Source organism: Photobacterium galatheae (genome assembly GCF_000695255.1).
Taxonomy (GTDB): domain Bacteria; phylum Pseudomonadota; class Gammaproteobacteria; order Enterobacterales; family Vibrionaceae; genus Photobacterium; species Photobacterium galatheae.
On sequence record NZ_JMIB01000040.1, the window covers coordinates 1 to 54,597 of the forward strand.

Annotated in this window: 47 protein-coding genes; 17 read left to right on the top strand and 30 right to left on the bottom strand. The window is 48.3% G+C overall.

Annotated elements, in window-relative coordinates; all coding sequences use genetic code 11:
• Positions 1–153 precede the first annotated feature (153 nt).
• Positions 154–840: a type 1 glutamine amidotransferase domain-containing protein gene (locus EA58_RS18850; protein WP_036756564.1), complete on the bottom strand. Its 687-nt coding sequence runs from the start codon at positions 838–840 to the stop codon at positions 154–156.
• A 149-nt stretch (positions 841–989) separates the two neighbouring features.
• Positions 990–1,313: a stress response translation initiation inhibitor YciH gene (yciH, locus tag EA58_RS18855; RefSeq protein ID WP_036756567.1), complete on the bottom strand. Its 324-nt coding sequence runs from the start codon at positions 1,311–1,313 to the stop codon at positions 990–992.
• A 119-nt stretch (positions 1,314–1,432) separates the two neighbouring features.
• Here yciH and EA58_RS18860 point away from each other — a divergent pair, with 119 nt between their 5' ends.
• The 3 genes from EA58_RS18860 (at position 1,433) to EA58_RS18870 (ending at position 3,745) form a co-directional block, all read left to right on the top strand.
• On the top strand, positions 1,433–2,044 hold the full coding sequence (locus EA58_RS18860) for an HAD family hydrolase (protein ID WP_036756570.1): 612 nt from the start codon (positions 1,433–1,435) through the stop codon (positions 2,042–2,044).
• A 108-nt stretch (positions 2,045–2,152) separates the two neighbouring features.
• The gene (locus EA58_RS18865; protein WP_036756573.1) at positions 2,153–2,671 is read left to right on the top strand and encodes an ATP-dependent zinc protease family protein; all 519 of its coding nucleotides are present in this window, start codon (positions 2,153–2,155) and stop codon (positions 2,669–2,671) included.
• Between the two features lie 105 nt (positions 2,672–2,776).
• Entirely contained in the window at positions 2,777–3,745 is a 969-nt protein-coding gene (locus tag EA58_RS18870; RefSeq protein WP_036756576.1) for a tyrosine-type recombinase/integrase, read from the top strand.
• 19 nt (positions 3,746–3,764) lie between these two features.
• On the opposite strand, the gene EA58_RS18875 is transcribed toward EA58_RS18870, so the two are convergent.
• The 4 genes from EA58_RS18875 to EA58_RS21160 form a co-directional block, all read right to left on the bottom strand.
• Complete coding sequence (locus EA58_RS18875) at positions 3,765–4,394, bottom strand: putative adenosine monophosphate-protein transferase Fic (protein WP_051642234.1); 630 nt, start codon at positions 4,392–4,394, stop codon at positions 3,765–3,767.
• Positions 4,384–4,563 carry a YhfG family protein gene (locus tag EA58_RS18880; protein WP_036756578.1) on the bottom strand — a complete coding sequence of 60 codons (180 nt, stop codon included), beginning with the start codon at positions 4,561–4,563 and terminating at the stop codon, positions 4,384–4,386. Before EA58_RS18880 ends, EA58_RS18875 begins: the two co-directional genes overlap by 11 nt.
• Before the next feature lie 133 nt (positions 4,564–4,696).
• Entirely contained in the window at positions 4,697–5,704 is a 1,008-nt protein-coding gene (locus tag EA58_RS18885) for a D-alanine--D-alanine ligase (RefSeq protein ID WP_036756581.1), read from the bottom strand.
• Between the two features lie 244 nt (positions 5,705–5,948).
• The gene (locus EA58_RS21160) at positions 5,949–6,665 is read right to left on the bottom strand and encodes an SPOR domain-containing protein (RefSeq protein WP_051642235.1); all 717 of its coding nucleotides are present in this window, start codon (positions 6,663–6,665) and stop codon (positions 5,949–5,951) included.
• A 339-nt stretch (positions 6,666–7,004) separates the two neighbouring features.
• Between EA58_RS21160 and EA58_RS18895 the strand changes: the two genes are divergently transcribed.
• Complete coding sequence (locus EA58_RS18895) at positions 7,005–9,719, top strand: bifunctional acetate--CoA ligase family protein/GNAT family N-acetyltransferase (RefSeq protein WP_036756584.1); 2,715 nt, start codon at positions 7,005–7,007, stop codon at positions 9,717–9,719.
• 44 nt (positions 9,720–9,763) lie between these two features.
• Here the strand turns inward: EA58_RS18895 and EA58_RS18900 are convergent, their stop codons facing one another.
• The 6 genes from EA58_RS18900 to EA58_RS18925 all read right to left on the bottom strand — a co-directional run bounded on the left by EA58_RS18900 (position 9,764) and on the right by EA58_RS18925 (position 16,912).
• Positions 9,764–10,657, bottom strand: a complete 894-nt coding sequence (locus tag EA58_RS18900) for a LysR family transcriptional regulator (RefSeq protein ID WP_081819761.1) — start codon at positions 10,655–10,657, stop codon at positions 9,764–9,766.
• 82 nt (positions 10,658–10,739) lie between these two features.
• A complete protein-coding gene (locus tag EA58_RS18905; protein ID WP_036756586.1) occupies positions 10,740–11,912 on the bottom strand; it encodes an ABC transporter permease in 1,173 nt (390 codons plus the stop codon).
• Positions 11,909–13,057 carry an ABC transporter permease gene (locus EA58_RS18910; protein WP_412177951.1) on the bottom strand — a complete coding sequence of 383 codons (1,149 nt, stop codon included), beginning with the start codon at positions 13,055–13,057 and terminating at the stop codon, positions 11,909–11,911. Before EA58_RS18910 ends, EA58_RS18905 begins: the two co-directional genes overlap by 4 nt.
• Positions 13,058–13,061: 4 nt before the next feature.
• Positions 13,062–14,036, bottom strand: a complete 975-nt coding sequence (locus tag EA58_RS18915; RefSeq protein ID WP_036756591.1) for an HlyD family secretion protein — start codon at positions 14,034–14,036, stop codon at positions 13,062–13,064.
• 1 nt (position 14,037) lies between these two features.
• On the bottom strand, positions 14,038–15,462 hold the full coding sequence (locus EA58_RS18920; protein WP_036756661.1) for a TolC family protein: 1,425 nt from the start codon (positions 15,460–15,462) through the stop codon (positions 14,038–14,040).
• A 172-nt stretch (positions 15,463–15,634) separates the two neighbouring features.
• Positions 15,635–16,912: an NRAMP family divalent metal transporter gene (locus tag EA58_RS18925; RefSeq protein WP_051642236.1), complete on the bottom strand. Its 1,278-nt coding sequence runs from the start codon at positions 16,910–16,912 to the stop codon at positions 15,635–15,637.
• A gap of 358 nt (positions 16,913–17,270) precedes the next feature.
• Between EA58_RS18925 and EA58_RS18930 the strand changes: the two genes are divergently transcribed.
• The 4 genes from EA58_RS18930 (at position 17,271) to EA58_RS18945 (ending at position 22,372) form a co-directional block, all read left to right on the top strand.
• Positions 17,271–20,672: a YdbH domain-containing protein gene (locus EA58_RS18930; protein WP_036756594.1), complete on the top strand. Its 3,402-nt coding sequence runs from the start codon at positions 17,271–17,273 to the stop codon at positions 20,670–20,672.
• 47 nt (positions 20,673–20,719) lie between these two features.
• Positions 20,720–20,935, top strand: coding sequence for a YnbE family lipoprotein (locus EA58_RS18935; RefSeq protein WP_081819762.1), 216 nt, complete (start codon positions 20,720–20,722; stop codon positions 20,933–20,935).
• A gap of 18 nt (positions 20,936–20,953) precedes the next feature.
• Entirely contained in the window at positions 20,954–21,277 is a 324-nt protein-coding gene (locus EA58_RS18940) for a YdbL family probable chaperone protein (protein ID WP_036756597.1), read from the top strand.
• A gap of 135 nt (positions 21,278–21,412) precedes the next feature.
• Entirely contained in the window at positions 21,413–22,372 is a 960-nt protein-coding gene (locus tag EA58_RS18945) for a YeiH family protein (protein WP_051642237.1), read from the top strand.
• 28 nt (positions 22,373–22,400) lie between these two features.
• Here EA58_RS18945 and EA58_RS21760 read toward each other — a convergent pair whose 3' ends face one another.
• Entirely contained in the window at positions 22,401–22,559 is a 159-nt protein-coding gene (locus EA58_RS21760) for a hypothetical protein (RefSeq protein ID WP_161781082.1), read from the bottom strand.
• Between the two features lie 223 nt (positions 22,560–22,782).
• Here EA58_RS21760 and EA58_RS18950 point away from each other — a divergent pair, with 223 nt between their 5' ends.
• Positions 22,783–23,718 (top strand): universal stress protein, encoded by a 936-nt coding sequence (locus tag EA58_RS18950; protein WP_036756599.1) that lies wholly within the window; start codon positions 22,783–22,785, stop codon positions 23,716–23,718.
• A 93-nt stretch (positions 23,719–23,811) separates the two neighbouring features.
• On the opposite strand, the gene EA58_RS18955 is transcribed toward EA58_RS18950, so the two are convergent.
• From EA58_RS18955 to EA58_RS18990, 8 genes are all read right to left on the bottom strand, one after another.
• On the bottom strand, positions 23,812–26,352 hold the full coding sequence (locus tag EA58_RS18955; RefSeq protein ID WP_036756603.1) for an Ig-like domain-containing protein: 2,541 nt from the start codon (positions 26,350–26,352) through the stop codon (positions 23,812–23,814).
• A gap of 294 nt (positions 26,353–26,646) precedes the next feature.
• Positions 26,647–27,618: a calcium/sodium antiporter gene (locus EA58_RS18960; protein ID WP_036756606.1), complete on the bottom strand. Its 972-nt coding sequence runs from the start codon at positions 27,616–27,618 to the stop codon at positions 26,647–26,649.
• Between the two features lie 249 nt (positions 27,619–27,867).
• Positions 27,868–29,715, bottom strand: a complete 1,848-nt coding sequence (locus EA58_RS18965) for an Lnb N-terminal periplasmic domain-containing protein (protein WP_036756608.1) — start codon at positions 29,713–29,715, stop codon at positions 27,868–27,870.
• A gap of 260 nt (positions 29,716–29,975) precedes the next feature.
• Positions 29,976–30,458, bottom strand: coding sequence for a DUF3015 family protein (locus EA58_RS18970; protein WP_036756610.1), 483 nt, complete (start codon positions 30,456–30,458; stop codon positions 29,976–29,978).
• 237 nt (positions 30,459–30,695) lie between these two features.
• Positions 30,696–31,460, bottom strand: coding sequence for a slipin family protein (locus tag EA58_RS18975; RefSeq protein WP_036756672.1), 765 nt, complete (start codon positions 31,458–31,460; stop codon positions 30,696–30,698).
• A 3-nt stretch (positions 31,461–31,463) separates the two neighbouring features.
• Complete coding sequence (locus tag EA58_RS18980) at positions 31,464–32,858, bottom strand: NfeD family protein (RefSeq protein WP_051642238.1); 1,395 nt, start codon at positions 32,856–32,858, stop codon at positions 31,464–31,466.
• A 158-nt stretch (positions 32,859–33,016) separates the two neighbouring features.
• On the bottom strand, positions 33,017–34,471 hold the full coding sequence (gene viaA / locus EA58_RS18985; RefSeq protein WP_036756612.1) for an ATPase RavA stimulator ViaA: 1,455 nt from the start codon (positions 34,469–34,471) through the stop codon (positions 33,017–33,019).
• A gap of 10 nt (positions 34,472–34,481) precedes the next feature.
• Positions 34,482–36,122, bottom strand: coding sequence for an ATPase RavA domain-containing protein (locus tag EA58_RS18990; protein WP_036756614.1), 1,641 nt, complete (start codon positions 36,120–36,122; stop codon positions 34,482–34,484).
• Positions 36,123–36,450: 328 nt separating this feature from the next.
• Here EA58_RS18990 and EA58_RS18995 point away from each other — a divergent pair, with 328 nt between their 5' ends.
• Both EA58_RS18995 and EA58_RS19000 read left to right on the top strand, forming a co-directional pair.
• Positions 36,451–37,314, top strand: a complete 864-nt coding sequence (locus EA58_RS18995) for a GGDEF domain-containing protein (RefSeq protein ID WP_036756617.1) — start codon at positions 36,451–36,453, stop codon at positions 37,312–37,314.
• Positions 37,315–37,386: 72 nt separating this feature from the next.
• A complete protein-coding gene (locus EA58_RS19000; protein WP_036756619.1) occupies positions 37,387–38,205 on the top strand; it encodes a phosphate ABC transporter substrate-binding protein in 819 nt (272 codons plus the stop codon).
• A gap of 81 nt (positions 38,206–38,286) precedes the next feature.
• Here the strand turns inward: EA58_RS19000 and EA58_RS19005 are convergent, their stop codons facing one another.
• Positions 38,287–39,138: a sulfurtransferase gene (locus EA58_RS19005; protein WP_036756621.1), complete on the bottom strand. Its 852-nt coding sequence runs from the start codon at positions 39,136–39,138 to the stop codon at positions 38,287–38,289.
• Between the two features lie 274 nt (positions 39,139–39,412).
• Here EA58_RS19005 and EA58_RS19010 point away from each other — a divergent pair, with 274 nt between their 5' ends.
• Entirely contained in the window at positions 39,413–40,351 is a 939-nt protein-coding gene (locus EA58_RS19010) for a precorrin-2 dehydrogenase/sirohydrochlorin ferrochelatase family protein (protein ID WP_036756623.1), read from the top strand.
• A gap of 4 nt (positions 40,352–40,355) precedes the next feature.
• Here the strand turns inward: EA58_RS19010 and EA58_RS19015 are convergent, their stop codons facing one another.
• Complete coding sequence (locus EA58_RS19015; RefSeq protein ID WP_036756625.1) at positions 40,356–40,880, bottom strand: DUF1097 domain-containing protein; 525 nt, start codon at positions 40,878–40,880, stop codon at positions 40,356–40,358.
• A 269-nt stretch (positions 40,881–41,149) separates the two neighbouring features.
• On the opposite strand from EA58_RS19015, the gene nagZ reads away from it, so the two are divergent.
• Positions 41,150–42,160 carry a beta-N-acetylhexosaminidase gene (nagZ, locus tag EA58_RS19020; protein WP_036756628.1) on the top strand — a complete coding sequence of 337 codons (1,011 nt, stop codon included), beginning with the start codon at positions 41,150–41,152 and terminating at the stop codon, positions 42,158–42,160.
• Between the two features lie 77 nt (positions 42,161–42,237).
• Here nagZ and EA58_RS21165 read toward each other — a convergent pair whose 3' ends face one another.
• From EA58_RS21165 to EA58_RS19045, 5 genes are all read right to left on the bottom strand, one after another.
• Positions 42,238–42,903: a TetR/AcrR family transcriptional regulator gene (locus EA58_RS21165; RefSeq protein ID WP_051642239.1), complete on the bottom strand. Its 666-nt coding sequence runs from the start codon at positions 42,901–42,903 to the stop codon at positions 42,238–42,240.
• Positions 42,904–43,757: 854 nt separating this feature from the next.
• Complete coding sequence (locus EA58_RS19030; protein ID WP_036756632.1) at positions 43,758–44,672, bottom strand: cation diffusion facilitator family transporter; 915 nt, start codon at positions 44,670–44,672, stop codon at positions 43,758–43,760.
• A gap of 110 nt (positions 44,673–44,782) precedes the next feature.
• Positions 44,783–45,211: a thioredoxin TrxC gene (gene trxC / locus EA58_RS19035; RefSeq protein WP_036756635.1), complete on the bottom strand. Its 429-nt coding sequence runs from the start codon at positions 45,209–45,211 to the stop codon at positions 44,783–44,785.
• A gap of 163 nt (positions 45,212–45,374) precedes the next feature.
• Positions 45,375–45,833 carry a hypothetical protein gene (locus EA58_RS19040; protein WP_051642240.1) on the bottom strand — a complete coding sequence of 153 codons (459 nt, stop codon included), beginning with the start codon at positions 45,831–45,833 and terminating at the stop codon, positions 45,375–45,377.
• Between the two features lie 157 nt (positions 45,834–45,990).
• Entirely contained in the window at positions 45,991–46,446 is a 456-nt protein-coding gene (locus EA58_RS19045; RefSeq protein WP_036756638.1) for an MOSC domain-containing protein, read from the bottom strand.
• 244 nt (positions 46,447–46,690) lie between these two features.
• On the opposite strand from EA58_RS19045, the gene pdhA reads away from it, so the two are divergent.
• The 3 genes from pdhA to EA58_RS19060 are packed head-to-tail and all read left to right on the top strand — an operon-like array spanning position 46,691 to position 49,912.
• Entirely contained in the window at positions 46,691–47,779 is a 1,089-nt protein-coding gene (pdhA, locus tag EA58_RS19050) for a pyruvate dehydrogenase (acetyl-transferring) E1 component subunit alpha (RefSeq protein ID WP_036756683.1), read from the top strand.
• Positions 47,772–48,755 (top strand): alpha-ketoacid dehydrogenase subunit beta, encoded by a 984-nt coding sequence (locus EA58_RS19055; protein ID WP_036756640.1) that lies wholly within the window; start codon positions 47,772–47,774, stop codon positions 48,753–48,755. Before pdhA ends, EA58_RS19055 begins: the two co-directional genes overlap by 8 nt.
• Positions 48,752–49,912, top strand: a complete 1,161-nt coding sequence (locus EA58_RS19060; protein WP_036756643.1) for a dihydrolipoamide acetyltransferase family protein — start codon at positions 48,752–48,754, stop codon at positions 49,910–49,912. Before EA58_RS19055 ends, EA58_RS19060 begins: the two co-directional genes overlap by 4 nt.
• 76 nt (positions 49,913–49,988) lie before the next feature.
• On the opposite strand, the gene EA58_RS19065 is transcribed toward EA58_RS19060, so the two are convergent.
• A complete protein-coding gene (locus tag EA58_RS19065; protein WP_200872205.1) occupies positions 49,989–51,386 on the bottom strand; it encodes a DEAD/DEAH box helicase in 1,398 nt (465 codons plus the stop codon).
• A 96-nt stretch (positions 51,387–51,482) separates the two neighbouring features.
• Complete coding sequence (locus tag EA58_RS19070) at positions 51,483–53,441, bottom strand: ligand-gated channel protein (protein WP_036756649.1); 1,959 nt, start codon at positions 53,439–53,441, stop codon at positions 51,483–51,485.
• Between the two features lie 131 nt (positions 53,442–53,572).
• Between EA58_RS19070 and EA58_RS19075 the strand changes: the two genes are divergently transcribed.
• A complete protein-coding gene (locus tag EA58_RS19075) occupies positions 53,573–54,472 on the top strand; it encodes a LysR family transcriptional regulator (protein ID WP_036756651.1) in 900 nt (299 codons plus the stop codon).
• Positions 54,473–54,597: the final 125 nt, after the last annotated feature.

Sequence of the window (54,597 nt, forward strand, 5' to 3'; positions counted from 1 at the left end):
TATTGGGGGTCAGTTCAATTATCGGAGCTTTTCAATTTAACCATAACGCTGATTTACCATAAAATAGGTAATTCACACTGCCATTGAAGTCCTGCTGCAAATATCAGTTTGCCTGGTACTTCAATGGCATACGGAATGACCTATTTAAAAGCATCAAATCTTCGATTTCAGTAACGCGATTAAGGCTTCTGCACAAGCATCAGATGATGCTGGGTTTTGTCCTGTGACAAGTAAACCATCAACTTCCACATGGCTTTGCCAATCTTCAGCCGTTTGATAGAGGCCGCCATTTTCTTTGAGCATATCTTCAACAAGAAACGGAACGATCTCTGTAAGTCCGACAGCAGCTTCTTCGGTATTTGAAAAACCAGTGACTTTACGATCCGATACCAAAAAGTCACCGCCTTCAGAGCGAACATGGCGGAATACGGCTGGCGCATGACACACAGCACCTACAGGCTTGTTTTGTGAAATAAAAGCTTCAATCAAGGCAATTGATTCTTGATCTTCAGCCAGATCCCACAATGGTCCGTGCCCTCCCGGGTAGAAAATGGCATCAAAATTCTGAGCATGCACTTGGTTTAGTTTCAATGTATTTGCCAACGTTTGCTTTGCTTGCTCATCCTGTTCAAAACGGCGAGTTGCATCTGTCTGCGCATCCGGCTGATTACTTTTAGGATCTATCGGCGGCTGTCCACCGTGTGGTGATGCCAGTGTCAATATTGCTCCCGCATCTTGAAAAACGTAATAAGGAGACGCAAACTCTTCCAGCCAAAAACCCGTTTTATGGCCGGTATCGCCAAGTTGATCATGCGATGTCAGTACCATCAGAATTTTCATCAGTTTCTCCCACAGCGAAGTGACTTCAACCCATAGAGGTTAGTTGGGTTCAGAGATAACTCGACCTTTACATCGATGAAAGACAGACATGAACCCAACAAAATAGGATGCCTCTGTGGCGCAGCCAATCCAAATCTAGGATTCAGGCATTAACCACCGGCAAGTTTTACGGTATGCCCTTTTTTCTCCAGAGTGGCTTTCAACAAATCTCGTTTATCACCTTGAATTTCAATGGTTCCGTCTTTCACTGAACCGCCACAGCCGCAGACTTTTTTCAGCTCTGCTGCCAGCAACTTCAGTTCAGCATCGCTCACATCTAATCCGGTTACGATACAGACGCCCTTCCCTTTTCGACCTTTTGTCTGACGCTGAATACGAACAACACCATCTCCCTTCGGACGTTCTGGTGCTGTTTTCTCTTCTTTGATACGGCCTGTTTCGGTCGAAAAAACTAATCGGCTGTTGTCACTCATTGAACTCGATCCCAATAACTGCTTGAAAAATGTGACCCGGTCATCAGGTTGAATAGAGATGTTTGCGACCAGTGTCAGCCCGAATAATATCAATAAATAGGCTTCTAACGGAAACGCATATGATTCGTAACGTAATCTTTGACTTTGGTGGCGTACTGTTTGAATGGAATCCACACAAAGTTGTTGAAACCTTCACTCATTCTAACTATGAGCAGGAGGTCTTGCTCAAGAATGTGTTGCAACATTCCGATTGGCTCGCCTTGGATCGCGGGACAATGCTGATGGCAGAAGTCATCCCAAAGTTTGCAGCTCGAACCGGTTTCCCCGAAGCTCGGATGGAAGATTTTATTGATCATATCCAGAGCAGTCTGAAGCTCATCCAGGCATCCAAAATATTGCTTGATGAGCTTATTGAACAAGATTTTCATCTCTACTACCTCAGCAATATGAGCACAGCCTTTTTCGAAACGTTGAACGAAAAACACAACCTTTCAACTTTGTTCGATGGTGGACTGCTGTCTGCAAGAGAACTGCTCTTAAAGCCGGAACCTGAAATATTCCAGAACCTTATCAGCAGATACGCCCTCATACCGGAGGAAACCTATTTCATCGATGATAGTGAACCCAATGTTCTGGCTGCACGGAAACTGGGGATCAACACCATTCATTTTTCAGCAACCCCGAATTGTTATCAAGAAATCCGCTCAGCTTTGAGACTAAAGATCAGTTAACTGAATCTATGCTTACTGAGTTATCTCTTTAACATTGCCCTGAACTAAGCATGGCGGCTTATGTCTATAGTACCCATCGTTGTGCTTTTATGTTCCCCTGGAGGTTTTGTGATTAAAGCTTTGATTCCATTTATGTTCATTGTTTTTGCATTGAACAGCCCTGTTTCTCTGGCTGAAGAAGGAAAAAGCAGACCTCAGGAAAAGAAATCTATCGTCGGGCAGGTTGAAACCATCAAGATGCCTGACTTGGACATGGAATTTCTGGCCCGTATCGATACGGGTGCCAATACAACCTCAATCAATGCTTATAACATTCGGGTATTAGGCGAAAAAAGCGAAGACATGCGCGAGAATCTCGGCAGTATGGTCGAGTTCACCACTGAGAATGAAAAAGGTGAAAAAGCAACCTACAAAGGTAAAATCGTCAAGGTCAGTAAAATCAGGAACGCGCAAGGTGTTGAACGCCGTTATGCGGTCAAAATGGATTTAAGCTGGAATGGTGAGCATAAACGGGTTTCCGTGAACTTAAGAAATCGCAGTAAGCTGGAATATAAATTGCTTATTGGCCGAAACTGGCTGATGGGTGATTACTTGGTTGATGTCGAGAAATCTGACGAAGACGATTGACCCCCATTTCTTGATGAGCATTGAAAATGTTGAATACCGGCTTGATTTCAGGTCGGTATTCTTTATAGTAATTCCAGACAAAAACTTTAGTTATAGTGCGTCAGAATGAAAAAAATTCCTACAATAAGCAACGAATCTGAAAAGCAGCGTAGCATTCAAACGTTCTCTCTACCGATAGAAGATGTTGAAGTGTGGAAAATTCTGACGCATCAACAATATTCTGCGAATACGCTGCTTGCATTTAAGAACGACTGGAACCACTTTCTGAGCTTTTGCCTGGAGAAGCACGCATGTGCCTTACCTGCTTCAGTAAAAATTGTGCATGAATTCATTGACCAAATGGCACAAAAACGAAAACTGGCAAGTCTGAAACGTTACATCGTCACTATTGGTTTGGTTCATCGCTGCCATGCACTCCCTGACCCATGTCGGCATACTGAAGTTCGTTTGGTACTGAACCGGTACAGACTTGAAAAGCAGGATGATTATAAAAATGCCGCCGCTTTTCGGGATGACCATCTGCAGCGCCTTGCTGAGCATTTCTCACTCGCAACCAAACCCAAAGATGTCCGTGATTTCGCGATATGGTCCATCATGTTTGAAGCCATGCTGAAACGGAGTGAACTGACAGCGTTAACGGTCGAACATTTGGAAATCGCCCCATCAGGCCTGATTACCCTAAATGTAAAAGAACACGCCATTGGCTTAAGCACACTGGCTTCACAAGCCCTTCAGCGTTGGTTAACCATCGGAATCATCGAAACTGGTAACGTCTTTCGACGCATCGACCGCCACGGGAATGTTGGTGATCAGCCGCTAGACCATTCCTCGATTTACCGAGTGTTCAGACGTGCCGGAGATGAACTGGGGATCAGCCACGACACTATCTTTTCTGGCCAGTCTCCCCGCGTTGGCGCGGTCAAAGACCTCTCTGATGCCGGTGTATCAATTCATGATATTCAATCACAAGGCCGCTGGAAAAGCCCGGCGATGCCCGCTCAATATGCTGGGCACAAAGATAAGCACGATACTGAAATCGCAAAGTATGTGAAAAATAAGCCTTGGCAAAAGTAATCTTGGGCAGAATACTCAGTCAGCTCGGCCCGGACGCCCATTGTGGTTGTCCCAGCTCCCGGACTGGCTGAGTAATACGCTCGAACAGTCTTTCCAGTGGTTTCAGCTCACCAAAATAGCCTGCCTGGTTGGCCTCCACCCATTCTTTCAGGTTGATCCCTTCCCAACAAATCTCATAGCCAGCATTTAAGGCCAGAATTTCAAAGAAAATACGCTGGACTCGGCCATTTCCTTCTCGAAAAGGATGGATTACATTGAGTTCACAATAATAATGCGCAATCCGGCGGATAAAGTCGTCAAAGTTCAGATGACAAAGGTACGCTTCCTCTGCCAGAGCATCGAATAACCGCTCGGCTTCTCTTTCAATATTGTTCGCGTGACAAAATCGTGTTTGTCCTTTCGTAATATCTACACGACGAATCTGACCCGCCCATGCATAGAGGTCTTGAAACAGAATAAAATGAATTTTCTTCAGGTAGGAAAGCTCAAAACAGCCAAACTCAGGCTCAAAATGCTCTGCACGCACACGGGTAAAATCCCGTTCCGCGCGGGCCAGCTCATCCTCATCTTCGATATTCAGCAAATTGATCAGCACAACAGAGTCGGGATAACAATCCGGATCCTGCTGAACGCCATACTTATCTCGCATAGGCCTTTTTCAGCTTCGCGATCAGTGCTTCTTCAGACAACGCAACCTCAGATGCTTGTTCTGCCACAGACAACGCATCCAACTCAAAACCTTCCAGCTTCAAACTGGCCCGATAGTTGCGCCTGCGCATTGCCCTGAACCGCTCCGCTTTTACTTTCTTCGTCAACATACAGTGCTTGTCGTGTCTTTCAGTGAGTATTACAGCCCATGAAAAAAACGCCAGTCAGACTGGCGTTTATATCATTTCTGTTTCATGGCAGTCTGGATTACTTTTCAGTGCCCTGAACTGATTACAGAACTGATTACAGAACTGATTCCAGAATCCCTTTCTTGATGGCTTTTTCCAGGTAGTCTGAAAATTGATGGCCATGATGAGCCAACATTTGCGGGAACATGGAAATTGGTGTCATTCCAGGAAAGGTATTGATTTCATTGAGAAGAATTTCATTGTCTTCACTCAGGAAGAAATCAATACGGGACAAGTCTTTCAGCTTCAAATGCACAAACGCTTTTCGGGCATAAGCTCTGATTAGCTCAACTTGTGCTTCACTGATATTCGTCGCTTCAACCACAGTCGTTGAATGACTGTCAGCGCTGTATTTTTCTTCATACGTGTAAAACTGACCATCGGGACAGCTGACTTCACCTGGCTTGGTGATAATGAGTTCATCACCATACTGATAAGCTGCCACTTCAAGCTCGCGGGGACGAATGGTTTTTTCAACCAGGACTTGATCCGAGAAGGTAAACGCGTTTTGAATCGCTTCTCTCAGACTGGCTTCATCTGTCGCACGATAACAACCTACAGATGATCCCTGACAAGCCGCCTTCACAAACACACTCCCCCAACGCTCTAGCGCGTCTGACGCACTTTTCAACGATTCCTCGGTCAGCTCACTGAGGAATACATACGGCGTATTCGGAATGCCAAGTGCATCGAACCACAACTTAGAGGTAATCTTATTAAAACAGTTGGTGCTGGCCTGCGGGCCACATCCGAAATATGGTAAACCAACCAATTCTAATAACGACTGAAGATCGCCCGTTTCACCCGGATAACCATGAACACAAGGAATCACATAATCCACCGGCACCTTCTCGCCTGAATCGGATTGGATGCTGCGATCAAGATTCAGTTGCCAACGTTGGTGATTTTGATCGAACCAACCCTCTGGCTTCATTTCAATTCGTGTATAGCGAATGCCATCAATCGACTGGAGATTCTGCTCAACAAAATTGGCAGAGACTAAAGACACTTCGTGCTCGGCACTACCACCACCACAAAGTAATAAAACATGAATTGGATTCATCTTGATCCCTTTTCAACCACTGCCTGCCGGCACATGAGACACCGCCAGACGATCAATTTGTTATTACCGTTGACACCAGTCTTCATTGACACTGATTTCACAAAAAACTTCAACAGCATTCAGGGCATCAACTATTGCATCTTATCTATCAGGCATCAAGCAATTGGCTGGATTCCGCTGCGTGAAAAGGGCTAAAGATACAAAAAATAAGCTCCTCATGTAGAGGAGCCCGGAATGTCAATTTTCAGTTAACTTTTGTCAGCTTAGGTTCTGGAGACTGATGGATTTTTGCCAGACTTCGAACAAATGGACCGAAAGACTGAATATCGCCTGGCAATTGCTGAATCGCCGCCTGTGCTTCCTCGACGGTTTTGAAATGACCATACAGCAAGGTATACCAAGGTTTTTCACGATACGTTTTCTGGTTGATCCACACTGGCTGCTGACCCGGTAGTTTCGCCACATAGGGTGCAAAACCATTGTTCTGACTTAACCCCAGTACCTGTACAGTAAAACCGGTTTCCGGCGCTGCAGCAAACTCATAACTTGCTTTTTGAGGCTCACGGCTTTCCACCAATGTTGCAGAAGCAGTCGGCATTGCTGCAACTGGCTCAGCAGAGACAGATTCCGACATGACTTCGGTTTGAGGCTGTGTTTCATTACTGACGACAGGGGCATTCTGAGCCGTTATTACCGCAGGTTCGGTCACTGGCGCAATCTCTTGGCTCAGTGGGACGACCTCATCACTCAAAGCAATGTCACCTGAAGTGAGTGGCTCAATCGGACCATTGATCTGCTCAACTGCCACAGGTTCAGCATCCACTGGCTGCTGTGCCAGTGCGGTTTGTTCCTGTTCTTCCAGTGTCGGGACAACAGTGCCATTGATCGTTTGACGTTCATTGTCTAGCGCACAGCCTGCTAAAGCTGAAGTAATCGCAACCATTAAGGCAAGTTTTTTCATTATCATCGTGCCTGATTTATTTGTCTTAAAAAGATTCTGCACCCCGGCCTGATACCAATCAAGCCTGCTCCGTTCAGGGTGCGTTATTATTGGCGTTATATCACAGGTTCAAAGCTCCCTAAATAATAGGTTGATTTTTTATTGAATTTCCAGCTTTTCATAAAACTGTACAAACAAAAAAATGACAGGGATGTTGCACAACTCACGTATCGGCCACAGACAAAGATAAGCAGATTCCATTACACTCACAGCAGCGAATCATCAGTCAGTGGTCATTCAGCGCATATTAACCTGTACTTATGTGTTCATAGCTGACGGCACTCGGAGAGCATTTTTACAATGAAAGGACTTGAATCTCTGCTGAAACCACGTTCAGTTGCCGTCATCGGCGCTTCTGACAACCCGAAACGTGCAGGGTATGTCGTGATCAAAAACCTGTTGTCCGGGAACTTCCATGGTCCCATCATGCCTGTCACCCCAAAGTATGATGCGGTTGCTGGCGTGCTGGCCTACCCGGATATCGATAGCCTACCTCGGATACCTGACCTAGCCATCCTTTGTACGCAAGGTCATCGTAACGTTGATCTGATTGATCAGTTAGGCCGAAAAGGGGTGAAGATGGCCATTGTGCTGGCCGCAGGTATGAATATCGACCTGAATGGTGACGGTGTCACGGAAGATATCCGGATGCATGAAGTCGCGAAACGATACGGAATGCGACTGATTGGCCCAAACAGCATGGGGATGATTCTGCCCTGGCACAACCTGAATGCTTCTTTCTCGCCAATTGCTGCCAATAAAGGCAACATTGCATTTATCTCTCAATCGGCTGCGGTCTGCACCACCATTCTCGACTGGGCAAAAAATAAAAATATTGGATTTTCGACGTTTATCTCGCTTGGCGATACCTGTGATATCAGCTTTGCTGAACTGTTAGATACCCTTTGCCGCGACAGTAAAACGCAGGCAATTTTGCTGTATATCGACTCCATTCGTGATGCCCGCCGGTTTATGTCTGCAGCACGTGCGGCAGCCCGGAATCGCCGGATACTGGTTCTAAAGAGTGGCAGAACCAAAATTGGCAGTGCGGCAGCCCATTTGCACACTGGTGGCGAAATCGGTCTGGATGCCGTGTATGACTCAGCAATTAAACGCTCCGGGATGCTTCGGGTGCATAATACGCATGATTTGTTTGCTGCCGTCGAAACGCTGGCCCATGCGGTTCCGTTACGGGGAGAACGTCTGGCGATTCTCACCAATGGGGGCGGCCCGGCCATTATGGCGGTGGATGCGCTGACAGAACGTGGCGGTAAGCTGGCAATCCTGAGCCAGGCAACCATCGACAAGCTTTCTGCGGTACTGCCTGTCAGTTGGTCGCAATCAAACCCGGTTGATATCGTTGGTGATGCCGACATTATGCGGTACGAAGCCGCAACAAAAATTCTGCTCGATAGCGATGACTTTGATGCACTGCTGATCATGCATTCCCCTTCTGCGATTGCTTCAAGTAAAGAAACCGCAGATCACATGGTGAAAGTATTGCGGCAGCATCCCCGTACCGCCCACTTTAATATTCTCAGTAATTGGGCAGGCGAAACACAGGCACAAAAAGCCAGACAAGTCTTTACGCAGTCAGGATTTCCGGCTTACAGAACGCCGGAAAGTGCCGTCAATGCGTTCATGCATTTAGTCGAGTACCGTCGAAACCAGAAGCAACTCATGGAAACCCCCGCCTCATTCGGTGAGACACAAAGCAATCCGGGTCATGTTCACCAGTTACTTGACCAGCTTCTCGAACAGAACATTGATCATCTGGAAACCCACGAAGTCAGGCCACTGTTGGAAAGTTACGGATTCCATACCCTGCCGACCTGGATCGCATCAGATCCGGCTGAAGCGACACATATTGCGGAACAGATTGGTTACCCGGTTGCCGTCAAACTGCGCTCTCCGGATATCCGCCACAAATCAGAAGTCCATGGCGTGATGCTGCATCTGCGAACCGCGGCAGAGGTCGCCAATGCATCCCAGGCGATTCTTGATCGGGTGTCACTGAACTACCCCAATGCACGAATTGAAGGTTTGCTCGTGCAGCGCATGGCAAATCGGGCGGGTGCGCAAGAAATTCGTATTGCAGTTCACACCGACCCGGTTTTTGGCCCAGTCATTCTGATTGGCGATGAAGCAGCGGAATGGGACATTCACCGCGATGCTGCAGTGGCCATTCCACCGCTCAATATGGCGCTGGCCAGATATCTGGTTATCAACGCCCTGAAAACTGGCAAAATTAAACAACGCAGTCTGCCTGAGCGTCTGGATATCCCTGCGCTGTGTAAACTACTCGTGAAGCTTTCACAATTGATCATCGACTGTCCGGAGATCACAGGACTCGATATCCATCCATTACTGGCTGCAGGCGAAGATATGACGGTCATTGACGCATCCATGACGATTCGCCCGTTCACCGGAGATACTCAGCAGCGACTGGCTATCCGGCCCTACCCGAAAGAGCTGGAACGCTTCATTACAATGAAAGATCAAACACCCGTTCTGCTGCGTCCAATCCGCCCTGAAGATGAGCCGAAACATAAAGCCTTTATCGCCAGAGTCTCACATGATGACCTTTACAACCGCTTTTTCTCTGAAGTGGGTGAATTCAATCACGAAGCATTAGCCAATCTCACTCAGATTGACTACGACCGCGAAATGGCTTTCATCGCTGTGAGTCTGGATCCTGAGACACATGAAGAGCAAGACATTCTGGGGGTCAGTCGGGCTGTTTCCGACCCGAGCAATGAAGACGCTGAATTTGCTGTTCTGATTCGATCAGATTTAAAAGGACAAGGTTTAGGGAGCACTTTACTCAATACCATAATCCAGTACTGTAGGCATCGAGGAACGTTGCGAATGACAGGGATCACACTACCAACCAACCATGGCATGCTGGCACTGGCCAGAAAGAGCGGATTCCAGGTCGAGGTTCATTTCGAAGATAAAACCGCTGAGCTGTTATTGCCCCTCCAGACAGAAAGCGAAAACGTCGTCAGCGAATGAAAAACACGCTGATCTGTGCTTCAGGTCAGCGTTGTACAGAGGGATCAATTCAGATGTTTTTTCCACAGCTGTTCAAGCTGTTGAATCGCCCAGGTTTTGGCTTTCCCCATCCGGCTCCGATTCCAGGCAAGCGCCAGTTCAAACTCCCGAACAGGGTTATCACCAATCATCACCAGCGTCCCGGCCGCCAGGTCATCCTGAATAAAACAGGCCGGAATCGTTGCAATCCCTAACCCTGCACGGAGCGCATTGAGCTTATCGTACATGCTGGATACCGTCAGCAGCGGTTGTTCTTCCAGAATATTGTGTGTCATTGGCGGCAGATTTCTTGCCGTGTCAGCAACGGCGATACCCCTATATTGCTGGCGGATCACAGGATCAAGCGGATCTTTATGCTGATGAATCGGGTGGTCTGGGTGAGCAACCCAGACAATATCCATCTTGCCCAATGGCTGAATTTTCACTTCCGGCGGTGCAACACTTGGTGGTGGCGCGATCAGAATGTCTGCCCTGTCCTGTGCCAGTGCTTCCCAGCATCCGGCCAGAATTTCCTCCCGAAATTTCAGACGGGTTTTGCTTTTCTTCGCCAAACCTTCCACAAGTGGGAACATCAGATCTAAACGGACCAGACCATCATAGGCAATGGTCAGCTCAAGTTCCCAGCCGTGCGCTAAGGCTGTCGCGTCAGACACCATTTCATCCGCGGCAGAAAGCAGTAACCGGCCTCTTTCCAGTAATAGCCTTCCCGCTTTGGTAAACACCGCTTTATGACCGGAGCGATCAAAGATCACTAAATCTAAATCCTGCTCCAGCTTTTGAACCTGATAACTGAGCGAAGACGGCGCCCGACCCAGCTCTTCAGAGGCAGCAGCAAAACTCCCGCGACGTTCAATGGCATCCAGGACCATCAATGCTTCAAATGATAATAACCGGCTCAATTTGTTTTCCCTGTGCCATGCCGCTATTGAATAACTAGCTTTTTTAACATACTCACCAGAAAATACCTATCGCCGTATCCCTTTAATGCATGGAATTCAAAGGTTGGAGCAACTGACGACGTTTTTTCTGTATCAAAGCGAATGCAATGAGCGCATAGAATCCCGCCTGCCCCCAAAGCTGAAGCCACCAGCCACTCACCTGAGCAAAACTGGCACCCATTTGATTTAAGCGTAAAAATCCATTGATTGCCGGTGTTGCTGGAATGAGCTGTGCCAACCAGTGCACGGGATCAGGCAGCGCGGAAACCGGCCAGACAAACCCCATCGAGAAAACCAGTGGCAGCGAACTCAGCACCACCACAACCGTCACCAGCTCTTTCCGCGGTAATAACTCACCGACCACCACACCAAAAGCTGCGACTGAAATCAGGAATGGCAAGGTCATAGCGACCATATCGCCCATTGATGCAAGGCGGCTGATGCCATAAGTGTCAAAGCTCAGACCAAAATAATACGCGCACAACGGAACATAGATGAGTGTAAACAACGCCACACGGACAAACAGAATTTGCCATGCTGGCAGAACGTCCCAGTATCCGTGCTCACCTCGTGTCCGTGCTTCATTTTGCGTTGCACTGACCAGCCCGGTGCCAATAATCAGCGTCTGATGCAAAATGAAAACGAATACAGCCGGAATAATATAATTGATGTACCCCATTGTTGGGTTAAATACAGGCTGCATGCTCAGCTTCATCGCAGAGTACTGTTCCGCTGCCAGTGCAATACTGTTTCCCTCAACCACCATACGGGCAACTTTCGCTTTGGCACTGAGTGTGCCCGTTGCCGTTGCCAAGCCTTCAACGACGGTTCCGTAAACTAAAAAGAGTGCTGCATCGCCAGAGAAAGAAACCGTTGGGCTGCTGCCAAGCAACAGGTCTCGATGAAAATGTTCCGGAATCAGCAGGATTCCTTTTACATCCCGATTCAACAGCCACTGCTTCGCCTCATCAAGGCTTGATGCAGTTCGCATGACCTTCACTTGTGGCGTGGCATCCACCATACGCACCAATGTACGGCTGATCGGGCTATTGTCGAGATTCACGACGGCAATCTGCTGCTCTCGTGGAAGCTGCTGAGCATAAGGCAACGGATAAAGCAGCGAATAAATCAGCACACCACCGAAAACCGTAAAGATGATCGCCGGGTTCGTAAAAATCGCTTTCAATTCAAGCCGTAAAATGTGACGCCAGCTCATGCCCTTGCCTCCAATTGACCTTTACGCCAAGACAGCATACGCAATACCGCCAGCCCAAATGCCAGAATGAATGTCGTTAAAATCAAAAGCTGTGGCATCGCCTGAGGAAGGCCCGTGCCATAATCAACCTGCTGAACCTGAATCTCAATGTAATGGCTGACAGGCAGCAATGCGCGCCATGCGGCTGCGAGCGTCGGCATGTCGGTTGCCGGGAAAGTAATCCCCATAAAAGCAAAGGCCGGCGCTGTAAAACCCGCGACGAAACTCATTGCCCGCGTCACATCCATCGCCACAAAAAAGAACAGCGTCGCCATGCTTAAACAGGCAATGACCATCAGTGCCTGCGCCAGCAGCAAAATGCTCCAACTGCCGTGCATCGGCCAGCCAATCAACACATACAGTCCCCACAGGAACAGCATGCCCTGAGCCATGAAAACCAGACCATAAGGGAATAATTTACCCAGCAACAAAATCACCGGTTTTTGGGCCAGCCAGGGCAACAGGCCCTGACGACGTTGTTCAACCGCCAGTGCCATGACCGTTGTTGCGATCATAAAAATCTGCCACAACGCCGGAATAATGCCGGATACCAGAAACTGACCATAGTGAGCGTTACTGTTAAACAAAGGGGTGATCTGATTACGCACCGGCAAAGCTTGCCCCAATGCCTGAACTGGCACGGTGACGCCACCAGCCATTTTCTTCATCGTATCGACACCCGCGGTATAGGTTGCCTGAGCCGAGACAAAAGCACTGTTCACCAGTTTAGCGATCAGAATAAATTGCGCGTTATACAACACAGTGACAGACGGCGAAGCACCTCGGAGTGTCTCCTTTTCCAGCGCTTCCGGAATCACCGCCAGCGCATAGATATCCCCGCTGCGCAGCATGGCTGAACCTTCTTCCACGCTGGTAAACTGCTGTGTGACAGCCAGAGTCGGACTCGCGTCATAATAACGCACCAATCCACGAGACAGACGGCTTTGATCAAGATCCACCACACCAACCGGCAGATCTCTGGCAATCCCCTGAGAAAAGATCCACCAGACCAGAACAAACAGACATACCGGCAACACAAACAGCATTGCTTTCAGCCACGGTTCCTGCTGAATGATACGGCATTCTCTCTTAAAAGCAGTCAGCAACATATCACTCTACCAATACACTCATACCAACGCGCAATCCATCGACTGGCTGAGTTGGCCGTGCTTCGACTTCGAATGTACGCATATCAAACCCTTGCTGAGCATCGGTCGTCCGCCAGGTTGCAAAATCTCCCATCACCGACAAATGCGTGACCTGAAACTCGTATTTGCTCTCCCCCAGTGCAGGAATCCGCGCAGCAAAGGTTTTCCCCTTGGCAAAATCTTTCAATCGGTCTTCACGCACATGGAATACAGCCCAGGCATCATCCAGATCGACAATGTTCACAACCGGGAATCCCTGTGGTGCGAGTTCGCCATCGTGCAATAAGATCTGACTGACTTCACCATTATGCCAGCTTGAAATTTTGGTATCGGCTGCATAAGCTTCGACTTCAGCAACAGCACCGGCGGCCATGCGTTCCTGCTCCTGAGCAGCACGCTTGGTTTCTTCACGGGCACCTTCTTTCGCCATTTGATACATCTGAAATGCTGCTTGCTCGGTATAAAGAGCAGCCTGCCATTGGGTATAGGCTTCATCCCGTTTTTGCTCGGCAACCACGCCATCGTGATACAGGTTGTTTACTCGGCGATAAGTCTTCTCACTCAGTGCAGATGCCGCTTTCGCTTTCTGCCACTGATCCTGAGCTGCCGCAACTTCCTGAGCACGCGCGCCATTCTCTGCCTGATCAGCCATCGCGCCGGCCGCTTGCTGACTGGCTTTTGCCTGTTCCAGTTTGGCATCAATTTCCGGGCTGAGGATGGTAAAGATCAACTGACCTTCGCTCACTTTATCGCCTTTTCGCACCAGCACCTGGTCAATCCTGCCAGCCACTTTTGAAGAAATGTTGTACTGTTGGGCCTCAATTTGTCCCTGTAAACGTTCCGGTTGTGGCTGATACGCCACCCAAAAGCGATAACCCAACCAACCTGTCAGTGCCACAGCGGGTAAAACCACTGCAAGAGTTTTCAACTTGCTCATCTCAGTTAACCTTAAGTCCTTTGTAATTTTCGTAATCGTCGAAGGTATTGATGCCACCACTGACGGCCAGGAGACGTGATAAGGCGGTGACATAGTGATAAGCCGCAGACAAACGCTGGGTTTTCACACTTGCCAGATATAACTCTGCATCAACGACATCCAGAGACGTTGACAGCCCCTGACTGAAGGCTTTTTCACGTAAAGAGACGCTTTCTTCTGCAAGCGCAACGCTTGAAGCCAGACCTTCATATTCCTCAAGCGCCTGTGATGCCTCGCGATAGGTTTTCTCAACCAGTACCGTTAAGTCCTGCTCTGCCTGAGCTCTCAGGTAATTGACCTGAGTCATCGCACTATGGGCGGCTTTGACTTTGTCTGACCGGCCCGACGAGTCCAGTAACGGAATACTTACGCCAACACCAATCGCCCAGTCGGGTGCGGTTTTGGCGGCAAGTGTGTCTTCCTCATAAAGGTTGTAATTCCCGTAAACAAAAACTTCCGGATAGTATTTACCTTTCTCAACATCCAACGCACCACTCGCCTGACGTTTCTTGGCATCCAGAATATGCAGCCCCGGATAATCACTCAGTGTTTGATTCAGGAAGGTCATCATGTCCGGTAAACTTTCATTCACAAACAATGCGGTGGTGGGCGTTGCCGGCGTTTGCAATTTCAGCATTTTGGTTAATGCAACCTGCGCAATTTCCAGATTCCGTTGTGCTTTCAAACGCTCAACACGGGCTTTGTCGTAAGAAGACTGCGCCTGAAGACGTTCAACTTTGGCAATCTGCCCCTGTGCTTCCATCTTAAGCGCATTTTTGTAATGCTTTTCGAGCCCTTGTTCCGCTTCCTGACGTGTTTCAAGTACCTGCTGAGCCAGCACCACGCCAAAATAATAGTTCGACAAATCTTCAAATTTGGCATGCTCTTTCATTTCGAGCATGTACTTGGCTTCCTGCGTTTTGCCCTTGGCAATATCCTGAGCAGCCATAATGCGTCCACCCAGAAATACCGGCCAGACCGCACGAACAGAACTGGTCAGAATATCTCTGTTTGTCAGCTGAGAAGTGAATAATTTATCAAGCTGTGCTGATGTCATGTGCAACGACTGCAAAAGCATGCTTGCAGCCTGACTATTCCCTGCTGGCGTGCTGGCAATAATATCGGAAGGCGCTATCTGAATCGGATCGTCCAGGTAAGTGTAATTCGCTGAAACTGTGACACGGGGTAATGACAAAGCGCGAGACGCTTCCTGTAAATGCTCAGCTTTTTCAACATTACTTTTTTCAGCGGCCAGTTCATCGTTGTGGTTTCGTACACGCTGCCAGGCATCATCAAAACTCACAGTAGCAGCTTGTGCCTGAAAACACAGAGCACTGATCAGTAACGCAAGGGAAAAGGGTTTAGCCTTGGGCGGGCTGACTATCATTTTTTTATCCTTCATACCTCAAGAACGGCAGTGTTCATTTTAGAGTCATTACTCTATAACACAAGCTTCACGCGCATATTTCTTGGATGGACGGTCACAACATGCTGTTTTAAAAGCATATCAAATGAAAAAGCCCTCATGCGAGGGCTTTCATCAATCATTGAAAAAGTGATTACATGAACCATTTCCACCAGATAAAGGCGGCAAGAAAACCATACAAATAAACCAGACCGGCCCAAGAGAGATACTTCATTCCACGACTTAATTTCATCTCTGCAGGTAAAGCTGCACTGCTTAACAAACGATAATTCAAATAAGCGAAAACAGGCGTTGTCATAAATGCCAGCACCATCGCAAAATTCATCATGGGCATCAGTGCAGAAGTGAAGAACAGAATGATAGCCATAGCCAGCACACTGACCACCAGCATCCAGCCATTCAGATAACGATTCTGTGCCAAAGGTTTTTTCTGAATCAGCAACTGAGCTTCTGCCAAAGCACGGGAGTAGCCGTCGATCACCGTAATCGTGCTACCAAAAATACAGAAGAACGCAATCACTGCAATCAGATAGCGAGACCACTCACCAATGGTCGATGCATACATGCTCACTAGCTGGTGCGAAAAGCCAATCCCCGATGCCTTCAGCTCCGTCCCGGAGCCATAAAGCACCAATGCCCCCAGAGACAGAAACACAATGGCCAGAATCGCAGTCCCGATATAACCCACATTGAAATCAAACAACGCGGAGCGTGCCGTCACAGTCTGCTCTTGACGCTGGCTCTTCAACCAAAGAGAAGTCAGACAGGAAATCTCTATCGGCGCTGGCATCCAGCCCATCATGACCACAATGAAACCGAAAGACGCCAGTGTCCAGGCTGATGGCCCTTCATAATCAACGGGCGCAACACTGCCATTCCCGGCCGCAATCACCACAGCAGCGATCGTTGCAATCACCAGAACCGACATGATCACTTTCGACAAGCCATCCAGCGCTTTATAGTGCCCTGCCATCAGAATCATCAAACAAGCGGCCAGCACCATCGCAGATAAAACAGACAGTGGCAGTTCTCCTGGCATGAAATAACCCAGCAGGCTGGCACTGAACAGAAGTAGCGCCGCAGTATTGACAATACTTGAGATCAGATTCAGGGCAAAGAAAACCAGCAGGTAGCCTCGTCCCATGCCGTCATACCCTTCCACAAGGCTTTTGCCGGTTCCCATGGTGTATTGAATGCCGGCTCGGAAAAAAGGGTATTTAAAAAGATTGACGAGCAGAATAATTGCAGCCAATTGCCAGCCATAAATGGCCCCGGCTTTGGTTGAGGCGACAAGGTGAGAACCGCCGACGGCTGCTGACGCCATCATGATCCCTGGCCCCAGAGATTTGATCAGTTGCTTGATGCCATGGCCCGAACGGACCTGTGGCGGGTTTGATGTTGTGTCTGACATGCAAATACGTCCTTTGTAGTTTTTTATAGTAATGAACTTATTTGTCTCAGGTTTAAATCACTTATGCAATCCCCTCATTCGACAACAATTAGTGCAACTCACTATCTATAGCCAACACAAAGCACATTAATCTACTTTCAGATCTGTTCACATCAGTTCATTCTGAAGATAGCCCCAAAAAAACGATAAAAAATATCCCTATAAATGATTGATTACATGATAAGAATCGTAACACTGCATACTCCTCAATCAGCGTGCCAGACATTGCTGACTCGCTTCAAATTTTCTCATTCGTTCGCGCTTCAGATTATGCTTGTAAAGAAAGCACCATAAGTCTGTCTTCAACGCTTGAGCCAATATGTCCTCTGACAACCATGCTGCTGGCAAGCAAACCCGAACAAGAATATACCTGCGTCGTTTCCGGCGAGGGTTCTTACTGACGCTCGCCATCAGCGCTTGTGTCATCACTGTGATCGCTTTACTCAGCACCTTCTGGCTGACCGCACAGGGCATCCAGCTCCATGCCATCTCTGGCATTGGCTTATCGCCACACGGTCTGTCGATCAAACAACTGATCCTCAATATTCATGAGACAAAAATTGAACTCAGAAACGTTGTGCTGTCAAAATCGTCCTCCCCGCATCAGGACAAGACTTTCCAGACATCAGATCAACAGCACTGGCGGATTGAAGCCCAGCACATGAAACTCCGGCCTTCACGTCAACTCAAAAACCAACTCGCTCAGATAAAACTGATTGGGAAAGACGCCACACTGGAGGACGTCTCATTCGTCAGCCAGGGCGCACTGGCAAAAGGACACTTTCTTTTTCGCGCAAATACTGCCGTCACCATATTCAATACCCCCGCGTCAGACGCAGGCTACAAGCAGCGACTTCAGAACATTCAGATAGAAGTCACAACATCACCCAATGTTCAGATCTGGGTTCAGTCAGGCAGCGGCCAGATAAGCGTGCCCGTCCCGATTGCCAACCGCACAGAAAACTATCCGATAAATTTTCAAGCGCTGAATTTTTCCTTTCAGCACACAGAGACATCCCAACCGTTCCACTTATCCGTGGGTCAGCTCATTCCCCAAAAGCCAACAAGTCGCCAGACAACAAGTGAGGAAACAACGAGTAAGAAAACAGCGAGTAAGAAAACAAATCATGAGAGTGTTGAGCAATTAGACATCACGTTCGATATTGCATCACCGGCGAATAGCCTCGTCGCTCGTGCTCAGTACATCAACTGGGATCCCACGATATTGCTCATGCAGCCAGCCTCTGAAAATCCGGTTCAGCCGCAACTCGGGCAACTCACGGCGCTGCTCTATCAGCTTCCCGCAAAACAAATTGATGTCGAACACCTGACCATCCCGGGATACCTGTCGCAGTCCCGGCTGGCATTCAAGAAAGAACCGGAAGCCACCCGTTTTTCTCTCAATGGCATGCTGGATGCAGGTGTAAAAACATCGCTACCCTTTGATGTAGATTTCCTTGCATCGGCCAAGCAAACCACATCGTTCTCACTCAAACTTCTGAATGCAGCAGAACAGGATAAGAGACAGAGCATGTTGTTTTCCTGTGATGCAGACTGGTTATTTTCTTCTGACATTCCACAGCAAATCGCATGTGAAAGTGACAATGTCACTGACATCATGCGCAAATTCAACATCCGTGGGATTGATACCGCAGGTTCAACATCACAGGGACTGACGGTGACTGCGAAACATCACGATTCAGCGCAAGCCCACGCAATAGCAGAAACGAATACCGAACAACCCGACTGGCATTATGACGTTGAAATTCAGGGGCCTGAACATCTCTCTTTGACATTCCCCGAAGATACTTCTGCCAAAAAAGACGCCTCTGCCAAAAGCAACCATCGCCTTGAGCAGCATCCGGCTCAGATAAGCATCACGCATGACGGTACCTGGAGATGGGATCTTCGGCTGAATCCCAAGCAAGCACAGATCTCACTCTCTGCACAGGAACAGCTCGCGATGACACACTTGATCCCAGAGCTTCAGGCTCTACAAAAACCAACGCCAAAGACCCAAAGCCAGATTGACCTGAAAGCGTTCGCCTGCCGTATACCATTCTCAGAGCAGTCCAGTCTATTGCGCCTCATCCGCTGTGAAGCTGACACTGCCGTGCAGATCACAGCAGACTATCTCACAGCAGACAATCTTGATATTGGGCCAGTCTCAGCGAAAGCACTGAAGGTTTCGCAAAACATTCAGGCACAGATAGCAAACAAGACATTACAGGTGACCGTTTCAGATCTCTTCGCTCAGGCCGAGCGTATCAACTTACCCGATATAGCAGCGCATCAGAACAATACGCTGAATCGACCCACACTCCGTATCCCAAACATCAGCTTCGTCTCTTCCTTTGACAACTCTGATGACAGCTCTGCGCCTTTCTCGACGTGGCGAATCGAATCGGACAGACATTCCATCGATCTGAGTGCAGACTTCAGCAGTGTTCATCCGGTCGACTCAAAAACTATCGCTAAACGCAAACCGAAGCGTATCCCTAAAACGTCACATCAACCGGTTCAACATGCGGCAGGCAATATGACGGTCAGCCTGAGCCAGTTCCGGGCAGAGTTCAGTCGTCACCAAAGTCATCACCAATGGGCATTGAAAAGTGATTATGATACCGCGCTCTCCTTCAACCTGAATGATCAGCACTTCCCTGCTGTAAAGAGCCAAGGTTCACTCACAGCCCAGCCAGAGCAATTCATGATGTCAGGCCGTCTGAGCGCAGCGCAGCGCTCTCCGTTACTTCGCTTCAAAATCACGTCAGCCTTGCCATCGGGGAAAACTCGTTTTCAGATTTTTCCGCAGCCACTCACCTTCACCGGTGTGCAAAGCCTCCAGAAATTTTACCTGCCTCAGTTCCCTGTCAGGTTGGATCTCAATAATGGCCGCCTGACAGTCATTGCTGATCTCACGCTGGAGAACCAGCTTTGGTCTGGTTCGCTGGACATCTTCACAGAGCACCTGAATGGTCATTATCAAGACATTCATTTTGCAGATCTGAACCTCTCGCTGACCAGCCTGATTCGCAACAACACGATTCGCAGTCGTCAACCACTGACACTGCATACGGGGTGGCTCTTTGCGGGAACGCTGTTTCAGGACATTATCCTGAGTGGCGAGTGGAATACCCAAAAGCCTGATTACACCCTTCACCGGGTAAGTGCGAGCGTGTTAGGCGGTTACCTCAGTACTCAGAAGGTGAGCAGTTCATCTTTGACGAATATTGATGTCATTCCCTTGCGCATTCAGCGTCTCAATCTTAAGAAATTAATGGATTTATTTGACGCAAAAGATATCGAACTCACCGGGATACTGGATGGCATGTTGCCTATCCGCATTCAAGACGGCAAACCCGTCATCCAAAAAGGGACTTTATTTTCAAGAAGTCCCGGCGGTATTCTTCGCTATCAGCAAGGATCACCCATTGATGAAAATATCAAATCTGGCGATACAAACAGCCTCAAAGTCATCGCGGGGATTCTCAGAAATTATCAATACGACTCTCTTGCCATTGATATAGACTATTCAAAGGATGGTCAATTAAATGCCAGTTCAAGGTTCAAAGGCCATAACCCAGACTTCCTGCATGGCAGACCGGTCAACATCAACCTGAACATACAAGATGACATCCCGGCCCTGATCAAAACGCTCAACACAATCAATGCCGCTGAGTTCGAGCGCATGTTTGTGAAGCAACTTGGTCTCGAAAAATAGATTTTGCGCTGAAATTTGTTGCAAATGACTTGAAAAGGTCGAAGCCCATGGATATTCAGTTAAAGTATTACTGCATGACAGGCTGTTTGGCAGCAATACTCATCCTCACAGCTTTTGGGGTGACTGGCTGTACACCAACAGTTCAGGTTGCTGCGTCGGATAAACCGATTGAAGTCAATCTGAATGTCAAAATTGAACATGAAATTCGTATTAAAGTTGATAAGGAAATTGATGACCTATTCAGTGATGACGAAGTCTTCTGACAAGGCGGGGAGTCAGTCATGAAACGTTTGCTGACCTATGTTGCCATTCTCTTCTTTTGTGCCAATGTGCTTGCGATTGATTTGCAGCAAGCCAAGGCGCAAGGGCTCGTCGGTGAAGCGAATACAGGGTATGTTGCCGCCGTGACACTGTCACCATCCACTGAAGTTCGTCAGCTGATTCAACAAGTCAACACAGAACGCAAAGAGAGCTATCAACGTATTGCTGTTTCTCACGGGCTCACCGTGTCTGAAGTCTCACGCCTCGCCTACAAAAAAGCAATCGACAGAACCGAACCGGGCCATTTTTACCAGAATGCCAGCGGGCTCTGGGTGAAAAAATAGCTGCTGACACGACAATGGCTTCCCGTTGAGCTGCTATTTTTTTGCAAACAACCTTTCAACACTCAGATCTGGCAGTGAATTTCAGCGACAGAACAGGGTATACTTCAGCCACCATTTCTTATGTGCTGCCCAAACATGTTGTTTCAATCTGCTTTCGTCAGACAACAGATCACCCGCTATCCGATTTTCTGGCTTAGTGCCCTGGTCTGTCTCGTCCCTATCATCAACTCACCGGTTGCTCTGATTCTTGGATTTTCGCTCGCAACCTTAGGGCTGGTGCCGACAGACATTCCGATTGCGACGATCACCAAACAACTCCTTTCCGCCGCGATTATTGGTTTGGGATTCGGCATTCAGCTGGATGTCGCCCTTGAAGCCAGTCAGTCAGGTCTTGGATTAATCCTGGCATCAATTGTTCTGACGCTACTCATGGGTGCATTGCTGACTCGCCTGTTTAAAATGGATAAAAAAACAGGTCATTTGATTGCTTCAGGAACTGCTATCTGCGGCGGGAGTGCTATTGCCGCTGTCTCTCCCGCCATACAGGCCAATAGCCACCAGACATCACTGGCATTGGCGACTGTTTTTATTCTGAATTCCATCGCCCTTTTTATTTTCCCAACCATCGGTCATCTGCTGAGCCTGTCTCAGCATGAATTTGGCATGTGGGCTGCCATTGCCATTCATGATACCTCATCGGTTGTCGGGGCAGCGGGGGCCTATGGCGATGAAGCTCTGATCACGGCCACGACACTCAAGCTTGCCCGGGCACTCTGGATTATTCCACTGGCCTTTCTGAGCGCCTTGTTCTTCAAGAGCAAAGAGAACAAGCTCTCAGTACCCATGTTTATTCTGTACTACTGTGTTGCCATCGGCATCGCACATTGGCTGCCGCAGTTCAAAGAACTCTACCAAGTCATCTTTTCGCTCTCGAAGCGTGTCCTGGTCGTTTGTCTGTTTATGATTGGGGCTGGTATTACGGTACAGAAATTGCGCGCTGCGGGAGCAAAACCGCTCTTACTCGGGGTTCTGCTTTGGCTGACAATCGGTTGTGGGTCACTGCTGGCGATATTGTCTGGTTTGACTGGCAGTTAATCGATATCAAAAGGTTCGGGCGACTGCCTTAATTCTGGTTGCTTTTACGCCATGCCGTTCGGGCAACCAGAGCAAAGAGTAACGAAAAAGCAGTCAGGCTCAGCAAGGCACTCCATAGACCAGTGGTCATCAGCGACCCCATCGTCAGCGCCAATACAACCACAACCCATTTCACTTTCTTGTCCATCTGCTTCACTTCTTTGCCTCTTTACATCAACACATTATTGTTGATACGCACTGAAGCGGGAAAATACCCTTTCACACTAAGAAAGCAGGATTTGTTATAACCAAAAGTAGTTAAGGGAATTTTCTTATTTCAATCACATTGCATCAAGAAGCGTTTCTTCAGTTTTCACACTTTCGTCTAGGATAAAAGTAGCCATATTTAACTGTCCGAGGAGCGCTCTGTTATGCGGCGATTTGAAAACATTCTTTACATCAGCGACGGCATTCAGGATGAAACACAAGGGCTTCAACAAGCGCTTAGCCTGGCGAGCGCCTTTCAGGGCAAACTGACCATACTTATCACTTACCCGGATTTACCCGAAACGCTGGACAGTTATCAGGCAAACTGGGAACAGGCGCTCATTGAGAAAACCAAACATTTCGTGAAACAGGCCAAAACCAGATTACCTCCCCAGACAGCTAGCCTCATGCCAGTGATCATGGTGAAAAGCAGTCAGATCCCGGCGACACTGGTGATACAGAGTGTTCTTCGTGAAGATTTTGATCTGGTGATTAAAACCGCAGCACTCACGCAGCCTGACAGCGGATTAAAAGCGCTGGACATGGAACTGCTTCGTCAGTGTCCCTGCCCCGTCTGGTTATGCAGACCCATCGCTCACCCGCAGAAACAGGTTCATGTCGCTGTGGCCATTGATGCAGACAGCGACAGTCAGGCCGAAACGGATCTCGATATCGCACTGTTGCAAACAGCACGTCTCCTGGCCAATGACTGTGACGGAAGTTTGACGGTCATCTCCTGCTGGAATTTTCCTTACGAGGAAATTTCCAGTAATCCATTTATTCATGTCCCAGAATCTGAACTCGAACAATCCATACAACGCACTGAAACAAAACACCTCGACAAATTTAATGCACTGTTAGCACTTTCTGGCATCACTGGCCCAATCAAGACCTGTCATCCCAAAGGTCTGCCTCAACACTGTATTCCGGACATTATCGCTCAAGAAGCGATTGAATTGCTGGTCATGGGGACTGTGGCCAGAACAGGCATTCCCGGTTTTATCATGGGGAATACTGCTGAAGACATTGTACAAAACACACGTTGTTCAATCCTTGCCCTCAAACCCAAGGGCTTTGTTACCGACATCAAAGCTTATTAATTCAGGCTGAATATCAGGACAAAATCAGCACACCAGACAGAACAACGGGCTGAACACCAGCCCGTGATTCATTTTCAAAATGGCTTGGCTTCATTACTGAGCGTTCATAGCATCCAGCTTCGCCCCGACAGGACCAGAGAAATTATAGCCATCATGTTTGTCCCAATTAATTGACCAGGTCATAACACCACCATAGTTCGGGTAATTGAAAGCAGGAACCACAGCGCCACAATGGATTCCGACAGTCAGACAGTCCAGGGCATCCAGAATATTCTGTGTGGGCGCCTGACCCGAATTGGCGGAACTTGGGCCAGATGGCAGACCGATCGCGACCTGATCATCACGCAATGGCGCAAACTGCTCACCATTTGCCAGCGTGAACCCTTCAATCAACATCTTTGACTGAGCGACCATCATATCAACTGAACCTTCAGGTGCTGCGCCTGTGGTATAAGGGTTTGGTAATCCACCATTGTTGTACAACTGAACATGCAGCAAATCCAGAGTTCCACGCAGCGCGTTAATCAATGGAATGTAAGCCCCCCAAATTCCAGAGTAAGCCACCATGCCACCCTGAACATAAGGGTGCTCCGGTGCCATCGTCAGGTACATATCGCCACCCATATTGGCTTCTATCTGTTTCAGCGCACGCGGGAGTCTCGCCTGAATTTGCGACCCGTGAACCATGTTTGAACCACTTTCCAGATCGATATCCAGGCCATCAAATCCCCATTCATTGATAATCGCTGTCAGACTTGAAACAAAATGAGCTTCATCAGCATCCGTATTGAGGGTAATCGTGCCTTCAGCGCCCCCCAGCGACAAGACAAACTTCTTCCCTTGCGCCTGAAGTGCTGCCATATCCTGTTTAAACGTTTGTGGATCCAACGCCGGACAACTGCTATGAATATCACCACTGTACAAATTGAAATGCACTGTACCGTTACTGCTGCGATCATTCTCAGCAAAAGCAATATCAATCACGTCCCAGGCATCCGACATCTCGCTGAGATTCATTGGGCATCCAGCGCCATTGACAAAGTTATGCCAGTAACCAATTAACTGATGTTTTTTCGCAGATTGTGCCAACACGTTTACTGTGGCAGCCGAAGAGATCACACTCAACCCACTGGCATCAATGGCTTTGGCAGACACGGTATAACTCCCGACTGCGCCCGGTGTCCAGTTGATGCTGTATGGTGAGGTTTTATCGGTTGCGATCACCGAACCATTCACCAGAAATTCAACCTGACTGACCGTGCTGTTCAGCGAAGCGGCATCGGCAGAAACAACAACCGACTTCCCAAGACCGACCGCTGTTCCGGATGCCGGAGAAGTCAGTGTCACCACCAAAGGTGCATCACTGACATTGACCAGCACACCCGCGTGACCGGTATTGCCCTCATTATCGGTTGCGACCGCAGAAAGATTGACGGCACCGACACCCGTCGCCGTCCATGACGCTGAATAAGGTGCTGAAGTGTCAACGCCCAGACTCTGACCCGCCACAAAGAATTCAACCTGCGTCACGGCACCATCTGCATCTGTTGCATCCACCGCCAAAGTGACAGCGTCACCCTGAAGGACAGTTGCATGATCAACAGGGGTGGTAAATGTCACGGTCGGCACCACTGTACAAATCCCCTGCGCTGTCCAGGCATCCGCCCAATACAACCCGGATCCTGGCTCGTAAGCCCACGCAGAATCCGAAGAACACCAGCCCGCGACATCGCAACGGTATTTGTCATTCAAGTTCTGAACGATATCGCCTGCCTGATAGCTGGTTCCCGCTTTGTAAACCGGCACACCAGCACATCCACCAGACGAAGAACCTGAAACCGCAACAGTCACCACAGCACTCCAGGTGACCGCGCCTGCATCATCGATCGCTTTAGATTTGAATTGATGGATACCGGTCGTTGCTGTCCAGTTCACCTGAAAAGGTTCTGCATTTGCTGAACCCACCAACTGATCATCAACATAAAATTCAACCGCAGTGACTGTGCCATCCTGATCAACTGCATTCGCACTCAGCGTGACCACGTCACTTTCAGCAATTTGCGAAGACGCGGTCGGGTTCGTTACTGTCACACTCGGTGGCTGATTATTCCCTTCAGCTTTCACGAAAACAGACACAGAGTCCGAACGACTGGCTCCCTGATTATCCGTGACAACAGCCGTGACTGTATGGTTACCTTCAACCGTATTCCATGAGGCAGAATACGGCGCTGTGTCATCATTACCTATAACACGACCATTCACCTGGAAAGTAACATCTGCCACTTGACCGTCACTGTCCGATGCATCTGCAGTCAGCGTGATGGTCTGATTCACGCCAAACTGTGCATTGTTCAACGGAGATGTCAGTGTCACCGTTGGGGGTTGATTCCCTCCGGCCACATCACAGGCACCAAGCGAAGACCACTCTTCATAAGGATCAGAATACTGGACCGGGTCTTTGCCCTGGTTCCACCAGTTCGCTTGGTAAGCGTGATTCTGGTGCTGGACCTGAGCACCACCTTGATAAGCCGCATCATTGGCCCATACTGCTAAAGAAGTACAATCAACAGCATAAGCAGAAAGTGGGCTGCCGAGCCCAACCACGACAGCTGTCTGAATCAGAGTTTTACGCATGATGAACGTCCTATTCTCTCAAACGGATAGATATCCTAAAAAAGATATTTGCTTCATTTGGCGAGCAAATTATGCGTAATCATCATGAACGACTTTCTATATGATGATAAATAAGACAAAAATAAATTTGTGTATTCCTTAAGCAACTCTCAGTTTCACACGAAGCGAGATGGCTTTCCGACAGCCAATTAGGTATGTGGATCACGATTTGTGATGGGGAATGGGAATGCAGAAAGGTCTGAAAAGAATAAAGGATGGTCAGACTGACCACCCTTTTTCTGTTTGGAAAAATAATCAGCTTGTGATTGTACTGACTAAAAATAAGTTATAAGCAGATATCGCGACTAACAACAAAAAACCTTCAAAGCGGTTGATGCGACCTGGCCCCCGGATACCGAAGCACATCAGGACCAATGCTACAGTCAGTGCCATCATGACCAGCCAGTCACGGGCAAACACTTCGGCCCCAATACTGGTCATCGGTGAAATCACGCCGGCAATCCCAATCACAGCCAGAATGTTGAACATGTTAGAACCGACAACGTTACCAATCGCAATGTCATGCTCTCCCTTACGCGCTGCCATAACCGATGCCGCCAGCTCAGGAAGTGATGTACCCAAGGCGACAATTGTCAGGCCGATGATCAGATCGCTGACCCCCAGAGACTGAGCAATGGTCACAGCGCCCCAGACCAGAATCCGGGAACTCACCACCAGAAGCACCAGACCGATCACTAGCCACATCAGTGCTTTCTTCAGTGGCATGTCCTGCTCGTTCAGCTCATTTTCGGTTTCTGTTGCCAGTGCATCCCCTTTATTCCTTAAACCGGAATAGATTGACCAGCCAATGAGAATGAAAAAGCCAGAGAGCAACACAATGGCTTCAATTCGCGTCAGTTGTCCGTCCCAAAGTAATCCACCAGCCAACAGGCCAATCAGGATCAGCAGAGGTAGTTCTTTACGAAGGATATTTGACTGGACAGCGATGGGGGCGATGATTGCGGTAATCCCCAGAATTAAACCGATATTAATAATGTTGGAACCCAGCGCATTCCCCAAAGCAAGCTCTGGATTGCCATCAAGGGAGGCCATTGCGGACACCACCATTTCAGGCGCAGAGGTACCAAACCCAACAATAACCATACCGATTAATAAGGGGGGCATGCCCATGTGGCCCGCACTGGCAGCCGCACCGTCGACAAACCGATCTGCGCTCCAGACTAACAACGCAAACCCCAGCAATATGGCGAATGATGCAATGATCATAAGTAGTTACATCCCAATGTTTAACAAAAAAACGTTCAAAAATGTGGCGTACTAAAAGTCAGAACGTTTGATAAACCAGGGAAATAAGGGCGCCAAGAATATAGGTTTTGCCTGCAGATTGGTAGCAAAATTGTTCTTCATTTTGCGAAATCTTACATCTTCAAGCCTGCTCATTGAATGGCACCAGCAGCCTGAATAAATAAGTCCCTTCCGGGTTCTGAAGGGACTTCAGTCATTGGTCCGCTGCAATCAAAAATAGGCGTACAGTCGCACAGAGGATGAGAAATCATCTCGCTGCCATTGTTGATATTGCAGTTGTGTTCTCAGGCCAAGATGCTGTGTCAGTGCCCAATGCCAGCTTGCCTTGGCTTCCGTTCGCCAGCGCATTGCATCCCATTGGTAAAGCCCCTGTGCAGACAACGCCAGCTTATGCGCATCACTTGCCTGCCAGACAACCCCTGACTCGGCCCCGAACCCCAGATTGAGATTTTCTCCCTGAGCGTCAAAGTAACTCAACTCGGATGACATCAATGCATAAGCGTGCAGTGAATTCGCATCTCCCCAGGATTTACCGTACCCACCCTGCATGAAATACCGGCCTGTCAGACCGTTTTCATCCGGCTGGCGATCATAACCGGCCCGGATATTCCAGGATAGTGAGTCGAAGACTCTGTAATCAGGAGCCAGAGACATCGCATCGATCAGATACAGCTGATTCAGATCGACCTTTCCTTGCCGATCGACCCCAAGCTGGAGATCGAAAAAGCTGATTTGCGCCCCCGGAATGTAGCCTCCCGCATTATCCAGCAAGTCATGGTACGCAATACGCCACTCCAGTAACGCCTGATCCGCTTCATGCTTGCTGTAACGATAACCCAGCCCCAAACGGGTCGAGTTATGCCCTTCATCAGGCGACATCACAGGTCTTGGCGGTTCTGAAAATGGAGAAGGTGTATCCAGTTGGCTTCGTGCTAAGAGGAGTTTCTGTAATTTCGGAGCATAGACATCACGCGGTAACGCCTGATCATAAAACTCGAAATTCATCCACTCATAGGCCATTTCCAGCGTCGCCGCTCTCTCAGCCGGCGTTCCGTCAGTCGGATATTGTCCGTTCATCGCATCACGGGCGGCCTGAAGTTGTTCATCAGACAACTGCTCCGCATAATGCATCAGGCGAGTACCAAACGAAGCCCGGTATTCCGGGAGTTGAATCAGCCCCTTTTCTTTGAGCACCTTGACGGTATCAGATGGGATTGCCTGAAGATCAAAACCCGAAGTCAGATCCAGATTTTCTCTGCCCGCTTCCAGTAATGCCAGCAACTGATACGAGCAATTTTCATCAATAAAGTAGTAATCAAATTCGACGCCATTCATTTCCCATAGATGACGTAAAACCTGCTGAACTTCCTGCTCATTGAAGTCAATGGTGTATTCCCAGATATCTCTGGATTCTAAATCGTTATATTCACGAACCTTCCGGTAGTATGGCATCACAGTGAAGTAGCCCGGATATTCACCGATCAGGCCCTTCGCGGCATAAAGAAATGCATTGTCATCCGCTTCAGGGGTTGCCGCAAAGTTCACCGCAAATGCAACCAGTTCACGATGCCGGGTCTGATCTTTGGCATCAACCCGAAGTAAGGTATGCCCAAACATCGAAGACGGGCTGTTCATAAATGCCGTTGGGAAAACCAAGGTTAAACCTTTCGGGTTCAGCGCCTGTTTCCAGACTTCCTGCTGAGGACAAACCGGCTTTGGCCAGTCCGTCTGTAATTTTTCTTTCAACCAATGAAAACGTGCCGGATAACGGCAGCTGAAACTGTCATTGGCAGGCTCACCGGTGAACGCCTTGGCTTCTGTTTCGAAAACATCCACGGTCGCATTCAGCTCAGCCAAAGGATTCGTTTTCCCCTGTTCACTGATAAAAAACGTCGGTGAGTCAACCAGACTCTTGAAAGAGCCGGTGATCCCCGATTGATAATGACCCAGCGTATGCCAGTATTGAGATTCAGACAGCTGTTGAATGTCCTGCGTTGTGAATGCCAATGCTGAACAGCTGAATACGGAGAAAGGAAGCAGAGTTAACCAGGTCTTCATGTGAAATCGATGGGGGTCAGATGGATACAAACAAACATACTTCCATGCTTTCTATACCCATTGGAATATTGCCGTGGTCTGCACACGTACGAAGTTAATCATTCACAAAGCAGACGACTCACAAAGTAAACATTCCAGAAAGAATCTGATGGGTATATTTCCTGAAAAAGTTATTTGAAACCGTTTTCTAAGAAAATTATCTGAAAAAGATACAGCGCCCTGAGGCGCTGTATCCAGGCAGATCACGAATGTAACCAGAATTACAGTGCGTAAGCTGCCAGCGTATTTTGATCAGCAACCATAGTATTCAGGTTTGCCAGAACGTCTGCAGAAGTCACGTTCTCTGATGCAAAGATCGCTGCGTAGTTGGTACGAGCCTGAGTGTTGAACTCAGCTTTCGCTTCGTCGCTCATGCCCCAAACGTCAGTCAGAGTTGCCAGAGTCTCACCTTCACCGCGTGCGATGTCGCGTGCCAGGTTGTCCATGTTGCCGTCGATGAACATTGCCAGCTTCTCTTTAGAGCTAACAGTGCCTTCACCTTCACAACCCAGCGTACCGAAAGTGATACCGAAAGTCTGGTTACCAGAAGTACCGTTTGTTGTTGCACCCAGCACTTTAAATACTTTGCCTTCTTTACCGGCAAAAACCATAGAACCCAGACCACAACCGATATCGTCATCAGCCATTGCTTGAGAAAATGGCATCAAACCTGCGAGTACTGCCGCTGCAATTACTTTCTTCATTGTTATTCCTTACGCTTTATTTTAATACGATAGTGTTGCATTAACTCTATGCGTCGCAAATCATAACAATCTTTAGTGGAATTTCAATTTATATCATTGGATTAATCGCTTCATTCATTACTTTTTAGCTCAGACCCATAAAACAAATAATTAATCTGCAAAAAATGTAAAAAATTTAGTCACTCGTCCATTTCTGGCATAGTTTCTGTATGGCTTTGTTGGTCAATTCCCCTGAAATCAGGGTTTCTCTTGATTCCCCTTCAATGCATTTATTTTATCGATCAGGTCAATGGGCAGCGGAAAAACAATGGTTGTTGTTCTGTCATTGGCGATTTCTGTCAATGTTTGCAAATAACGGAGTTGAACGGCATTCGGTGCTTTATTCAACACTTCGGCGGCTTCCATCAGCTTTTTAGACGCTTCAAGTTCACCGGTCGCATGAATCACTTTTGCACGGCGGGAACGTTCAGCTTCTGCCTGTCGGGCCAGTGCGCGAACCATACTGTCATCCAGATCGACATGTTTAATCTCAACGTTCGCAACTTTGATGCCCCAATTGTCAGTGTGCATGTCGAGGATACCCTGTAAATCTTTATTCAGCTCATCCCGGGCAGAGAGTAATTCATCAAGTTCGTGCTGCCCCAATACAGAACGTAATGTGGTTTGGGACAATTGGCTGGTGGCTTCAAGATAATTCTCAACATTATTGATCGCCATTTTGGGATCAATCACCCGAAAATACACCACGGCATTCACTTTGACCGAGACATTATCTCGGGTGATCAAATCCTGAGTGGGCACATCTAATACGATGGTACGCAAGTCTACCCGAACCATTTGCTGAATAATGGGGATAATAATGATCAACCCCGGGCCTTTGACTTCATAAAACCGGCCCAAAAGGAAAACGACTGCGCGTTCATATTCGCGCAGCACTCTGAACATGCTGATAATCAGCGCAATCACAAACACAATAATGGTTGCCAGGGAGTAAGTAATCATCATTTATTCCTTCTCTTTGGCTTCAACATGTAAACAAAGCCCGTCTACGTGTTTCACGACAATCGACTGGCCGACCCGAAGCGGCGTATCGCATCTTGCCTGCCAGATTTCGCCTTCAACCAGTACCCTTCCCTCACCCGGAAAACCACTCACGACTTTTCCCTCGTCACTCGCCAGCATCTCAGCACCTGTGGTGACCGGTTTCCGGCGTGTTTTTAACAACAGCGTGAGGATCACAAATGTAAATAGTGCCGAAGTGACGGTCAGACCAATAATCAGTGGCAAGGCTATCTGATAGCCCGGTTCTTCTGTATCCATCAGCATCACAGACCCCATCACAAAGGCTGCGATGCCGCCAAAACCGAGAATACCAAAACTGGGACTGAATGCTTCAGCGACCATCAGCACAATCCCCAGAATGATCAACCCAAGTCCGGCATAGCTCACCGGTAACAACTGCAACGAATACATCGCCAGTAACAAGCAAATGCCACCCAAGACCCCGGGCAGACCGACACCTGGATTATAGAACTCCAGCAACAAGCCATAGATTCCGATGAGCATCAGAATATAAGCCACATTCGGATTGGTAATCACAGCCAGTAATTGAAACCGCCAGTCCTGCTCTCGCTCAACATAGGCAACATTCTGCAATTGGATCGCTTGCTGAATCCCATTAATCAGAACGGTGCGACCGTCCGACTGACGAATCAGATCATCCAGATCAGTGGCCAGAAGGTCGATTACGTTTTCTTTGAATGCCTCTTCCGCATCCAGACTGGCCGCTTCACGGACTGCTCTTTCTGCCCAGACTTCATTCCTTCCGTGAAGCTTCGCAAGACTGATGATATAAGCGGCAGCGTCATTGATCACTTTCTTCTCCATGGCGCTCTCTGCTTTCACCTCATCATTTGAGGCTGACTCTTTCTCGGCACTTTTTGCCGATGAATCATCTTTTGCATCAGGCTCTGGCTTATCCTGACCGCCGAATGGATTATCTTTTTTTCCACCGGCCGGTCCGGTCAGAGATACAGGTGTCGCCGCGCCCAGGTTTGTTCCGGGTGCCATGGCCGCGATATGACTTGCATACAGAATATAGGTTCCTGCGCTGGCAGCCCGAGAACCCGCCGGGCCAACCCAGGTCGCAACCGGAACCGAAGATGTGGTAATCGCGCGAATGATTTCGCGCATGGAGGTATCGAGCCCTCCAGGCGTATCCATTTTCAGAATAACCAGCTTCGCCTGTTTCTCTTGTGCGCTTTCGATTTCTCTGGAGACAAAGTCACTCACAGCGGGACCAATCCCCCCCTGAATCGTCACCACCCAGACATCATCAGCCCGAGTGCTGAACGAGCAGAGCAGGGTCAACACAAGAGCTAAAAAGGAAAACAGCTTCATGGCGCATGCTCCCCATTCGCGTACCTGACTGAGGCAGATGGAAAAACCCGCTGCGTTTACATCAGGAAATTCTTCATCTTAAGCATAGCGCACAGAAAAAAACTGCTGTATTGAATACGACACGGGGCTGTTTCAATTGCCCCGTCAGAAATCAGGTTTCAGGATGCCTGACGCGAGAACAACCGCTCAAAGGCCGAAGGATGATGTGACCAATGAGTATCGAACATTTCCATCAGTGCCGGATTGCCGTAACGCGACAGACAAACAGCATGGAATCGGTTTTTATGCGCTTTGAGCCGGGCGATATTTTCCAGCATGTCTGGGGATTGGGAAGGCGCAATAAAGTCAGACAGAACAATCAAATCTGCATTTTTATATTTTTCACTGCCCATCAATTCGATCGACTGTTCCAGTACCGGTGACAAGTCAGTTCCGCCGTGGAATGAATACGACAGAAAATTCAGAGCCTCACTTAAGCCATCCTGCTTCGTCAGTTCGTACGTAATATGCTGAGTAGAAAACAGCATGACATAGCAATCACGTTCATCAGCCAGCGCAATTTGCATCAGGCCGTATGCCAGCGCTTTTGCACACTGTTCTGGATAACCGGACATTGACCCCGAGGCATCAATACAAACAATAAAAGGCCCCTTGTCCTGCTCAACTTGCTTACTTTGAGTTTTATAGGCTTTGACTTTTCGCAGTTTACGTTGCGCCCCCTGCATCCGGTAATTCATCAAACGTTTATCCACCAGATGCTTATAAAAGACCACTTCCAATTCCGGATACGCCAGAAACATGGCTTCATTTGGCAAGAGCCGAGCCAGATCATCGCTGGGATGAACACCAACAATATCATCTGTGACGCTGTCACTCTTCTCCTCAACCATTTTCAGTTCTTCACTCTGTACACGCGCCTGGTTGGGATCATCGACTTCATTGGCCATTCGGCCGAGGGAGTCTGCAATTTCCTGTAACTCACTACTTTTTTGTAAGAATTTCGTAATGGATTTTAAGCGTTCAACATCCGTGCGGGTCAACTTGGCTTTGGCCATATCCCACAGCCGGCCAGCACGTTTTTCATCGCCGGCCTCATCCACTTTTTCCATTTGCTGCATGGTTTCGATGCGCTGGTACAGATCTTTCAACAACTCATCTTTATGATGTTCCAGCTCATTCTGTTGCGCCGCTTTCAGTGCCTCCTGCAGATGCTCATACCATTGATGACAGAAATAGCTGTGGAACATGGGGTTATGCTTTTTCTGTTCATGTTCTAAAAGCTTACGTGCTTTAAAGTAAAAACCTGAGGTCTCTTCGAGCTCTTTCACCACTTGTTCTGCATTGTCGATGAAAGTTTCAGACGACCATTGCCTGACTTTTTGATACAAGGCAAGCTCCTGACTAAAGCGATCGGCAACATCGACTTTCGCAATCCGATGCTGTACATAACCCCGCCATTTCTGAATCTGTAACTTCATGGCAGACTTCATGCCCGGGCTTGCTTCTGCTGCCATCATGAGCTGTGGACGCGTCATCAGCTCATTCACAGCATTTTCAATCATGCCGGATTCAGCCAGCATCATTGCAAGATTAATCCCTTCCGTGACTGGCATCTTAACCCCCTTAAGCGAAATATTCCGTCAAACGGGTCAAACGCATCGCACTTTTGTCCAGATGACGCTGAATTGTTTCAATCTCCTCGCTGGCTGTTGCCAGACTCTGCTCAATCAGCACCGGAAATTCCGGGTCAACAAAATTATGCGGCAATGCGCCATGAAAACGGCTGCGGGCCAGTTTCAGCAAATGCGCTGCTTCGTGAATGGCATCGGTGGCCTCTTGAACTTTTTGCTGCCAGCCGGCCAGTTGGTCCTGACTGACCCCATAGTCACCGGCGATCCCGACCAGTACATTCCGGCTGGCAATATCTTTGATCACCAGACGATCACTGGCATCAATTTCAAAGTGCAACCGGCACAGATGGGTATTTTTATTCACAAAGCCGTAGATATCACAGTGACCGGTCTTGATCTTTTTCTCGAACTCATCGCCATCGACATACACCCAGCGACTGTCACCAGTTTCCTGCTCAGAAACAGACGGGTTATGCTGCAACATTACCAGCTTGATCATGCGGGGATTGCGATTGACCGTATAACGCTTTGCGCTGGAAAAATCGTACTTGTACCTTTCTTTCCCCATCAAGGTGTCATGACCAAACGTCATACTAAGCTTGCTGGCCACTTCCTGATGTACTTCTTCAATTTGATGCTGGGCCGTATCGGCCTGTTGCGTTGCAGCTTGCTGCCCGAAAACCGTGTTCGACGCAAAATCACGCAAAGTATCGCGAATATCCTGACGCGATTCAGGGCTGTGCCAGAGACATTCCTGCAACAAGAGCAGATCAAGAGGATTAATGCTGTCCCTGCCATTAAAAAATGCACTGGCTTTCAACAAACGTAACGACTTTTTCCAGCGGCGATCAGAAATATAGAGTTCATTGCTTTCGCCGTTTTCAACTTTCTCTTCAATCACCCGTTTTAACTGATAGATAGTCTCAAAGGTTTCTTCTTCCAGTGAAACATGATCAATCAAAGCCTGCCATTGCTGATACTCGTCGGCTTTGATTTTCAGACCTTCCGGTATTTCTGCCATGTCTGGGCCTTCCCCCATCAGCATGGCTTTAAAGTTCTGCTTTTCCTGAATGCGGTTGACAAATACTCTGACCAGCATCCGGTCATACAGAGCTTCCAGACCGCTGTCTTCGTCCGGTAATTCGTTCGATGCGGTAATCAACAAGCGCATTGGCACCTGGAGTGTTTCCTGACCATTTTTAAAGGTGCGCTCATTCACAACCGTGAGGAGAGTATTCAGAATTGCCGGACCCGCTTTCCAGATTTCATCCAGAAAAACCACTTCAGCCGTTGGCAGGTAGCCATCCACCAGTCGAACGTACTTACCATGATCTTTCAGTTCCTGAATCGACAATGGTCCAAATACTTCTTCCGGTGTTGAAAAGCGTGTCATTAAATAATCAAAAAAGCGGCTGTCATCGAATGCTTCAATCAAACGCTTGGCAATCAAACTTTTGGCGATTCCGGGAGGGCCAAGTAAAAACACGCTCTCGCCCGCCAAAGCAGACAAGAGACAGAGACGGATTGTATGCTCTCTTTCATAAACGCCATTCGACAGCGCATGAATCAGCTTATCTACCCGCTCAGCAAGCAGCGCTTTATTTGGAAGGGAATTGGCCGCCATTGATAGCATAAATATCTATTCCTCGATGCTTATATGTGCTGTGTCTGAGCCAAGCGGCCATGATTCAACCACCTGCTCTAGCCTGAGAATAGCCGTAAAAAACACATTGTTACAAGCTTGTTAAACTACATATTTTGTTACAAAACAGATATATCAAACTATTTCGCGACTCAGCACACAGTAATCAATGATTCCATTAATGATTGCTATATCACTAGAACAAGATCACAGATTGTAATGGATTGCACCAGATAAACAGGATGTGGGGAAGGTCTCACGAAAGTGCTTTTATAGTGCTACCCGAGACCCATTCATCGTGTTAACATTTTACTCAATTATGAAAAAGATCTCTCAATTGCCTACCGGGCTGACAATTATTGTGTGTTTAGGGGTTCTGGGGACAACCTTTATCCCGATGAAAGGTAACCTGGACGCCGTGACCTCCAGTCTGACACTGGCGCTTATCATGCTGCTGGTTCGAGAAGTCGCAAGCAAAGAAATGAAGGTTTTGCTGCTTGTGTCTGCCTGTACCTATGGGTTAGGTGTGATTGCCGATCTCCTGGATGAAATCCCCGAGTTATCGACACACTGGCTGCTCATGAGAACCGATGATGTCTTTTCAAACATCGGGGTCTTTTTACTGTGTTTTTGTTTCATCAAAATTCTTCACCAACGGCGTGAACTGATCGTACGGCTGAAAGAACAAGTTGCTAAATCACGCGCGCTGGAACTGGAGCTGAGCCGACAGGCCCTGCAAGACGACCTGACCGGCCTTCAAAATCGCAGATCGCTGTTCAGACGATTTGATCATATGGCAATTCACCTGAATCGCGGCATTATGGCCTATATCGATATTGATAATTTCAAACAAGTGAACGATCGCCTTGGCCACCATCAGGGCGATTTGGTTCTGGTTGAAATCGCGAACATCCTTTTCAGACATTCACCCACAGGCAGTCAGATTTACCGCATTGGCGGTGATGAATTTGTTGTCTTGCTGCCAAGTGCAGATCAGGCTCAAAGTCAGGAATGGCTGGAGCAGCTTTATGAACAGACGCTATCGTTGCGAGAAACATTCAAGCTGGGTATCAGTGTCGGGTTAACCCCTTTTCATCCCGGCAACCTGAGTGACCCTGATATGTTGCTGGCAAAAGCCGATAATGCAATGTACGAAGACAAAGAGCAAAAAGCCCGCTGCTGACTGATTCACATTTCTGTCATAACTTCGTCATACCATAGCGGTTTTATCGCTCAAGTTTTACGGAGACACGCAATGCTGTATCGTCTGGCCTCTTTGCTGGCCTTTATTACCCTGCTCCCGATGCAGGCCCAAGCCAAAACCATCACAGTCTCAGGCTCGACTTCAGTCAGCCATGTCCTTGAAGTCTTGGCAGAGACCTACCAGACACAACACCCGGATACCCAGATTGCCGTTCAGGGAACCGGGTCTTCAGCAGGTATTGCAGCCGTCAAACAAAACGCTTCGGAACTCGGCATGAGTTCACGCTTTCTGGAAGATGATGAAATACGCCCTGATGTCGAAAGCACCATTATTGCTCATGACGGCATTGCGCTTGTGGTCAACAAAGCCAATCCGGTCAACACACTGACGAAAGCTCAGGTCATCGCAATTTATCAAGGAAAAATCACGAACTGGAAAGAAGTCGGCGGACCCGATCTGCCCATCGCAGTTGTCAGCCGAGAGAATGCTTCCGGCTCTCGTTTTTCCTTTGAAGATTTTATGGGACTCACCCGAAATATTGGCGATAAAAAAGTGTCGGATATCAATGCTAAAGTGCTGGTCGTCAATACCAACGGTATGGTGAAAAGCCTGATTGCTCGGAATCGTCACGCACTCGGTTACCTGTCTCTTGGCTCGCTCGATGATTCAGTCAAAGCGTTGTCATATGAAGGAATCACACCGACACTGACCCATCTCGAATCTGGCGAATATCAAATCTCACGTCCTTTTATCATGCTTTATAAAAACGCAAAAATAACCTCAGAAGGCCGTGATTTCCTGGATTTTGTCCTGTCGAAAGAAGGCCAGTCACTCCTGCATGAGCGTGGTTATATCCCAGTGCGCCACTAATGACTTTCGCCGTCTTGCCTGACAATCCCGAGCAAGACGGCCTGCCGAGTTCTCCACTCACCCGAGCTTCGACAAACTGAGTTACGATTCAACCGGATACTTCAATCCTGCGCCCCACTCCGTCCAGGAACCATCGTAAACCGTCAGCTTTTCACGACCGGCAACCTCAGCCGCCAGTGCCAGAATACATGCTGTCACACCAGAACCGCAGCTAAAAATCAAATGCTGATCTTCGTCAGAAATCGCATCAAACCGCTGTTTAAGCAACTGAGGTGACAGAAGCTGATTATCTTTGACAAGCTGCCCGAATGGCAGACTTTTGGCGTTCGGCATATGGCCACTTCGAACCCCTTCACGAGGCTCTGGCTGTTGGGCATAAAAACGGGCAGCAGGACGTGCGTCTAAAACAACTGTCTTTGGATCATCCAGTTTCGACAGCAGCGACTGCGCATCTGTAACCCATTCAGTGCGGAACCGTGCAGTAAAAGTATCAGGCTGAACCTTTTCCGGCTCACCAGAAACTAACGGACCGTTAACTTTTTTCCAGGCTGGCAGCCCACCATCTAATACAGCAACCGCATCATGCCCCATGGCTTTGAACATCCACCAGACACGTGGCGCAGAAAACAGTCCCTGTGTGTCATACACAACGATCTGCTTGTCGTTACTGATTCCCAGCTCGGAAACCTGACGTGAGAACTGTGTTTCATCCGGCAACATGTGCGGCAGGTGAGAATGCCTGTCACAAATTTCCTGATCAAAGTCGAAAAATTTTGCCCCAGGAAGACGCTCATTGATCCATTCTGATTTCGCATCTCGCCCACTGCCCGGCATAAACCAGCTGGCATCCAGAATCACAATCTCTTTTGCATCCAGATTTTCCAGCAACCAGTCTACACTCACGACCGATGATGGTAATTCGTCATTTGCCATATATCCCTCACCTAACCCATTAAAAATTTAAGATTGTTCTGAAAATCAAACCGATATATCTGTTGAAATCTTCGTGCTCACATCAGCACTCACTAGGCCTCTCGTCTTCGAAAACGCTGTACTGACCACGCCCGCGAAACATAGTGATAACAGTTAACCCCTCAAGACTAAACCATTTTCTTACAATTCCAGAGATGAACAACCCTGAAAGATGCTTGAATCACACAGATCATCAGGTTAATGTCGATTGGCCGTTCACAGCAAGGATGCAATCATGGACTATTTCCCGGTATTCACTCGACTGGTCAACAAACCCGTCCTCGTTATTGGTGGTGGAGAGATCGCCTGCCGCAAAGTTGAACTCCTGCTTCGTGCTGGTGCAGACATCACGCTGGTTTCTCCCCGACTACACCCAACACTGCAAAAACTGGCGATCCAGCAAAAAATACGTTGGCTGGCAGAGTCGTATAAATCTTCAATTCTTGGAGATTACTATCAAGTGTGGGCAACCACAGATGATCGGGAGTTAAACACGCGAATTTTTCGAGATGCGCAGCAAAAACGAATTTGGGTCAATGCCGTAGATGACCCGGCACATTGTGACTTCATCACCCCCTCGATGATCGACCGTTCTCCGATACAGGTTGCAATCTCCAGCGGTGGTGCCTCTCCGGTACTCGTGCGTTTCCTCAGAGAAAAATTAGAAACACAGCTGGCACAGAATCTTTCTCTGCTGGCAGCTTACGCTGGCAAACAAAGAGAGCGACTGAAACAGCACTTTCACACAATTGACCAGCGCAGACATTTTTGGGAACAGTTTTTCCGTTTGCCTCAAGTCGAACATGCCCAAACGGAACAAGTCCTGGAAACAGCTTTTCAAAGTCTGCTTGCAGAGCCCGCACAAAATACGGGAACACTCTGGTTGATTGAAACCGGCACAGACACAGAAATGCTGACCTTGAAAGCGCTACGACTCATGCAGCAGGCAGAGATGGTGCTTTACACGAATGAAGAGACACAGGCAGAATTTATCGACCTTTGTCGACGTGATGCCGACAGAGCGCATTGTCAGCTTGATGCGTTAGCCGAAAAGGCTGCGTTATTGCTTCAACAATCAGTACGCGTTTGCATCTTCATTGAAAAAGGAAGCACACCCGAATCGCTGGTTCAGCTCTGCACCCAGCAAAACAGCCTTGTGCTTCCTTCTCTGTAGCCGACTATTTTGAAGAGACAGCGTTTGAAGAGACAGCGGCAGAAGTTAAATCAGAGCCCGCCGCTGTTTGCTTAGCGCATTGCTCCGAGCGTGATTTCAACCATAAACCTGAAGTTTTCATGGCATAACCAAACAAGACACCCAAGACCAGTGACGGAATCACTAACTGCCAGTTTCCACCCGCAGCAAAGGTGGCACAGCAACCAATAAAGGTTCCGGGAATAAAGTTCAGCCACTCACGCTTTGCCTGAACACACATCAAAAACGACACAACAGCCGTCACAACGTACCCAAGAATATCAATACCAATCCATTCAGAGCCATGAATGATCAGCATTGCCCAAGCCACGCCACTCATATTGGTCGCCAGGCTAAGTCCAACACCTTTCATGCCATCTTTAGGGGCAGCGAAAAAAGTTGTGCATCCAAGAAATCCAGCCCAGCTGAGCAAGCCGAAAGATACAGCGACCCAGCCCCACACGCCCGATAAAATGCCTGTTGTGATGGCGATAGCAATCAGTACTGACATGTTGCCTCTCTGTTTATTTATAACTGGCGATATCACACGCCATCAAAAAGGCAGTTTAGAGATTATCCCCTCAATTTAAATCGATACCGATCACATTAAATGTGATAACAATGAAACAAAAACAACCAATAAGTGATCTGAATCAAATATAACACTTCCGAATGCGCCCCTTACCAGTGACTTTGCAGTTTGGGCTGACCACAGCTTGTGTTAACGTATCGCATTCTGCTTCTGAAACCGACGTTTCTCTCTGTATACGGAGTGCCAAAATGGGGCCACTAATGCTAGATGTATCAGGTTTTGAACTTGATGCCGAAGAGCGTGAAATTCTTCAACACCCGACTGTCGGCGGTGTTATTTTTTTCGCCCGAAATTACCACGACAGAGAACAATTATTCGCCCTGACCCAGTCCATTCGTCAGGCAGCCAAACGCCCTCTGCTCATTGCAGTTGATCAGGAAGGCGGGCGTGTACAACGCTTCAGAGATGGATTCACCCTTTTGCCTCCAGCCAAAGCCTTCGCGGCTTCTGAAAACGGTCTTGCCCTTGCCCGTGAAGGCGGATGGTTGATGGCTGCTGAATTATTAGCCATGGATATTGATCTCAGCCTTGCTCCGGTACTGGACATCGGCTTTGATTGTAAAGCTATTGGCGATCGGGCCTTTTCTGATCATCCCGCTGAAATAGCCCGGTTCGCAGGAGAATTCATCAAGGGCATGAAAGATGCCGGCATGGCGGCAACCGGAAAGCATTTTCCGGGACATGGTGGCGTGATTGCCGACTCTCACCTTGAAACTCCAATTGATGAACGAAGCCGTGTTATCGATCATGACATGTCGGTCTTCAAAACCTTAATTGAAGAAAACCTGCTGGATGCCATGATGCCGGCCCACGTAATTTATCCGACATTCGATTCGAAACCAGCCAGTGGTTCTGAATACTGGTTGAAGGAAATACTGCGCAGTCAACTGAATTTCAAAGGGGTCATCTTCTCTGATGATTTAAATATGAAAGGTGCCGATGTACTGGGCAGTTATGGTGACCGCGCACAAGCTTCGCTTCAGGCGGGTTGTGACATGGTCATGCTGTGTAATAATCGCGTGGGTGCCATTGAAGCACTGGAAGCACTGCCACAAACTCAGGTTCCATTGCTGAACACGCTTTTGAAAAAGCCTTTTGCCAGTTATAAAGAGATGATCAGCACAACAGAATGGAAGAACCGCGCTCAAAGCATTCGCAAGCTGCGGGATGAATGGCAGGAAAAGACTCAAAACGTGTAACGCCTGTATAGATCACAAAGAAAATCGCCCGACGACATCGGGCGATATTTCGTAAAGGGCGAACAACGTATGGGGAACTAAGGATTCATCTGCTGATAGGGCGTCATCATCAGTGTCGACAACAGTCGCTTAAGGGTTTCAGAAACAATTTCCTGGTTAAAGTTTTCATCACCACTCACCAGAGAAAACTCAAACTCCCGGAAAGTAAAAACCACCAGATTTGCATCCACTTCTGGCGAGGGGCTGCCAATTTTGATTGCCGTTTCTTTCACCAGATTTAAGACTTGTAACTTATAAGCACTCACTCTGTGAATCAGTGCTTGTGACTGCCCCAAAGCAAATAAGAAATGACACCGAACCGTCAATTGCTTTCTTCGACTATCATCCGTCAGTTCTGTCAAAATGTATTGCGTCAGTAAATCTGTCAGCGCCTGAATACATGCATGCCGGTGACTCACCTCTTCTTCAACGGGATAACGCTCCAGAATCTGATCGACTTGTTGCTGAATCCACTGAATTTGCAACACTTCACGCCGGGCAAATTCATCAAAAGCACATAGAATGAGATGATCCATGCTTTCAAAATAGTAACTCGTCAGAGATAGTCGCACCTGAGCTTCATTCGCGATGTTCCGGTGTGACAGACTATTCAGCCCACGACTTGCAATCAAGTCCAGCGTCGCCTCTATTATTTTTTGTCGGGTAAGTTCTCCCTTGGTTGTTTTTCGAGAACTAGCTGCCATCTCGACCTATCCTTTATGTTTATGAAAAGTAAATGTTTGCATTCACGCCAATAATATCGGAAACCTCTCGTTACATAAACTCTACAAGCGGTTTATCTTATAGATTTATATTTGGTCAATATAAATGTCTTACGATTACATCTCATCCTTTGCAACGAAGCCGAACAGAAATCAATCGACATCACTGGTTACTCACATGATCAGCCCCTGTGGCGTGTCTATGGTTCCCAAACGATGAAAGGCGGGGAAAAGGGAGATGGGATGGCGGTATCCCTAGAGGCAAGTTGAAATCGGTTGCTGCGCCAAACAATTCGGTCCAAAAACAACAAAGGCGCCATCATCAGGCGCCTTTGCTTTAAATTCTGAGACTGTCTGCTTGAATTACAGTGACTTGCTCGAATAGTTGATGTTTTTGCAGGTTTTCTTTTCTTTCAGTACCGTGACTAACCCACCGATAATAAATGCCATCACTAGTAATGTCTCGAACATGTCGCTTCCCCAATCCGGATAATCATTGCGCCTATCGGCGATTCAAAAACAGTTTCTAAGCCACGAAAACCACAACAAAGTGGTTCTTTAGCCTCCGGTTGGGCAAGACTACATTGAAAAACATGCTCATAAGGGGTCTCAGTATCAATCACTTACTGAGTAAAGTGATGAAACGCTGCTTTCCAATTCTCGTTTTGCGGATAGTGCACCGGTGGCTATCTTTTAGCCGTGCTTATTGTGCGTTTTTTTTAAACGAACTGCCAGCATTATTTGCCTTATGATTCTTTAGAAACAGCATAAAAAAAACTAATAAAAAATACGGCCATATTGGCCGTATTTTATTCTGAAAGTGAAAGGTATTTAGGTTACAACCAGCGCTTTTGACCCGTAAAGGTCACAGACAACCATGTGTCCCCTAACTCTCCCTTCAACTTATCCCAAAGTAACTGGCGAATTTTATCCTGACGTTTTGTTGTCCAGTACTGATCATCTTTCACGAGAATATTAATCTCTAAATCGTACTGACGTCCGGTTTTGGCAAAATGATGCGTATAGTCATCGAAATGATATTGCTTCGATAAGTCTTCAATCACACGATTCACGCTGGACTGTACCTTATCATGGGGTGCAACCAGCAGGACTTCCCGAATATTTCGGCGAAGAACCTTAATCGGTAGTACAGAAGCCGCAATCGCCATGGCAGATACCAGAATCGGGTCGACGTAGGCATTCCAGTGAGAATAGCCTAATTTATCAAACACCATGACCAGCATAAAACCGACTAAAATTGCGGCACTCAAGATACCATCGACCAACCATTCCTGTGAGTCGACCCGAACCAGTTCAGAGTCTTCCTTACGGGCAATGTAGGTTTCCGTGAAGTAAATACCAAAACAGCAAATGGTCGACAAAATTGCATACACCATTGCATGTTCCAAGACAACTTCATGGCCACCATTGACAATGGTTTGCACACCACTGGCGAGTGCAAACAAACAGGTTACCAAGATGAGCAAGCCATTGACGACATTGATCAAAGGTTCGATGTGGGCGTAACCAAACTGGAAGTGGTCATCGTCCGGTCTTGAGACCAGGTAAGCGGTATACAGACTCAGGCCTGTCATACCCATACTCAGAAATGAAAACATACCATCAAGAAGGATCGCACTCGATCCAACGTACAGCCCATAACCAATACCCAGGGTGGCAAGGAGAACCGTACCGGCAAGAGACATTTTCAATGCCAGACGTTCCTTACTAACTTTACGGCAAGTCGCCATAAATTCCTCCTTTTATATCTCTAATTAACATACATAAATTGTCTGCCTGATGGTTAGTCAACCATGCCAGCATGACGGCTTGATGAACCTGAACAGCCAATCAACTGTCTTCAGCTCAGTGTTTCTTCCAGCCACTTCAGAAAGGCTGGTTTACGTAATGCGGTGTTCAAAGCAGCTTGCTGCTTACCTTTTCTGAAAACCAGAACAGTTGGAACACCTCTGATTCTGTATCGCTTTGCCAGTTCAGGATGCTGATTCACATTCACGCGGGCAAAACGATATTGTTTCTTTTGTTGAGCGACTTGCTCGACCACAGGCTTAAATGCCTGACAAGGCGCGCAGCGATTTCCCCAAAATGTCACCACAATAGGCTTAGGGCTTTGAATCAATGCAGCAAAGTTGCGACTGTCAGCTTCAACCGGCCTGCCATCTAATACAGCTTTGGAACAATGTGGACAGGTGACAGTGTTTGATAAAGAAGTGGTTTGCAATGATACGTTTTGCTGACAATGCGGGCAGCTCACATTAAAACTCGGCATGTTTTTCTTCATACTAAACCAACTTTCAGGTGGTTAGTAAACCCTCAGGCAGAAATTTTCCAGCAGTATATCACAACTGGATGAAAGCCCAGCACAGTGTATCCGCTTGCACAAACGACGATATTATCAATCAAACGCACTGCTCTCTAGGCATCCACGCCGATTAAAAATCCGTTCGCTGAAGCTGCAACCTTTCAATATCGCTAAAGAAAGAGATAATTTTTGCCCGGCTGACACTGTACATAAACTCAGAGCCGTCACACATTTCGGCATCAGCCAGCTTTATCTCGGGTGATTTCATCTGCATAAACTCACAAGCTGCCTGCCGCTCACAGGCAAGATCCCGCTCTTTATTCAGCGTTTTCCAATAATTTGCAAAATGATTCAATGCGCTATCGAGTTGCCGGTAGTTCTCTGTTGTCAGCTCTGGCTGAAGAACCTTCAGTTCCTTTTTACGCTCAGAAAGAAACACATTGAAACTGCTGGCATAATTATCAACAACTGAATGGTCATAGCATGTCTGCTGCACATACCTCTCCTGCTGCGCGTAAATGTTCGCATTCTGCGAAGAACAGGCAGAGCCAGCAAAGCATGCAACAAAAGCAATCAGTGACAACTTCATTTTCACTCACTTCTGGCAGTAAAAACACGGGAAGCGTGGTACTAAATTGACTTCCCGTACGACAATCCAAAGTATGAGTGAAATTCATACAGCACAATGTTCAAAGTCTGCGATTTCTCAGGAGTAAGACAAATGTATGCAGACTGAGTTCAGTCATCTAACTCATCTCACTGGCGGAAGCCTCGACGAAAACCTCATCACCAAGTTTGATATCCCCGCCAGAAAGCACACGACAGCAAACACCGCCACGCCATTCAGGCTTCAACGCCTGTGTCATTCCCTGAAATTGTTCATCCATGCGTGGGCAAGGATCAGTCTCTCGCGTGATCTGCAAACGTAGTGTCCCAATCGTGATGACATCTCCGACATTGGCCTGCGAAAAACGAGTCCCTTCCACCAGTAAATTCGCCCGCCGGATGGTCCACGGCAATTGCTCTCCAACCTCTTTGCATGCATCCAGCCAGGAGTCCAAAGTCAGCACAGTGACCTGACGTTTGCCTGGTTTACCGCGGAAATCCCCTTTAACTCCATTTTCCTGCGATACATTAATTTGTTCCAGCTCTTCCATCACAGCACGTGACGCTTTTCGTCTGGCAATTCCTATCAGCTTCATCCAAAAATCTCCCTTTCAACCTCAGAATAGCAGCACAATTCACTAGAATAATTCATGCTGTACCGAATTCTTTACTCTGTTAACCGTCTGCTTTTGAAGCAAGTTTTAACACTTTGATTACAATTATAAGTGCTTTAGCAAACCAAGAATTTACAAACACATACTATGCAACGCCAGCAATGAGCTATCAACCACTATGAATTTGCTGCTCAACAATTCCGGGCAGCTCAAAAAGGAGCTTGATATGAATGTTCAAGCCTTAAGTATGCACCGATATTTAGACTTTCAGGGGCAACTGACTGCGCCACTACCGGCATGGGCAGATATTGTCACTCTGCAGGGTTTTTATCGCGATATGGTGCTGACCAGGGTTTATGACAACAAAGCAGTCGCACTTCAGCGCACCGGGAAACTGGGCACGTATCCTTCCCATCTGGGCTCTGAAGCCATTGGGATTGCAATGGGCCGCGCGCTGAAAAAAGACGATGTCTTTATTCCCTATTACAGAGATATGCCTGCCATGTGGGCACGTGGGATAGCGATGGAAAAGAACCTGCAATACTGGGGCGGCGACGAGCGAGGCAGTGATTTTTCCTTTGACGACCGCCACTGCCGCGACCTGCCCTTCTGTGTACCGATTGCAACACAATGTACGCATGCGGTTGGCGTGGCTGCTGCCTTGAAAATTCAGGGGGGTCATCATGCCGCTTTAGTCACCTGTGGTGACGGTGGGACATCAAAAGGAGATTTCCTGGAGTCAATTAACTGTGCTGGCGCCTGGAACATTCCCCTGGTCTTTGTCATTAACAACAACCAGTGGGCAATTTCCGTCCCCCGGAAATTACAGTGTGGCGCGGAGTTCCTGTCAGACAAAGCAAAAGGCGCTGGGATTCCCGGCATGACTGTGGATGGCAATGACATTATTGCCATGTACGACGCCATCATGAAAAGTCTGGATCGCGCCCGCAAAGGCAAAGGCGCAACCCTGATCGAGGCGGTCAGCTATCGTCTGAGCGATCATACAACGGCTGATGATGCCAGTCGGTATCGCAATGAAGATGAACTTCAGCAGGCCTGGCAATATGAACCGATCAAGCGTCTGAAAACATTTTTAATGGCGCAAGGCGCGTGGTCAGACGAAGAAGAAAAAGCCTGGCAGGCCCAATGTCGGCAGGAAGTCGAAAAAGCGGTCGAACGGTATCTTGCAATGACGCCACAGCCACCTGAGTCTGCGTTTGATTATCTTTACGAAGAGCCGACGGAAGAAATCCGTCCGCAACGAGATGCCATTATCAATAAAGCAATGCGTATGCAGGGAGGCCACCATGGCTGAGATTACCATGCTCGAAGCGGTCAATTTAGCCCTGCATCATGAGATGGAAAAAGATTCGGATGTCATCGTTCTGGGCGAAGATGTCGGTGACAATGGCGGCGTTTTCCGCGCGACGGTTGGGCTCAAACAGAAATTTGGGCTGAAACGTGTCATCGATACCCCGCTGGCTGAAGCATTGATCGGGGGCGTTGCTGTTGGCATGGCCAGCCAGGGATTAAGACCTGTGGCCGAGTTCCAGTTTCAGGGGTTTGTCTTCCCTGCGCTGGAGCATTTAATGTGTCATGCAGCCCGCTTGCGGAACAGAACAAGAGGACGACTCACCTGCCCTGCTGTTTTCAGAGCACCTTTTGGTGGCGGAATTCACGCGCCAGAGCACCACTCCGAAAGCATTGAAACAATTTTCGCGCACACACCGGGGTTAAAAGTCGTGATTCCGTCCTCGCCCAAAAGAGCCTACGGCTTACTGCTGGCGGCGATTCGCAGTAATGATCCCGTCATGTTTTTTGAGCCAAAACGCATCTACCGGACCGTGAAATCGGAGGTCATTGACAATGGTGAAGCTCTGCCACTGGATACGTGCTTCACACTTCGAAAGGGCCGGGATTTAACGTTAGTCACCTGGGGAGCCTGTGTCGTTGAGTCACTTCAGGCGGTCAATGAACTCTCCAAAATGGGCATCGAAGCGGAAGTGATCGATCTGGCGTCGATTAAGCCAATTGACATCAATACCATTGTGGCCTCACTTGAAAAAACCGGCAGGCTGCTGGTGGTTCATGAGGCCAGTAAAACCTGCGGAGTTGGCGCTGAACTCATTGCGCAGGTCTCAGAAAAAGCCATGTGTCTTCTGAAAGCGCCCCCTATCCGGGTCACTGGAATGGACACAGTCATGCCGTACTACCGCAATGAAGACTATTTCATGATTAATAAAGAAGACATCATGATTGCGGCTAAACAACTTGTGGAGGGGTGGAAATGAAATCTTTTTCCTTACCGGATCTTGGTGAAGGACTCGCTGAATCTGAAATTATCGAATGGCATGTCAAGGTCGGCGACGTTGTCGAAGTTGATCAGGTCGTCCTGACGGTTGAAACGGCGAAAGCCACCGTCGAGGTGCCTGCGCCATACAGTGGCACCATCGTCAGCCGACACGGCAATGAAGGGGATGTGATTTCTATCGGCAGTCTGCTGATGGAAATTGACGAAACCAATTCTGCCGATACAGAAAATCAGGAAAAACAAGTCGCGGCAAAAAGTAAACAACGTGCTGATGCAGCGACGGTTGTCGGCAGCGTCTCCCATCAATCTCACAGCGTGAATGTCGATGAGTTTTGGGTCGGCAGCCAAGTGAAACCATCCGCCGAGCATATCAGCGCACTGCCTTCTGCGCGTGCACTGGCTCAGAAGCTCGGTGTGAACCTCCAGAAAATCACAGGCAGCGGCGCAGATGGCATCATTATTGATGCGGATGTTTACCATGCTTGTGATCAACAGTTACCCGGAACGGAAGTCCTGAAAGGTGCCCGCCGCACAATGGTCGGCAGCATGACGGAATCCCACCAGCAGATCGCTGCAGTCACGATCACAGAGGAAGCCCTGCTGGATAAATGGCCTAAAGGGGAAGATATTACCGCGCGTTTAATTCAGGCTGTGGTCAGTGCCTGTGAACAGGAACCGGCAATGAATGCCTGGTTTGATGCTGAAACCATGACCCGCTGCGTTCACCACAAAGTCAACATCGGGATTGCAGTTGACAGCCCGCATGGTCTCTATGTCCCAGTGCTGAAAGACGCGGGCACTCTGAATCCGAAAGCCATTCGGCAATGGATTAATGAAACTGCCGAAAGCATTCGGGCCAGAAAAGTGGGCCGGGAAGAATTCCAGCACGCGACGATTACGCTCTCTAATTTCGGGGCCATTGCTGGCATCTATGCAACACCGGTAGTGACACCCCCTCAGGTCGCCATTGTGGGAGCGGGACGCCTGATTGAAAAACTGATTCTGGTCAATCATAAGCCCGTTTCGGTCAGAGCCATGCCGCTGTCAGTAACATTTGACCACAGAGCCTGTACTGGCGGCGAAGCGGCCCGATTTGTCAAAGCAATCGTCGAACATCTCTCGAAACCTCACGGTTAAAGCACGTCTGATACCGTAATCACAAACAGGCCAGCAATTGCTGGCCTGTCGCGATTTCGTCACCGGAGGTTGCACTTTATTCTTCCGAAGGTGCTGCCGGTTTTTTCTTTTTCGGCATGAAGACGTTATCCCCGACTGCCATATTGTCGTAAAAGCGCTTATCCAGTTTCTTCTTCGGTTTCGCCGCTACTTTACGTTCAGCTTGCTGAGGCTTGGCCTTTGCATTTTTCTTCGGCGTAAATTTCTTCTTCGGCGCAGGTTTCAGACCTTTAAATTTCCCTTCCAGCCCTTCAAGGACTGTGAACGTAATTTTCTTCTGCAGGAAAGCTTCAACATTCTTGAAACTCTTCCAGTCTTTCGGGCCAACCAGAGAAACCGCATCTCCCTTGTTCCCCGCACGACCAGTACGACCAATCCGGTGAACATATTCTTCAGCGTGTTTCGGCATATCGAAGTTAATCACATGCGACACTTTACTGATATCCAGGCCGCGTGATGCAACATCTGTCGTCACCAGAATCTTATGTGCATTTCGTTCGAATTGGCTCATGATGCTGTTGCGCTGAGGCTGAGTCAGATTCCCGCTCAAAGCCACCGCTTTCAGTTTACGCTCATTCAGCAAAGCCGTCAGGCGATCCGTATCTTCCCGGGTTGCCGTAAAGATGATCACCTGATCGTAGTTTTCCTGCTCCAGCAGACGATCCAGGATCGCTTGCTTATGATCCAAGTGATCACACAGCATGAATCGCTGCTCAATATCACCATGATCCTGTGCCGCATGACCGACCGCAATCCGTTTCGGGTCTTTCAGCATTTCTGAAGCGATGTCGATCACTTGCGGATCATCCAGCGTCGCAGAGAACATCATGGTCTGACGGCTGCGGTGATCGGCAGCCTGATGAATTTTACGCAACTGTGGGGCAAAACCCAGATCCAGCATCCGGTCTGCTTCATCCAGAATCAGCATTTCCAGACCGTTCAGATAAGTACTTTTATGTTCCAGATGATCAGCCAGACGTCCCGGCGTCGCCACAACGAACATCGGATCTTTTCGCAAAGCTTTCACCTGGTCATTGAAGTTTTCACCGCCCACAATGAGAGCACTATCGTAAGGGGTACCAGCATTCAGCATGCGAAGATGCGTATAAACCTGCTTCGCCAGTTCACGGGTTGGCGCCAGGATCACAACACGGGGATCACGCTTGGTGAAAGGTTTGCCACGATACATACGCTGCATCGCAGGCAACAGGAATGCCAGTGTTTTACCGGAACCGGTCTTCGAGGAAGCCAGCAAGTCCTTTCCAGCAATCGCTACGGGAATCGCTTGTTGCTGGACTTCCGTCGCCTGCTCAAAGGCCATGTGATTTAATTTTTTCAACAGTCGCTGGTCAAGCCCAAGATCTTTAAAGTGCAAAGTATTGCTCCGGTAAAACGCTCTAACACAAAGAAAATCCCCGCTGCACACCTGTGACATGGCTCACAACGGGGATGAAATTTAGCGGCGGATTATACCATACTTCTCAGGCTTGACCACGACTTGATTTCAAGGCATTACATTCAATCAAACAGATCAGAAAGCAATATCCAGGCCCAGCCAGTAACGGCGTCCGTCTTCAATATACTCGTGATCTTCATAGGTCACTTCTTTATCGAATACGTTATAAATCGCAGCCTTCAACTTGGCCTGATCGGTCAACTGATAACCGATGCCTAAATCCACGAAGGTATAGGCTGGTTCCGTGATGGTTGAGCTGGACGGTGTGGTCACCGGATCATTCTCCTTGCCACGGTAAGTCACTTTCAGCCACTGGTTCAGTTTGTCCGTTGCCTGCCAGTCTGTACCCAGGGTTGCCAAATGAACAGGCAACTGGTTCAGTGGCCGGCCTTTGTACTCACCGGATTTCTGTTCTGAGTCGGTGTAGGTATAAGACGCATTTGCCTGCAGACTTTCTGTCAGATACATGCCATAGCTGAGTTCAACACCCTGTGTTGTTGCCTCATCAATGTTGACCTGATAGGTCGGATCAGCACCAAACTGGTTGGGGCCGTCTGTACATATTGATGCCGGACAGGCCACACGAGTGATTTTATCTTCGAACTGGTTATAGAACACTGTCAGGCTGAACACTGTGTTGTCCAGTGATGAATAAATCATCGACAGCTCTGTATTGACAGAGGTTTCCGGTTTCAGATCCGGGTTGCCGTAAATGTTCCCGCCCCGGCTGACACGGCCCCAGTCAGGCGTGATATCGCGCAGCGTTGGTGAACGGTAGCCTGTTGACACCCCCCCTTTGAACGTCCAGTCATCCGTTGCTCGCCAGACACCATAAGCGCGTGGGCTGAAATGGCTGCCGAAATTATCATCATCGTCAACCCGTCCGCCAAGTGTCAGCGAGAAACTGTCACTCAAACGCCATTCATCTTCAAGGAACACCGCCCATTGCTGATTGCTGATATGGGTTCGGTCTGAGACCTGATTCGTGGTTTTATCATCCAGCTCAGCATCGTTAAACTCTGCCCCGGTCACCAGCAGATGATTGCTCACCGGGATCACCCAACTGGACTTCACCAGCGTATTCACTTCCTCAATCTGACGACTGTAGTTTTTATTCATTTCACGCTGGACATCTGTGGTCGAGGTTGCAAAACCCCAGTTTCCCTGATGGGTGATCGCTGCATAGGTACGGCGATACTCATCTTCAGAATCTTCACATCCACCACGACAACCTTCGGTTGGAACCGATTTTCCAACCGTTCCTGTGCGGTTCTGCTCTGAAGCTCCCAGTTCCAGAATCAGCTGATGACTGTCGTTGAGGCTGTACAGCAGTTTGGAAGTTACACTGCGCAAGTCTTTATCTTCAAAACCGTGGGGGATTTCATCTTCATCACGTTGTGTGACCTGACCGTACAACTGCATTCCTAGCTTGTCACTGCCAAGCGGACCATTCAAAAAGAAGTTTGCACTGTTCTGATCCCCAGACTGACGGTTCTCCTGAAAGATGGTGTCGAGCTGAACATTCCCCGACCAGGTTTGATCAAATTTACGGGTAATAATATTGATGACACCACCAATGGCATCAGAGCCGTACAGCGTCGACATCGGGCCGCGAATCACCTCAATCCGCTCAATGGCCTGAAGCGGTGGCACCCAACCCTGTTCAATACCAGAACTGTCACTGTTCGGACGCGTCTGACGTGAGGTCTGACGCTTGCCGTCGACCAGAATCAGCGTATATTTCGCGCCCATGCCACGAATGCTGATGTCAGTATTCCCACCCCCGCCAGTGACAACCACGCCAGGAACATCCCGCAATGCATCGGTGAGATCTCGGTAATAACGTTTCTCAAGATCGTCACGGGTAATCACACTGATACTGGCTGGTGCATCGGTCTGAACCTGCTCAAAACCTGAGGCGGTCACCACCATGGTTTCTGTGAACGCATTCTGCTCTTGCGCCTGTACTGACGAACTGATTGCCGCTGCAACAGCCAGACTGACGGGCAGAAACACAGGGATACGACTGGACATCAATATTCTCCTAAATGATAATAACTCTCAAAATCATCTGCATTCTATTGATTAGGATGGAGAATATAAGCATCAAAGAGTGAATCGTTTGTTCCATATTCTGAACAAATGAACCAGAGGAATCTCAAGCCATGCAAGATTTGGCAACCATCAAAGCCTTTCATGCCCTTTGTCAGCACCGAAGCCTGACCGCTGCCGCTGAAGCGCTGAATCAACCGAAATCTACCTTCAGTCGACGGATTAGTCAGTTAGAAGCAGAGCTGGGACAAACGCTCATTGCCCGTCAGGGCAACCGTTTACAGCCGACTGCAGCTGGAAAAATCTTTTTTGAATTCAGTGAACGGATGCTGGCACTTGCCACGCAAAGTAAAGAAGCGTTGCAGGCATTCAATGAAAATATTCATGGGCGGCTGAACATTGCTGTGCATACCAGTCTGGTTCGAGGCTGGATGGGTCCGGTGTTGGACGATTTTCTCAATTGCTATCCGGATATTCACATTCGGTTACATGATCAATATCTGCCGGACATGGAAAATCAGGTCGATCTCATGATCTGGGTCGGTAAACCACCCAAGAATGATTTTCGTCGGGAGGTGTTAGGCTATTGGCAGTACGGTCTTTATGCGTCTCCTGCTTATCTTGAGTTTGCCGGAACACCCGAACATCCCAACGATTTACTCACGCACCAGTGGGTGAATCTCAACATGGTGAATGAAAATGGGATTTCCCTGACCAATGGCAACCAGGTGGTCACTTTACCGGCAGCCACATCCCGGCTGATCAGCGACAGCGTGGTGTTACAGTCAGATACCATTGTCAAAGGCCACGGCATCGGCTTACTGCCAACCTGGTTTGTACATCGCTACAGTCAGTCCCATCCGGGGAATCTGGTCCCATGTCTGCCACAATGGCGGGCAGAGCCAGCCTGTGTTGCCTGTTACTACCCTTCCGGCCGGCCCCCCGCCAAGCTTCAGGCACTGCTGGAAAAACTTCGGGCACACCGTCCGGCACAGTGGCAAACTTCGTCCTGACCACACTCCCATCAGATCATCCTCATCAGAATGATAAAGACAACCCGAGATTGCTCTGTCTCTTGTTTACATCTGAAAGATCTGGAGACTTTGTCATCCCCGCGCAGGCGGGGATCCAGTGACTT

Coding starts and splice junctions, on each gene's coding strand:
- EA58_RS18875 (WP_051642234.1), bottom strand. CDS start 4,394: ATGCGAGATAAGTATGGCGTTCAGCAGGATCCGGATTGTTATCCCGAC.
- viaA (WP_036756612.1), bottom strand. CDS start 34,471: ATGCCAGTCACGGAAGGGATTAATCTTGCAATGATGCTGGCTGAATCC.
- EA58_RS18975 (WP_036756672.1), bottom strand. CDS start 31,460: ATGATTACTTACTCCCTGGCAACCATTATTGTGTTTGTGATTGCGCTG.
- EA58_RS18940 (WP_036756597.1), top strand. CDS start 20,954: ATGAAACGTTTGCTGACCTATGTTGCCATTCTCTTCTTTTGTGCCAAT.
- trxC (WP_036756635.1), bottom strand. CDS start 45,211: ATGCCGAGTTTTAATGTGAGCTGCCCGCATTGTCAGCAAAACGTATCA.
- EA58_RS19040 (WP_051642240.1), bottom strand. CDS start 45,833: ATGAAGTTGTCACTGATTGCTTTTGTTGCATGCTTTGCTGGCTCTGCC.
- yciH (WP_036756567.1), bottom strand. CDS start 1,313: ATGAGTGACAACAGCCGATTAGTTTTTTCGACCGAAACAGGCCGTATC.
- EA58_RS19000 (WP_036756619.1), top strand. CDS start 37,387: ATGCTGTATCGTCTGGCCTCTTTGCTGGCCTTTATTACCCTGCTCCCG.
- EA58_RS18880 (WP_036756578.1), bottom strand. CDS start 4,563: ATGTTGACGAAGAAAGTAAAAGCGGAGCGGTTCAGGGCAATGCGCAGG.
- EA58_RS19055 (WP_036756640.1), top strand. CDS start 47,772: ATGGCTGAGATTACCATGCTCGAAGCGGTCAATTTAGCCCTGCATCAT.
- EA58_RS18935 (WP_081819762.1), top strand. CDS start 20,720: ATGGATATTCAGTTAAAGTATTACTGCATGACAGGCTGTTTGGCAGCA.
- EA58_RS18920 (WP_036756661.1), bottom strand. CDS start 15,462: ATGATAGTCAGCCCGCCCAAGGCTAAACCCTTTTCCCTTGCGTTACTG.
- EA58_RS18990 (WP_036756614.1), bottom strand. CDS start 36,122: ATGCTATCAATGGCGGCCAATTCCCTTCCAAATAAAGCGCTGCTTGCT.
- EA58_RS18955 (WP_036756603.1), bottom strand. CDS start 26,352: ATGCGTAAAACTCTGATTCAGACAGCTGTCGTGGTTGGGCTCGGCAGC.
- nagZ (WP_036756628.1), top strand. CDS start 41,150: ATGGGGCCACTAATGCTAGATGTATCAGGTTTTGAACTTGATGCCGAA.
- EA58_RS19065 (WP_200872205.1), bottom strand. CDS start 51,386: ATGTCACAGGTGTGCAGCGGGGATTTTCTTTGTGTTAGAGCGTTTTAC.
- EA58_RS18870 (WP_036756576.1), top strand. CDS start 2,777: ATGAAAAAAATTCCTACAATAAGCAACGAATCTGAAAAGCAGCGTAGC.
- pdhA (WP_036756683.1), top strand. CDS start 46,691: ATGAATGTTCAAGCCTTAAGTATGCACCGATATTTAGACTTTCAGGGG.
- EA58_RS19060 (WP_036756643.1), top strand. CDS start 48,752: ATGAAATCTTTTTCCTTACCGGATCTTGGTGAAGGACTCGCTGAATCT.
- EA58_RS19005 (WP_036756621.1), bottom strand. CDS start 39,138: ATGGCAAATGACGAATTACCATCATCGGTCGTGAGTGTAGACTGGTTG.
- EA58_RS19030 (WP_036756632.1), bottom strand. CDS start 44,672: ATGGCGACTTGCCGTAAAGTTAGTAAGGAACGTCTGGCATTGAAAATG.
- EA58_RS18950 (WP_036756599.1), top strand. CDS start 22,783: ATGCGGCGATTTGAAAACATTCTTTACATCAGCGACGGCATTCAGGAT.
- EA58_RS21760 (WP_161781082.1), bottom strand. CDS start 22,559: ATGGACAAGAAAGTGAAATGGGTTGTGGTTGTATTGGCGCTGACGATG.
- EA58_RS18850 (WP_036756564.1), bottom strand. CDS start 840: ATGAAAATTCTGATGGTACTGACATCGCATGATCAACTTGGCGATACC.
- EA58_RS19010 (WP_036756623.1), top strand. CDS start 39,413: ATGGACTATTTCCCGGTATTCACTCGACTGGTCAACAAACCCGTCCTC.
- EA58_RS18860 (WP_036756570.1), top strand. CDS start 1,433: ATGATTCGTAACGTAATCTTTGACTTTGGTGGCGTACTGTTTGAATGG.
- EA58_RS18905 (WP_036756586.1), bottom strand. CDS start 11,912: ATGAGCTGGCGTCACATTTTACGGCTTGAATTGAAAGCGATTTTTACG.
- EA58_RS18915 (WP_036756591.1), bottom strand. CDS start 14,036: ATGAGCAAGTTGAAAACTCTTGCAGTGGTTTTACCCGCTGTGGCACTG.
- EA58_RS18965 (WP_036756608.1), bottom strand. CDS start 29,715: ATGAAGACCTGGTTAACTCTGCTTCCTTTCTCCGTATTCAGCTGTTCA.
- EA58_RS19015 (WP_036756625.1), bottom strand. CDS start 40,880: ATGTCAGTACTGATTGCTATCGCCATCACAACAGGCATTTTATCGGGC.
- EA58_RS18930 (WP_036756594.1), top strand. CDS start 17,271: ATGTCCTCTGACAACCATGCTGCTGGCAAGCAAACCCGAACAAGAATA.
- EA58_RS19045 (WP_036756638.1), bottom strand. CDS start 46,446: ATGAAGCTGATAGGAATTGCCAGACGAAAAGCGTCACGTGCTGTGATG.
- EA58_RS21165 (WP_051642239.1), bottom strand. CDS start 42,903: ATGGCAGCTAGTTCTCGAAAAACAACCAAGGGAGAACTTACCCGACAA.
- EA58_RS18995 (WP_036756617.1), top strand. CDS start 36,451: ATGAAAAAGATCTCTCAATTGCCTACCGGGCTGACAATTATTGTGTGT.
- EA58_RS18885 (WP_036756581.1), bottom strand. CDS start 5,704: ATGAATCCAATTCATGTTTTATTACTTTGTGGTGGTGGTAGTGCCGAG.
- EA58_RS18925 (WP_051642236.1), bottom strand. CDS start 16,912: ATGTCAGACACAACATCAAACCCGCCACAGGTCCGTTCGGGCCATGGC.
- EA58_RS18980 (WP_051642238.1), bottom strand. CDS start 32,858: ATGAAGCTGTTTTCCTTTTTAGCTCTTGTGTTGACCCTGCTCTGCTCG.
- EA58_RS19075 (WP_036756651.1), top strand. CDS start 53,573: ATGCAAGATTTGGCAACCATCAAAGCCTTTCATGCCCTTTGTCAGCAC.
- EA58_RS18895 (WP_036756584.1), top strand. CDS start 7,005: ATGAAAGGACTTGAATCTCTGCTGAAACCACGTTCAGTTGCCGTCATC.
- EA58_RS19070 (WP_036756649.1), bottom strand. CDS start 53,441: ATGTCCAGTCGTATCCCTGTGTTTCTGCCCGTCAGTCTGGCTGTTGCA.
- EA58_RS21160 (WP_051642235.1), bottom strand. CDS start 6,665: ATGAAAAAACTTGCCTTAATGGTTGCGATTACTTCAGCTTTAGCAGGC.
- EA58_RS18945 (WP_051642237.1), top strand. CDS start 21,413: ATGTTGTTTCAATCTGCTTTCGTCAGACAACAGATCACCCGCTATCCG.
- EA58_RS18960 (WP_036756606.1), bottom strand. CDS start 27,618: ATGATCATTGCATCATTCGCCATATTGCTGGGGTTTGCGTTGTTAGTC.
- EA58_RS18970 (WP_036756610.1), bottom strand. CDS start 30,458: ATGAAGAAAGTAATTGCAGCGGCAGTACTCGCAGGTTTGATGCCATTT.